Raw genomic sequence first — 57671 nt, 5'->3', positions numbered from 1 at the left:
CTGCAGCACCCCAGTTGAGCGGCATTTCGCCTGCTTGCATTTTGGTACGATCATCAATTACTTTTTGCACTTGACGCTGTAATACAAAACCTTCTGGCAATGTATTCATCGTTTTACCAAGTTCTTTTAAGCGATCGATATTGAAACTAGTATCCCAATCGTCTGTATAGTCGTGACCCAAGTAAGGTGTCCAATCCACAAACATATGTTTGTTTGGTTCACGAACTAAGGCATTGGCAACATGATTACCTGCTTCTAAGTCTGCGCGGTAATCTTCTACCATTTGATCAGCAGTCGCACGATCCAGCACTTTCTCTTGCACAAGTTGATCCGCATACAACGTACGCGTTGTTGCCTTCTTGTTGATCACTTGATACATCATTGGCTGAGTTGCAGATGGTTCATCTGCTTCGTTATGACCACGACGACGGTAACAGAATAAATCGATAATCACATCTTTGCGGAATTCATGACGGAAATCATGCGCAATTTGAGTTGCAAAAATAACAGCTTCAGGGTCATCACCATTCACATGGAAAATTGGTGCCTGAATCATTTTCGCAACATCAGTACAGTATTCGGTTGAACGCGTATCACGTGGATCCGATGTGGTAAAACCAACTTGGTTATTAACCACAATATGAACCGTACCACCAACTGTATAGCCACGTGTTTGTGACATTTGGAAAGTTTCCATGTTCACGCCTTGACCTGCAAATGCAGCATCGCCGTGAACAATCAGTGGAAGTACGTCATCGCCACCAATATCTTTACGACGCACTTGACGCGCACGTACGGAACCTTCAACCACAGGGCCAACGATTTCTAAATGAGATGGGTTAAATGCCAAAGCTAAGTGAACTTCACCGCCTGAGGTCATGACATTAGATGAGAAACCTTGATGGTACTTAACATCACCAGAACCTTTTTTATGAATGCTTTTGCCTTCAAATTCACCAAAAAGATCCGCAGGGTTTTTACCCATAATATTGACAAGAAGGTTGAGTCGACCACGGTGTGGCATACCAATCACAACTTCTTTACAACCCACTGCACCAGCGCGTTGAATCAGCTCATTGACCATCGGAATAAAAGACTCGCCGCCTTCCACACCAAAACGTTTTGCGCCAACAAACTTGTTACCGAGGTATTTTTCCAAACCTTCAGCTGCCGTTAAACGCTCAAGCACAGCTTTTTTCTGCTCTGCATTTAACTGGAATTTACCGCGAACACTTTCCAAACGTTGTTGAATCCAACGCTTTTCTTTGGTGTCAACAATATGCATATATTCTGCACCAATTGAACCGCAGTAAGTTGCTTCCATTGCCTCAATCATTTCTGACAATGTTGCTTCTGCTTTTCCAATTGCGAGATTGCCTGTATTGAATACAGTATCTAAATCAGATTTAGTTAGATTGTGTACAGAGAGGTCAAGGTCAGGAACTTCTTCGCGTTTCGCAAGACCTAATGGATCGAGTTTAGCTTTTTGATGACCACGGTTACGATACGCAGCGATGAGTTGTAAAACACCAATTTGACGACGCTCATGCTCTGTACTAACAGTACTTTGTACCATAGGTTGCACACGATTGGCATTTCTTCCTAATAAAAGGAACTGTTCACGCACATTACCGTGTGGCTGATCACCTTTAGGATATTTATCAAAATATTCACGCCAATCCTCAGAGACTAAGGTTGGAGAAGATAGGTACAGCTCGTAAAGATCTTCAATATACGCTGCACTATCAGCAGAAAGTTCAGTGTCAAGACGCAGCGCGTCAGCAACTTCTTGCATTTTTGGACCCATTTCCTATTGCAAAAAATATTACGGGTTGCCTTTTAAGCACACCCATGATTCATAATGTCAAATTGGTAACAAGACACTACAGCCCAAGATCTTACAACCCTGAGACATCATTACTACACATCCGGAATACTTCCTTTGATGTAATAAATGAGCTATGCACTTTCAATCCAAAGCACATAACTCATTCTTATACTCGATGAAATCGAGCAATTTTTTGCAAATCATTTTAGAAAAATTAAATCGATCTTTAACTTTTCTAAAATGACTCCCAGAAAAAGCTAAAATAACCCCCTAAGATGTCAACCAAAGACACCTCTAAGGATAAACTTATTTTTTGCTTTTAGCTGTGGCAGAAATGCTAACATGTTATCACGCTTGGATTGATTTTTTTGACACATACCATCCATAAAGCAGCGAAATACATACTACAAATTATGCTCTAATATACCGCCCTTTTTATAAAAGTTGCGCTTTTATCGACCAAAGTTTAAGATTCTCTACAAAACTTGCACAAACATCATGCACAGTGTTTAAAAATAAAGCATCGCACCCGATATCTATTTTTATTATTATACTTAACAGTATGACTTATATATTTAATTAACACGCCCAGTAGTGCATTCAACAGCCATTTCAAGTCAAAAACACCCACAAATAAAAAACGGAAGCTTCTTTCGAAACTTCCGTTTTTGCATTAGAAAACTAGATTAACCAGCTTGATCTAACAGCATATTACGAATGTGGCCAATTGCCTTCGTCGGGTTCAACCCTTTAGGACATACTGATACACAGTTCATGATTCCCTTACAACGGAACAAGCTGAATGGATCGTCTAAACGAGCCAAACGTTCTTGCGTTGCTGTATCACGAGAGTCAATGATAAAGCGATATGCATTTAACAATGCAGATGGTCCAAGGAACTTATCAGGGTTCCACCAGAATGATGGACATGCTGTTGAACAACATGCACAAAGAATACATTCATACAAACCATCTAAATGCTCACGCTCTGCTTGAGACTGTAAACGCTCTTTAGCTGGTGCAGGTTGATCATTGATCAAGAATGGGTGAATCTTGTTATATTGGTCATAGAACTGGTTCATATCTACAACCAAGTCTTTTACCACTGGCAAACCAGGCAAAGGACGAATCACAATCTTCTCTGGTAGGTCGTTTAGGTTCCACAAACAAGCCAAACCATTTTTACCATTGATGTTCACACCATCCGAACCACAAATACCTTCACGGCATGAACGGCGGAATGTTAATGTCTCATCCTGCACTTTCAACGCAAGTAACGCATCAAGCAACATACGATGCTTATCCGTTAACTCAAGTTTAAAAGTTTGCATGTACGGCGCTTTGTCCTTATCAGGATCATAGCGGTAGATTTCGAATGTACGAGTGCCTCTACTCATCTTTGTTCTCCCGATTAGAATGTACGTGGTTTAGGTTCAATTGCTTCAACCGTCAATGGTTTGAAACGAACTGGCTTATATTCAAGACGATTGTCTGCTGAATACCATAACGTATGTTTCATCCATTCATCATCACGACGGCCATAAGAATAAGTCGGGTGATCAGGTGCTAATTCATAATCAACAACAGTATGCGCACCACGACACTCTTTACGAGCAGCAGCAGAAATCAAGGTTGCTTTTGCAACTTCATATAAATTTTCAACTTCTAATGCTTCAACACGCGCTGTGTTAAATACTTTAGATTTGTCTTTTAAATGAATGTTACGCACACGTGATTCAATCGCAAGAATTTCTTTCACGCCTTTGTCAAGCAACGCTTGAGTACGGAATACACCAGCATGGTCTTGTACGATGTCACGAATAACATCTGCAACTTCTTGTGCATTTTCACCCGTAGCTGATTCATCCAATTTACGCACGCGCGCCAATGTATTTTCCAATACATCTGTTGGAAGTGGAGCATAGTCATCGCCATGATGTTTAGTCACGTAATCAATGATATGTTCACCCGCTGCTTTACCAAACACAACCAAATCAAGCAATGAGTTCGTACCTAAACGGTTTGCCCCATGTACAGACACACAAGAACATTCGCCAATTGCGTAAAAGCCCTTAACAGGTTTTACATAATCACGCGTACCTTTATAGGTATATTCTTTCGAATCTTTATCATAATGTGCAGAAAACTCACCTTCTTCCACGCCATGCGGTACAACCACTTGACCATGAATATTGGTAGGAATACCACCCATTTGATAATGGATTGTTGGCACAACAGGAATTGGCTCTTTGGTACAGTCAACGTTTGCAAACTTCTTACCAATCTCAAATACAGATGGTAGACGCTTCATAATCGTTTCAGCACCCAAATGCGTCATATCCAATAAGATATAATCCGCTTTAGGACCACAGCCACGACCTTCTTTAATTTCTTGGTCCATAGAACGTGATACGAAGTCACGTGGTGCCAAGTCTTTTAAAGTCGGTGCATAACGTTCCATAAATGGTTCGCCGTCTTTGTTACGAAGGATACCACCTTCACCACGACAACCTTCAGTCAACAATACGCCTGCGCCCGCAACACCTGTTGGGTGGAACTGCCAGAATTCCATATCTTGTAATGGAATACCTGCACGCGCCGCCATACCAAGACCGTCACCAGTATTGATATAGGCATTGGTAGATGCGCGGTAAACACGACCTGCACCACCAGTAGCAAATAATGTTGCTTTGGCTTGGAACACAGCAATATTACCAGTTTCTTGGTCAATCGCTGTAACACCAAGTACGTCGCCTGCTTCGTTACGGATTAAATCTAATGCAATCCATTCAACGTAAAACTGAGTCCCCATTTTCACGTTGCTTTGATACAAAGTATGAAGCAATGCATGACCAGTACGGTCAGCAGCAGCACAAGCACGTGGAACCGCTTTTTCACCGTAATTTGCAGAGTGACCACCAAATGGACGCTGGTAGATCGTACCATCTTCATTTCGGTCAAAAGGCATACCTAAGTGTTCAAGCTCATAAACAACTTTCGGTGCTTCACGCGTCATAAACTCGATTGCGTCCTGATCACCTAACCAGTCAGAACCTTTAACCGTGTCATAAAAGTGATAGTGCCAGTTATCTTCCTGCATATTACCTAACGACGCACCAATACCACCTTGAGCAGCAACAGTATGCGAACGCGTTGGGAATACTTTGGTCAATACCGCAACTTTTAAACCAGCTTGAGCAAGTTGGTAAGCAGCACGCATACCAGAACCACCACCACCAACGATAACTGCGTCAAATGATAGGGTTTGGATGTTTGAATAATTTTCTTTAGGGGTAGTTGCCATGATCTCTTCCTATCAATTTGCCCAGAAAATCTGGATACCCCAGATTGCGTACACGAATACTGAAATAATCACAGCAGTAGTGAGCACAAGGCGTAAACCTGAAGCCGAAGGACCCATTTGACGAGTCGTTACATAATCAGTAAAGACTTGCCACATACCAATCCAAGCGTGTGCAACCAGCGACAACACTGCTAATAAAGAAAAAATCTTCATTGGCAAAGTCAACATAAAGCCAGCCCACTGTTCATAACCGAATCCGCTATTGCAAAGGATCCAACCGAATATAACAACAGTATAAGCAGCCAACACCACAGCACTAACACGCTGGATGTACCAATCGCGAGAACCTGAACCTGTTAAACCTGTAGCACTTTTCATCAGAACATAATCCATACGAAGGCTGCGACAATACAAACCGCAGACAAGATTAATGAAACTGTAGCTGCAATACGACCACTTTGTAACTCTTCCGCAAAACCGACATCAGCAAGCAAATGCTTGATCCCTGCGATGAAGTGGAAAATTAGGCCGGCTACAAATACCCATACGATAAAACGTACACAGATATTTCCGAAAACGACATTTTTAACGTAGTCAAATCCTTCTGGTGAAGATAAAGATTTATCCAAAATCCATAAAAGAACTGCGACGAGTAAGAAAACGATTACACCTGATAGACGGTGTAGAATTGATGCAATAGCCACGGGTGAGCGTAAATTTACCGCTAACACTTGACCCATGGACAAATTGACAGGTCTGTTGCTTTTCACAGCGGGCATCCTGTAGGTAGAAACTCCAACTGGAGTTTGTTTGAATTAATTCAAAGGAAAGCTGGCATTGTCAGGCAAGAACAGCACATGCCTAACCTATATATAACGACACCGAATTATAAGACGTGAAATATCAAAATACAAACAATCAGATTTCGCTTTAGTCTAAAAAACCACTAAATAAGAATCATTCACGAGTACAACAACAATAACAAGCATTAGCCAGCAAATAAAAACAAGATATCCACATGTTTTTTAAAGATAAAAATAACAAAGGATTATTTATAAATATTTTTTACTTTCTTGATTTTTTTCTTATTCATTTCATAAAAAATACACGTTTTTAGCGTAAAAACAGGGTAAATCACTCGGTTATAAATATTGTCAAAAATAATACCCCTCATTTATATATTAAATATGAATAATCAATAATCTATTCATTACGATCACATTTAAAAAGTGAAGTGTATTTTTTTTATACAAACAAGCGCACCATAATGAATCACTCCCTCCAAAATAAATACATTTTTTAATCGATTTTTTAATCGCTATTCAATCCTACACCATGAGATATATAGAGTTTTGAAACATTCTAAGTCTTTATTTTATAAGCACCAAAATATCGCCACAATAAAAATTTACTTACAATTGTACTGATGCTTCATTTTTTTTATGCACCTGAAACATGATTTGACATATTATACTCGACCGGTGCTGTGATTTTACTCAGTTTTTCCTTTGATACTGAATGACTAATTGACTGTAGCAACGTCATTTTTTATCCCTAAGTATAATTGACAAAATTTTAGTAGCCACTAATCTTATAGCAAATTTTGACACCGTCTGATTCGCACATGACAAGATTAGGATTTCGAGTCAGATAATCATTCACCAGGACAGGAGATCTATTGAATGTCTGCAGCAACTGGCAAAAAAGCCGTATTACAGCTTGATGGCAAAGAAATTGAATTACCAATTTACAGCGGCACATTGGGCCCAGATGTAATTGACGTTAAAGATGTATTGGCATCTGGTCACTTTACTTTCGATCCTGGTTTTATGGCGACAGCTGCTTGCGAATCTAAGATCACATTCATTGATGGTGACAAAGGTGTGTTATTACACCGTGGCTATCCAATTGATCAATTAGCGACTCAAGCAGACTACTTAGAAACTTGCTACTTATTGTTAAATGGTGAGCTTCCAACTGCTGAACAAAAAGCAGAATTTGACGCTAAAGTGCGCAACCACACAATGGTTCACGATCAAGTTAGCCGTTTCTTTAATGGCTTCCGTCGTGATGCTCACCCTATGGCGATCATGGTTGGTGTTGTTGGTGCTTTATCTGCGTTCTATCACAACGCTTTAGATATTGAAGATGTTAATCACCGCGAAATTACCGCAATCCGTTTAATTGCAAAAATCCCTACCCTTGCAGCTTGGAGCTACAAGTACACAGTAGGTCAACCATTCATTTACCCACGTAATGATTTAGGTTATGCAGAAAACTTCTTGCACATGATGTTTGCAACACCTGCTGACCGTGATTACAAAGTAAATCCTGTTCTTGCTAAAGCAATGGATCGTATCTTCACGCTTCATGCTGACCACGAGCAAAATGCGTCTACTTCGACAGTACGTCTTGCTGGTTCTACAGGTGCAAACCCTTACGCATGTATCTCTTCAGGGATTTCTGCACTTTGGGGACCTGCTCACGGCGGCGCAAACGAAGCTGTACTTCGCATGTTAGATGAAATCGGTAGCGTAGAAAACGTTGCTGAATTCATGGAAAAAGTGAAGCGCAAAGAAGTTAAACTCATGGGCTTCGGTCACCGTGTGTATAAAAACTTTGATCCACGTGCAAAAGTCATGAAACAAACGTGTGACGAAGTTCTTGAAGCGCTTGGTATCAACGATCCTCAGCTTGAACTTGCAATGGAACTTGAGAAAATTGCACTGAACGACCCATACTTCGTTGAACGTAAGCTTTATCCAAATGTCGATTTCTACTCAGGCATTATCTTAAAAGCAATCGGTATCCCGACCGATATGTTCACTGTTATTTTTGCACTTGGTCGTACCGTTGGCTGGATCAGCCACTGGTTAGAAATGCATGCGTCTCCATACAAAATCGGTCGCCCACGTCAGCTTTATACTGGCGAGGCTCAGCGCGACATCAAACGTTAATCTTTAAAACAAAGTTAATGTTTAAAAAAGCTGCCATTTGGCAGCTTTTTTTATTAGAAAAATCCTCAACAAATTACTCGTCATCATCTAATAAACGCATCAAGTTATGACTAATACCATTTGCACGTAACCATGCCAATTCATAACTCGCCTTGGCCAAAGCCAATACCCGACGCTCAAACTCATCCCAGATCGGCTTTACTTGCTTATCAACCACACCTAACCCACTATCATGGGCAAGTTGTTTATTTTTTTCACAAAGCTTAAGCGCATGATAAAGCTTACGCCCTGCACTCGCGGTATCCAGTATACGAATATGTCGGCTATGAATAAAACCTTCAACATGCGGAAGATTTGCATTAGGCAACAAAGGCACTAAGATTTGGTCTAGCTGCGCATCTAAGCGTCGCCACACCGCCAATCTTTGTTCTGGACTATAGGTATTCCATTGAATGACTTCATGATTAAAACGGCGACAACCACGACAAACCAGATCACCAAATACCGTTGAACAACGCCCTGCACATGGGGTCAATGATGGAATTCGACGATCGCTACTCAAAACCAACTCCTATAAAACCATATTAATTTTATGGTTTTCTCGCTTATTTTCAGATTTCGCGCTAAAATGTGCGCCTTAATTTTCCTATCTTAATACATTTGGAGTTATCCATGAACGCTACTGTAGAACAGCTTGCACCTGTAGAACAGCAAGCGACCACAAATTGGGTTGTTGCGGCACTATATCAATTTAAAGAAGTTTCGGATGCAGCAGATCTGCAACAACGTCTTTTAGACTTAGTGAAGGGTATCAATTTGTGTGGAACTCTGATTGTAGCTTCAGAAGGAATCAACGGTACGGTTGCAGGTGATCGCGCAGCAATTGACACAATTCATCGTTTTCTACTGGATGAAGGTTTTACAGCAATGGAATACAAAGAGTCTCATAGCTCTGACAAACCATTCCGTAAAATGAAAATTAAGCTTAAAAATGAAATTGTGACTTTAGGCGTAGAAGTTAAACCACGCGATTTAGTAGGTCACTACCTTGATCCAAAAGAATGGAATGAACTGATTGCACGTGATGATGTGATCTTAATCGATACACGTAACGATTACGAATATAAAGCGGGAACATTCAAAGGTGCAGTTGACCCTAAAACAGAATCTTTCCGTGAATTTCCAGACTATGTAAAACAAAACCTTGAGCAGCATAAAGACAAAAAAATTGCGATGTTCTGTACAGGTGGTATTCGTTGTGAGAAATCAACCTCGCTACTCTTACAAGAAGGGTTTAACGAGGTTTACCATCTTAAAGGCGGTATTCTAAAATACCTTGAAGAAACGCCTGCTGAAGAAAGCCTCTGGGAAGGTGAATGCTTTGTCTTTGATGGTCGTACCGCAGTGACGCACGGTGTTGAAGAAGGTGAAAATATCAAATGTCATGCATGTGGTTGGCCTCTAACGAAAGCTGAGTCAGAGTTATCAAGCTATGAACATGGTGTTTCTTGTGTTTACTGTATTGATAAAACAACGGACAAACAAAAAGCAGGCTTCCGTATGCGTCAGTCACAAATTACTGCTGCCAAACGCAAACGCCTATAGGCTTTATCCACAAAGGCATCTAAAGCCTTAGCTTCTTCTGCTAAGGCTTTTTCATTTAAGTTAAAGCTGTTAACCAATACCTCATTGAGCCTTCATCTAATCGCAATTATTCTAAATCATCTCAAAATATAAGTAGATTTAAAGATATATGGGACTAGAAGATTGGGTCTTATCCATCATGGAGAAACTAGGTTATCTAGGTATTGCATTTCTCATGTTTCTCGACAATGTTTTTCCACCTATACCTTCAGAAGTGATTATGACCTCAGCGGGCTACGCAGCTGCGAAAGGTGACCTGAGTTTGATCGGTGTGATTATTGCAGGAAGTGCAGGCTCACTGTTAGCCGCAATGCTGTTGTATTGGGTTGGTCGAAAGATTCCACAGCAACACTTATTCAGTTTTATCGCACGTTATGGGAAATATCTACGAATAACCACAACCGACTTAGAAAAGTCCTTAACTTGGTTTGAAAAACATGGGCATCGTGTCGTCTTTTTTGGTCGAATGATTCCTGCAGTCCGCTCACTAATTAGTATTCCTGCGGGTATGAGCAATATGCATTTCGGAAAGTTTATGATGTATAGCGCTGCTGGAACCGTAATTTGGACCAGTTTTCTTGCATGTGTCGGTTATTATTTTAGTGAAAACCAAGCATTGATGACTGCGACCACTCAACGTGTCGGTTATATTATTTTGACTATTGCTATTCTTTATGTTTTTTGGCGATTCGCAAAGAAATTTTATTTATCAAAACGATAGGTTTTAAATAAAGATTGAGGTTTTAAAAATGCAACATGACTTTTGGCATGACAAATGGCAAAACAATAACATCGGCTTTCATCAAAATCAGCCCCACACATTACTTACAAAATATTTTCCGTACTTAAATTTAGCAAAAGGCGCAACCATTTTTGTTCCACTATGCGGTAAAAGCCTAGATATAAACAGGCTCATTGAGCAAGGCTATCATGTGATAGCTATAGATCTGAGTCCGATTGCGATTCAAGATCTGATTTTAGACTTGGGACTCACTTTTCAAGAATCTCAAATCGGTCATTTGACTCATTATCAACACCCTCAAATCAAACTCTTTGTCGGGGATTTTTTTGAATTAACAGCAGCGCGAATTGGTAAGATTGATGCAATTTATGACCGAGCAGCACTGATTGCATTACCTGAAAAAATGCGCACACGATATACACGACATCTAGTTAAAATCACTCACCAAGCCCCACAATTACTTATCAGCTTAGACTACGATCAAAACCTATTAGCAGGACCGCCCTTTTCTGTTCCTGAACACGAGTTGATTCAACACTATGGCGAAGATTACGATATTAAATTATTAGCTTCGAATACAGAAAATTTAAAAGGTAAACTCATCGCGTATGAACATGCTTGGTGTCTAAGCAAACATTCCGTAGCAGATTAGAATTTTATTGTTGACATATTTTGGCATTGATTCATTTAATAACAGATCAATGCTTTTATTATTTCTTGAATCATCACATTGCTTCTGTCGAACCGCACCAGAACTGACTTGCTTGCATCTCTGCTCTTAACCAGTCCCGAAATAATAATTTACGTGGATCATCTTCGAATGGCTGCGCTGATAATAAAAAATACGATGAACCATCTTGATACACAGGGCTAAGCAGCTCCAACATCTGATATGTCATTTCTCTTTCAACCATATACGCCGATACAACAGTAGCTCCTAAGCCAGCCAAACAGGCTTCAATACATAAATAAAAATGCTCAAGTGAGGATTTCTTAAATTCCCGATACTGCCCTTTGTGAGTCTCTTTAAAATGTTGCCATAGTCTTGGTCTTGATGTGGAAATAAATACCTGCTTAGCGTGTTGTGAATTATTTTTTGCAGCTACACACAACATATATTCATCTGCAATTTTTTCACTATAAATCGCTTTTCCCCAGTCAAAATCATTACGCCTTAGCGCTAAATCTATACTTTGTTCATTAAAACTTACTGCTCCACCACCCGTTAACAAACTGACCTCTAACTCAGGATAAAGCTGTTTAAATTGGACCAATCGTGGAATTAACCATTTCATTGCAAGGGTTGGTTCACACGAAAGGACTAATTTTTTTTGTGCTTTGGTCTTATCTTGCAACTGCATCAAACACTGATCAATGTGCTGAAAAGCTTGCTGGCAGCAATCGAACAACACCTCGCCTTCACTGGTTAAGCGTAACTTTCTAGCTTCACGGATAAATAAGCTAAACCCCAAGATATCTTCCAGATTTTTAAGCTGCTTACTGACCGCTCCTTGAGTCACAAATAACTTTTCCGCAGCAATCGTCATACTTTCATAACGTGCCACATAATAAAAAAACTTAAGTGAATTCAAGGATAAACGCTCTATCATTCCAAAAACTCATATATAAATAAGAATTAATTTCGATTTTCAATATAACAAATATATGAAAAATATAAAGATACTTAGAATTGATATTTCAGGAATAGATGAGTGAATGAACTAATAGCGATAACTGTGGTCACGATACTTGCGGTTATGAGTCCCGGTGCAGACTTTGCCTTGGTCACGCGGAATAGTTATCTCTACGGTCGAAAATCTGGGATTTGGACTGCCTATGGAATCGCTGGTGGTGTTTGGATCCATATCAGTTACAGCTTAATTGGATTAACGTTTCTGCAACAACACCTTCCAAACCTAATTTATATTATTCAATACTTTGGTGCAGCGTATTTGGTCTATATTGGCTATAAAACGTTCACTCAAGCACCAGTTCTTTTTGATCAAAACAGTACAGATATAACTAGCAGACAAGCATTCAAACATGGCTTTTTAACCAATAGTTTTAATCCTAAAACCACTTTATTTGTGATCAGTATCTTCTCGCAAATCATGACCTCAGAAAATAATATAAGCAGACTTTTTGCTTATGGCATTTTTATATCTGGCAGCCATTTACTCTGGTTTTTTTTAATTGCTGTCTTTTGCTCTACTCAAATGATTAGAAATAAAATTTTCGCCAAACAAGTAGCAATCAATCGTATCATTGGTGTTGTACTCAGTACTTTAGGTCTGAGTTTATTGTTTGCAAATTTATAGTGCTAAATAGAGCAACTCTACTCAACGATCACTCTATCTTTAAGTTGCAATAGTTGAAAAAAACGTCCTCTAGGGACGTTTTAATCTTTTACACAGATCGTAAACGACTAACCTTAGATCGTTGAGACTTATTTAGCTGGCGTGTGATACATGAGATAAATTTCATTCAAATTATCTGGAATTTCTTCAGCTAATTCGTCCATCAACTGGCCATTACGACGGAAAGACTCCATTTGCGGATCTTCTTCGTCAATACCACTAAACACCATGATCGGCAAAGTTAAGTCAATCAACTGTTCTTCAAACTCAGGTACAAACCAAGCATCTTCATTTAAGAACATCGCATCAACAAAACCAACGCTCCAGTCACCCAAGCTCGACTCTACGTCCGCTTCTTCGATTTCAAATGGAAATTCAATACCATCTTCATTGGCTAAATTTTGGCGAAGAGCTTCCAACCAAAGGTGGATTTGCTCAATCACTTCTTTTGGGACTTTCTTTTGATTACTATCAAATAACTCATCCAACCAACGATCAAATTTTGGGCCGACTGCAATCGCGCACAAAAAGCCATGAGTCGCAGCGAAATCTAGACCGTATTCGTTTTGATCACCGTCAAGATAATTACTCAATAAGTCTAAATCTAACGTGCTCATTCTCTATCCAATTCTAAAAATACATCTTCAACAGCATAACATTTTAGGACATAAAGTCTCAGCAATTTTGCTTAGTCTTCGTCATCGAGGTCATCGTCGTCGAAATCATAGTCAAAATCTTTTAATTCTCGTTCTAAACGACGTTGAGCCAATAGATCATCAATTAAACGGCGCTTTTCTAATGATTCTTTGGCGGTGAGTTTACTTGACGACTCATCAAAACCAGCATCGTCCTCACCGTAGTTATCATCATCTAATTCAAAATCTGTAGAAGACACTAACACTACCTCGTAATGCAAAAATATAAATGGGTCTAGCCGCTATTTATCTTTCTTAGATTTCCTTGTCAAGTTTTATTTGATTTTTTCGCTATAAAATGGTGTTTTGTACTTTTTTTCGGCAGTTTTTTTGTGTATTTATAGTCTAAGGACATGACCAATAAAAAACGCTTTTAGGAATTTAAGTCTTGAAAAAATATTGCTTAACCCCATATTCAACAAACGACCTTAAAATCAAACATATTTTTTATTTAAAGCAAACGGATCAAATCCAAAACATTCCTAGTGAATTGTGCTATCATGCACGGTTTTTCACCGCCACAGATTCAACAAAGAGTAAGCAAAGATGAGCGATATGCATTCCCCTACTTCACAAGTAGCGGCTCTGATTAGCCGAGGCAAAGAACAAGGTTACTTAACTTACGCTGAGGTTAACGATCATCTCCCAGACTCAATTACGGAAAGTGAGCAAATTGAAGACATTATTCAAATGCTTCAAGATGTCGGAATTCCTGTGCATGAACGCGCACCAGAAACCGATGACACCATGTTTGGTGAATCCACTGAAACAACGGATGAAGTTGCAGAAGAAGAAGCTGCTGCCGTATTAGCGTCGGTTGAAAGCGAACCAGGTCGTACGACTGACCCTGTGCGTATGTATATGCGTGAAATGGGTACAGTTGAACTTCTGACTCGTGAAGGTGAGATTAGTATTGCAAAACGTATCGAAGAAGGTATTCGTGATGTTTTACATTCTATCGCATACTGGCCAAATGCAGTCGAAGTGGTATTACAAGAATATAATGATTATTTAACGGGTGAACGTCGTCTTGCCGATATCCTCTCTGGTTATTTAGATCCTGAATCTGACGAAGAAATTCCTGAAGTCATTGAAGAAGCGGAACTTGTAGAAGAAACTGATTCTGTAAAAGCAACCAAAGAAGTTAAACTTGACGATGATGACGAAGAGGAATCAGAAAGCGATGATGATTCTGAAGCCGACTCAGGTCCTGATCCAGAAATTGCTAAAGCGCGTTTCACCGAATTAGAAAGAGCTTGGAACGAAACAAAGACGGTTATTGCAGAACATGGTCGCAATAGCGAAGAAGCAAAAGTTGCGCTCGAGTCATTAGCAACCGTGTTTATGATGTTCAAATTTACGCCACGTCTATTCGACATCATTTCTGAAATGATTCGTGGTACACATGATCAAATCCGTACCAACGAGCGCGAAATCATGCGCTATGCAGTACGCCGTGGTCGCATGGATCGTCATCAGTTCCGTACAACTTTCCCTGAGCAAGAATCTAACCCAGCATGGTTGGATGAGCAAATTGCGAAAGCACCTGCTGAGATCAAAGGACACTTAGAAAAAGTACGTCCAGATGTATTAGCTTTCCAACAAAAGATTGCTGATATTGAAAAAGAACTTGAGCTAAACGTTAAGGATATCAAAGATATTTCTAAACGTATGGCAGTTGGTGAAGCAAAAGCTCGCCGTGCTAAAAAAGAAATGGTTGAAGCAAACTTACGTTTGGTTATTTCGATTGCGAAAAAATATACCAACCGTGGTCTGCAGTTCCTCGATCTTATTCAAGAAGGTAACATCGGCTTGATGAAAGCCGTAGATAAGTTTGAATATCGTCGCGGTTATAAATTCTCAACCTATGCAACTTGGTGGATTCGTCAAGCAATTACGCGTTCGATTGCGGATCAGGCACGTACTATTCGTATTCCTGTACACATGATTGAAACCATCAACAAGATCAATCGTGTTTCTCGTCAGCTACTTCAGGAAATGGGACGTGAGCCTACACCTGAAGAATTGGGCGAACGTTTGGAAATGGACGAAGTTAAAGTTCGTAAAGTACTAAAAATCGCAAAAGAACCGATTTCGATGGAAACACCGATCGGTGATGATGAAGATTCGCATCTTGGTGACTTCATTGAAGATGGTAACATCACCTCTCCAATCGATGCTGCCACTTCAGAAGGATTGAAAGAAGCGACACGTGAAGTGCTTGAAAACTTAACTGAACGTGAAGCTAAAGTATTGAAAATGCGTTTTGGTATCGACATGCCAACCGATCATACTTTAGAAGAAGTAGGCAAACAGTTTGATGTAACACGTGAGCGTATTCGTCAAATTGAAGCAAAGGCTTTGCGTAAACTTCGCCACCCTTCTCGCTCAGAACACTTACGTTCATTCTTGGAAAACGACTAATATTTGGGAAGTCTTGTACTCGCACCAAAGCGTGAGAGCTATACTCTCTAAGGTTCTTGCTCAAGACTTGAAGTTAAACACTTCATCCCCATTTATCTATTAGATCAAAAACGCCTGCGCTGATGCAGGCGTTTCAAATTAAAAGAGGTTGCTCATGTTAGACCGCACTCCTTCTCGTGAATTGCAAGAACATCTTTGGGTTTTCCCGATGGACTATCCGATCAAATTGATTGGTAATGCAGGGGATGAACTTCGAGTAGCTGTTGTTGATATTTTGCAGAAGCACTTCCCTGAATTTGATGGCGAAACAGTAAAAGTTCAGCCTTCACGTACAGGCAAATACCATTCTTTAACAGCGCAATTGCGTTTTGAAGAATTGGAACAAGTTCATGCCTTATACGCAGATCTTGCGGCTTGTCCTTTAATTAAGACCGCGCTTTAATCAAAAAATCCAAAATACGCGAGTGTTTTGGATTTTTTCTTTTAAGTTAAAACAACGACAATAATCAAATGTTTTCTCCTGATTTTTTCAAAGATCACTATTTATCTCATCTAAATAATTAGATAATGAATCTCGAGATAAAACTGCATGAATCAAAGGAAAAGTGCTGTAATGAACTTTGATAAGCCCGCATTAATTATTCGTTGCTTCAATGATCTTCAAGACTACACAGATCGCTTTGAAGCCATGAAAAGCTTTACCGAGACTCGAGATGAAAACACGCCTGATGAAGTCTGGTTATTACAACACCAAGATGTACTGACTCAGGGACAAGCTGGCAAAGCCGAACATATTCTGATGCATAGTGATCTCCCGATTGTTCAGACTGATCGTGGTGGACAAATCACATGGCATGGCCAAGGACAACTCGTGGCTTATTTCTTATTTGATTTAAATCGCTTGAAATGGAATGTGCGTAGCTTAGTTAGTTTCACTGAACAAGCCATGATCGATATACTTCAACAATACCAAATTACAGCTTATGCCAAGTCCAATGCTCCTGGCGTCTATGTTGATGATCGAAAAATTGGTTCACTTGGTTTCAAAATTCGCCGTGGTCGGAGTTATCATGGTTTAGCGCTCAATATTGACTGTAACCTTGCGGGTTTTCAAACCATTAATCCTTGTGGATACGCAGGTTTAGAAATGGTACGCTTACAAGACTTACTTCAAGATTACCCAAGCTTTGAGCAAGTCAGTCAGGATTTTATTCGTTATTTACAAAATACAGAGTTCTTTAGTGACCTCTCAGTCAAATCTGAATAAACTACTTTTCAATTTCAAAAAAATAAATTAGAGTAAATACTCTAAATTAGCTTTTGCATAATTTTAACAAGGGATACGCAAGTGATTTCAACCAAAGCAGTGAAGCCCACTTTGCAACTTGCCTACGTCAAACTCATGATGGATGTCGTGGGTCGCGGTTTAGTCATGGCAAGTCAAGTGGATGATGAAGTACACGAGGAAGTGTCAAAGTTTCCTGTTCATTTTATACTTTCAATGAATGTGTTTCCAAATGGACCTGCATTTGTTGCAAGAGTGACAGAAGAAAAAACATTAGAGCTTTTATCTAATTACAAAGGTAAGCCTGATTTAACCATTACCTTTAAACATTTGACCCATGCTTTCTTGGTTTTCTCTTTTCAGGAAAGTACAGCTCAAGCCTTTGCCAATGATCGTATGATTGCTGATGGCGATGTATCAAGTGCTATTCGTCTAGTACGTTGTTTAAATAAAATGGAAGCGTTGATCTTGCCTAAATTGGTCGCTTCACTTGCAGTAAAACGCTACCCTACTGAATTGACATTAAAAGAAAAATTCACAGGTGCAAAAAACATTTATCTCAAAGTCGCTAAATCATATTTCAAACGGAGCGCTTAACATGGCTAAGCCTTATTACGAATTTTTCTGTCCTGTAAAAGTAATTGCTGGTAACGCTGCGTTAGAGCATATCCCATTTGAACTTGCGACTTTAGGCTCTAAACGCCCGCTCATCATTACAGATAAAGGCGTTCGTGCAAACGGTCTACTTAGCCCAATTGAAGCTGCATTTAGCACCACTGATGCAGTCATCGGTGCAATCTTTGATGATGTTCCACCAGATTCAAGCTTAGAAGTTGTGCGTCTAGCGGCTGAACTTTACCGCAAACAAAACTGTGATGCGATTATTGCGATTGGCGGTGGTTCTGTCATTGATACCTCTAAAGCAACTAACATCTTAGTATCTGAGGGCGGCGATGACCTACTCCAGTACTCAGGTGCGCATAATCTACCAAAACCATTAAAACCATTCTTTGTTATTCCGACTACATCAGGTACGGGTTCAGAAGCAACCATGGTGGCTGTAGTTTCGGATACGCAACGTAATGTAAAACTGGCTTTCGCATCGTATTATCTGATGCCACATGCTGCGATTCTTGATCCACGCATGACCATGACGCTACCTCCTCATCTTACAGCGATGACAGGTATGGATGCACTTACTCACTGTGTTGAAGCCTATACCTGTTTAGCTGCAAATCCATTAAGTGATGCTTATGCAAGTGCGGGTATTAAAAAGATTAGTGAAAATCTATTTAAAGTTTTAGACAATCCAAGTGATGCCCAAGGTCGTTTAGAATTAGCGCAAGCGTCAACTATGGCAGGGATTGCATTCTCTAACTCAATGGTTGGTTTAGTGCATTCACTCGGTCATGCTTTAGGTGCAGTTGCTCACCTACCTCATGGTTTATGCATGAGTTTATTCCTGCCATATGTGTTGGAATACAACAAAGAAGTCAATGGTCAAAAAATTGGTGAGTTATTACTGCCACTTGCGGGTGCAGACATCTATTCTCAAACGCCAGCAAACCAACGTGCAGATAAAGCAATTGCGACAATTTTGACCATGCGTGATCGTTTATATAGCCTGACCAAACTTCCGCGCACTTTACGAGAAACAGGTAAAATTACTGAAGCGCAACTCGATGAAGTGGCTGAAAAGGCTTTAAATGATGGTTCTATCATTTACAATCCAAAAGAAGCTAACATCAAAGAACTTCGTGAGATTTTACAAAAAGCTTGGTAATTCATTTATTTAAATAAAGAACTACCCCTAAAAAGCCCTGATATCCTAGCCTTGCCGTGCAATCCAAGCATAAGGAGTATGACTCCGCAAGAATGATACTCAGGGTTTTTTGTATTTGAAGTGAACCCATAATTCATCTACTTTTCTCCCCAATTGGCAAAAAAATTGCTAAAAAAGCATAAAAGGGCTGACAATTTATGCCAATTTAGGATAGATTGGCGCACTTCGCTTTTTTTTCTGTAGGGGGGATCATTTCCGTCTCAAATGATCCTTAAACCATAGCTGATCCTTGATCAACGATAACGAGGGTAACGCCGTTGACAAACATCTCTGGGACTCAATCAGCAGCTAAACTGCAAAAAACATTAGGTCTGTGGCACGTCATCATTATTGGTTTGGCATATATTCAACCAATGACGTTATTTGATACTTTCGGTCTAGTATCGGAAGCAAGTAATCACCACGTCCCAACCTCTTATATCTTCGCACTGGTTGCCATTTTGCTGACGTCGATTAGCTATGGACATATGATTAGACGTTATCCATCGTCTGGTTCAGCGTATACCTATGCTCAAAAATCAATTCATCCGAATGTCGGCTTTATGGTGGGTTGGTCATCTTGGTTAGACTATCTATTGTCACCAATGGTCAATATCATCCTTGCAGGAATTTATCTTACTGCACTATTCCCAAGTGTGAATCATTGGGTTTGGGTGATTCTATTGACGGCCTTTATGACGGGCGTTAACTTACGCGGTGTGCGTTTCGTTGCAAACTTTAATAGTTGGATCGTATTGGTACAGTTAATTGTTATCGGTACATTTACCTACTTGGTTTACAGCAAATTGCAGATGGGTGTAAACGCGGATGGTCCGATCACTGCCGAAACCCAATACCAACTCTGGAGTTTAGAACCATTCTGGAATGAGCTCACCTCAGTTGGTGCGTTAGTAACTGGTGCAACCCTGCTCTGCTTCTCATTTACCGGCTTTGACTCATTGAGTTCACTTGCTGAAGAAACTAAAGATACCGAGAAGACTCTGCCTAAAGCAATTTTCTTAACTGCTTTATTTGCAGGCGTAATCTTCATTATCAGCACGTATTTCATTCAGCTTTATTTCCCTGGTAACCCAAGCAGTTACTTTAAAGATATTGCTGAAACCCAACCTGAGATTTTACTGTTGGTGGGTGGTTCACTGTTCCAATCATATGTACTTGCATTTGCAATTGTAACGGTCATGGCTTCAGGAATTTCTGCTCATGCAGGCGTCTCTCGCTTGATGTATGTGATGGGTCGTGATGGCATCATTAACAAAAAGATCTTTGGTCACATCAGTCCAAAAAGTTTTACACCTTCATACAACATCGTGATCGTAGGTATCGTAGCGTTGTCTGCAGGCTTTATGAAACTCGATACAGTGATTTCATTAATCAGTTTTGGTGCTTTAACAGCCTTTACCTTTGTTAACTTGTCGGTAATCTCACGTTATGCACTACGTGATGGTCGAACCAAGAATATAAAGGACATCATCTACTATGTGGTCGTTCCATTATGTGGTTTTATCAGTATCTTTGCCTTATGGCTCGAGATTGAAGAAACAGCATTGAAATATGGCTTATGGTGGGCGATGTTTGGTGTGCTTTACCTCGGTTATAAAACCAAAGGCTTTAAGTACAATGCGCCACAATATAATGAGTTTGACGATAAACACTAATTTAGTCGCTATCTGACTCATAAAGAAAGGTGCAGTTCATAGAACTGCACCTTTCTTTTTACGTATTAGAAAGACGATTTAAAATCATTCGCAAGATTTCTCACTTTAATTCTATATATGTATATTTCGACTACAACCCTGCTGAGTTAATTTTAAACAAAATGTTAAAATTTAACACATGTCAAAATTTAACATATATTATGACCTCATAATTCTAATATCAGAGGGAATAAAATGTTAAATCAACGCCTTTTAATTGCCAGCCTGCTTGCTGCCAATCTCGTCGTATTGTCTGCTTGTAATAATGACAAAGACAGCCACAATCCGGCACCAAAACCTACACCAACAAATAGCATCGAAGCTGAAGCCAAAGTCTCTAGCAAAACAGCAAAAGTGGCAGTTTTCGGAGATGTCTCAAGTGATAAATTTTCTGAAAAAAAACTATCAACAACTCAGACCGCCCTATTACTCGATGATGCCGAGACGAAAAGTTATGGTTTTGCTGTAGATAGTGAAAGTATCAAATCATTGACAGAAACCAGCCAAGATTATTTATCAAAATTCACAGCATTACTTATTGAAAACAATATGGGGAGCAATGTTCTCGTTAATAAAACTTCAAAAAATGCTGAATCAGAAGTTGTAAATATTACTCTAGATGTTGATGCTGAAAATAATCAGAGCCTTGATCAATTACGTGACCTATTATTAAATTCACTCAATCAACCTACTACAAATGCTTCATTTCAAACCCGTGCATCAGTCACTGCAACACAAAAAATTCGATTACAATTATCGTTATGGAAGAGTGTAGCCTCCAATACAATTTTTATATGGGTAAATGTATATCCTGAGACTAATAGTAGCCAAGTGCAAAAAACATATGGAGATCTTGATCTTGCAACTGCACTGGCGAGTTTAAGCCCACAATTAATCGTCACTTCAACAAGCAATGAATTTACTCAAAATTCGACTGGTTCTAATGCAGTGGATATCTTATGGAACATCGATGCATCAGGTTCCATGTCAGAAGAACAGACCAATCTCGCCAATGGTGCCAGTCAATTCTTCACAGCCCTGAATCAAGCCAATATAAACTACCGCCTCGCAGTCAATACCCATGATGCATCACGTTGCAAAACCCTAAGAAAAACCAGCACGGGTGCAGAATTTATTGATCCACAAACAGCAAATGCTGAAACTGAATGGCAAACCTTAGCACGACCAGGAACTTGGGAATCTGGTACAGAAACAGGTTTCTTTTGCGTACGCGAAGCAAATTTAAATAATTTTGATCGTCCAAATGCCAAAAATCTGGTGGTTTTTGTTTCCGATGAGCCTGAAAATGAAACTTATAGCCAACAAACTCCCGCTGGCGCAACAGCTGCACGAGACTTTAATGACTATAAAGATTTTTTCCTACAGCAAAATACCACCTACTTTTCCATCGTCGGAACAGCTGAACAATTACGCCCAACTTTCGCTAGTCCAGCCCCAGGTTATAATGACAGTAAGTTTAGCTGTTCAGGGCAAGGTGGATATGCAGAAGGAGGTGCTCACTTTAAAGAAATTTCCCGTTTAACAGGGGGAAGTTCAGCATCAATTTGTGCAGATGCGAATAGTTGGAGTGTCATGTTTGATGAAATTATCAATGCTGCAACTGGTCTAGCAAGCCAATTCACGCTAACACAAATCCCTATCCCATCAAGTGTCACTGTCAAAGTGAATGAAAAATCTATCGTTCGTGATACCACTCATCAAAATGGCTTTGACATTATTTATAGCAACACTGGCGCCAGCTTAGTGTTCTATGGCACTGCAGTTCCAAAAGCAAATGATAAAATCAAAGTCAGTTATAAATTCTTAGCTCGTAATTAGACAGTTACGTTCTACCAAGTAACGATAGAACTAAACACCGCACGCCCAGTGACATTGCGGTGTTTAGTTTAATTGGATCAAGTTAAGTGCAGGTTATACAACAGCAAAACGATCTACGATTGTTTTTACACGTTGGGCATAGTGTTTTGCTGTCTCTAAATCCCCTGTAGGAATTTCGTCAACACTCGCATCTGATGGTGACTGGACCAATAGGCCAACCGACCCACCCAAGTTATTGATATCTTCACGTGTTGACTGCTTTGTGTTCGCAGGTAACAAACCTAGACTCACCCAAATACCACCGTGTTGTGAAGCAAGGGTTTGCAGTTGAATCATCGTTACCTGCTTGTCCCCATTCAAACTTGCACTATTGGTAAATCCAGCAAACACTTTATCTTGCCAGCCACGTGTAAACCAAATTTTTGAAGATGCATCAGCAAACTTTTTAAATTGCCATGGCGCAGTTCCCATATAGGTAGGCGTACCGAAGACAATACCTTGTGCATCATTCAAGCTTTGCCAATCTTGTTCTGTAATATCTCCATTTTGATCAATTTCAATCAAAGAAGCTTGTATAGCGTGAGCAAACGTTTCTGCAATAACTTTGGTATGACCATAGCCTGAGTAATAAACAACCGCGATTTTTGTCATGAGATCACCTAGAATTTTTAAAAAGTTCGATTTAATGATATATTTTAGAAACTAGATGTCAATTAGTTACCATTTGGTAACTGGGTATATTCAATCGGAAAATCAAAGGTAATTAGTATGATCAAAAACTTAAAATATAATATTTATCAACAACATTGCCCTGCTCGATTATTTTTTGAAAAAATTGCTGATAAATGGGTTTTATTGATATTGAACAAACTTGAGCAGGAAACACAGCACTTTAATTTATTGAAAAAAAGCATTCAAGGCATTTCACCTAAGGTGCTTTCTCAGAAATTGAAAATGCTTGAGCGAGATGGTTTTATTGAGCGAAAAGTACAAAACACCTCCCCCATTCGCGTTGATTATTCGTTAACTTTATTGGGTTTAGAAGTTGCAAAAATGGCGTATCAACTCAAAGATTGGGCTGAGCAAAATATTGAAGAAATCATACTGGCTCAACAACGTTTTGATGAAATACAAGCAGAACAAACTGAATAATATCGAGAGGTTTACATGTATCCACAACCTTTAATTGCTGTTGTCGATGTAGAAAAAACCAGTCAGTGGTATCAAACCATACTAGGCCTAGACAGTGGACATGGCGGCAAAGAATATGAACAGTTAATGTTTGAAAAGCGCATGGTGTTACAACTGCACCAATGGCAAGCACACGAACACACTCATCTTGGGTGTCCAGAGTTACCAATCGGAAACGGTGTTTTATTATGGTTTGAAAGTGCTCAATTTGATGAGCTTGTCGAAAGATTACGAACTCATCAAGTCGAAGTTTTAGAAGGTCCTCAATACAATGCGAATGCGCATCATCGAGAGGTTTGGTTTAAAGATCCAAATGGATATACATTAGTTGTAGCCAGCACGTATGGTGATATTTAAAGAGTTGATCAAATCAGATCAACTCTTTAAAGCCTTGTTGCCTCCACGCCTCATACACAATCACAGCCGTGGCATTGGATAAATTCAAACTTCTTGAATTTTCAGCCATTGGCAGACGTATCCACTGCTCTGGTGGAAACATCATGCGCACCTGTTCAGGTAAACCTCGCGTTTCAGGCCCCATCAGCAAAGCTATAGGACGATTCAAATCAACTGTATGCGGTGTAGCAGTTCCTTTGGTGGTGAGCGGAAAGACATGCTCCACACCTTTGGCTTTTAAATCAGCAAGACATAACTCAATATTGTCCCAAATTTGCATTCTTGCCCATTCGTGATAATCCAGTCCTGCACGTTTTAACTTTTTATCATCAAGTTCAAAACCTAATGGTTTGACTAAATGTAGTTGTGCACCCGTATTGGCACATAAACGGATGATATTACCTGTATTCGCTGGAATTTCAGGTTCGTATAGGACGACATGAATCACTTAATTACTCACTTATACATATATTGGCTAGCTTGGCACAGGACCCTAATTAAATAGGGAATATAATCATGAGCGTCTCTCAGGCATAACCTTCGCCTTCTTGCGGAGTTTTACGCTCCTCAGGGCAGAACGTTGTTCTGCTTATCCTCTTTACTCAGGCATAGCCTTCGTCTTCTTGCGGAACTTAATTCCTCAGGGCAGCGATAATCAATCGCTGCTTTCCCTCACTCATGCCATTTTAACTGTTCACGTAAACTAACGACTTCACCAATAATGGTTAAAGTCGGCGCTACGATATGATGTTCAGACACTTTTGTAGCAATGTCCGCCAATGTTCCCACCACAACTTTTTGCTCAGGGGTTGTACCTTTAGAAATTAAGGCTACAGGCATGGTTGGGCGCTGACCATGCGCAATCAGTTGTTGGCAAATGCGTTCCAAACCGACCAAGCCCATATATAAAACTAAAGTTTGATTTTCATAAACGAGTTCATTCCAAGGCAGTTCAGGTGAACCCTCCTTTAAATGCCCCGTGAGGAACCGTACACTTTGGGCATAATCACGATGTGTCAACGGAATACCCGCATAGGCAGAACAGCCTGAAGCAGCAGTAATACCAGGCACGACTTGGAAAGTGACATTTGCCTCAACAAGTTCTTGAATCTCTTCGCCACCACGACCAAAAATAAACGGATCGCCACCTTTTAGACGACAAACGCGTTTCCCTTGTTGGGCATACTCAACCAGCAAGGCATTGATGCCATCTTGTGGCACAGAATGATTGGAACGCGCCTTCCCAACGTAAATCTTAGTGGCATCGCGGCGACAAAGTTCCATAATCGGTGCTGAAACCAAACGATCGTAAATCACCACGTCGGCTTGTTGCATGAGACGTAATGCTTTTAATGTCAATAACTCTGGATCACCTGGTCCAGCACCGACCAAATATACCTCACCCTTGGGTGCAGTCCATTCAGTGAGTGCTTGCTGAATCAGATCATTTGCCACATCCACGTTGTCATTAAAGACCTGCTCTTTTAATGGGCTGGCATACAAATTTTCCCAAAAGATACGACGTTCATCAGGATTGGCTATTTTAGCTTTGACTTGTTTGCGCCATTGTCCAGAAAACGCTGCAAGCTTACCCATGCCATGCGGCACAATCGTTTCAATCTGAGTACGCAACTGTCTCGATAAAACAGGTGATGCACCGTTTGAAGCAACTGAAATGACCAAAGGTGAGCGATCAATAATCGCGGGTACCATAAAACGACAGTGTGGAATATCATCCACACTATTCACTAAAATATTACGCTGTTCGCATTGCTCAAATACCGTTTTATTCACTTCGGCTTGATCTGTTGCCGCAATAACTAAGCGATATGGCGTTGCCAAAATATTTTCAGAAAAAGCCGTTTGAATATATTGCCCTGATGATTTTTCTAACAATAAACGCAGTTCAGGCTCAATATCTGGTGCAATAACATCAACAATTGCACCAGCTTTGACTAGCAGATTTGCTTTGCGGTAGGCAATATGCCCACCACCCACAATCAGACAACGTTGCTGTTGCAACTTTAAAGAGATTGGGAAAATATCCACGCTATGCCTCTATATTTTTTAGATCTGATTGAGTTAAAGCAAAAACTATGCACAAATTCGATGCATTTTAGTCGATATACGAAATACCACCCATATATGGACGTAAAACTTCAGGAATTTCGATAGAACCATCAGCACGCTGGTAGTTTTCCATCACAGCAAGTAGAGTACGCCCAACCGCTAAACCTGAACCATTCAAAGTATGCACCAATTCGATCTTCTTCTGATCCACACGGTAGCGTGCTTTCATACGACGTGCTTGGAAATCGCCCATATTCGAACAACTAGAAATCTCACGGTAAGTTTCTTGGCTTGGTACCCACACTTCTAAGTCATAAGTCTTAATTGCACCAAAGCCCATATCACCACCACAGAGCAAAATTTTGCGATATGGTAGGCCTAATGCCTGCAAAATGCCCTCTGCATGTGCAGTTAAATCTTCGAGTGCCTGCATTGAGTGCTCTGGCTTGACGATTTGCACCATTTCGACCTTGTCGAACTGATGTTGACGAATCAAACCACGGGTATCACGTCCATAAGAACCTGCTTCACTACGGAAACATGGTGTATGTGCAGTGTATTTAAGCGGTAAACGATCTGCATCGATAATTTCATCACGAACGAAATTTGTGATTGGCACTTCAGCTGTTGGGATTAAATAGTATTCTTTTTCCCCTTGAAGCTTAAATAAATCTTCTTCAAATTTAGGGAGCTGCCCTGTGCCACGCAAAGTTTCTGCATTGACTAAATACGGCACATAAGCTTCGGTATAACCATTTTTAAGGGTATGCGTATCGAGCATGAACTGGGTTAAAGCACGTTGTAAACGAGCCAAAGGTCCTTTCAATACACTAAAACGAGAACCTGTGAGTTTGGTTGCAGTTTCAAACTCAAGGCCACCCATCCATTCACCAAGATCAGTGTGATCTTTAATGTCAAAGTCAAACTGACGCGGTGTGCCCCACTTCAAAATTTCTAAATTGTCACTTTCATCTTTACCCGCTGGTACAGACTCATCTGGCAAGTTTGGAATCGCAAGCGACTTTTGTTCAATCTCAGCTTGCAACTCACCCAAAGCCACTTCGGCCGCTTTGATTTCATCACCAATAGCACCCATACGTGCCATGATCTCTGAAGCATCTCCACCCGACTTTTTGATTTGACCCACTTGCTTTGCACCAGCATTACGCTCTGCTTGTAAGTTTTCAGCTTTGGATTGCAAATCTTTACGGCGAACTTCTAACTCCGCCCATTCCTGTACATTTAGCTGAATACCACGTTTCGCTAAAGCGGCATTTACCACTTCAATATTATTTCTAAGTAATTTTGGGTCGATCATAATCAATCATGAATAGAGAAAAAACTAGCTATAGTGTAAGGCTTTAACCTTAAAAAATACAGTGCGGTGTGATGGCAATCACACCGCTTTATAATAAATCAATCACCTTTACAAGATTCTGAAAATTGCGATTAACTCGGTTCTTTCGGCAAGCTTGGCAAATATTCAGCTTTGATAAACTGTTTCGCAGCATAATATGGCAAAGTTAACTCACTCATCCCTTCTGCATATGACGCCAACTCATATAAAGGATAAACAAAGACAATACCATTCACACCATAATAATAATTATCGCTCACCTGTAATTGATCTTTTTTAATATTATGTTCATCTAACCAATTTTGATTAGCAGCATAAAGTTCATCCCGCAAATTTTGCTCGACGCCATCTTTGATCAACTCACTCACACTGATATGTTTTTTAGTCGATAAATCAAAATTTACAAACTCTTGATGATACATTCCATGAGCTGCACCCGCTGGGTAAGCATAACTGTGAATCGCAAAGGTCGCTAAATTATAGTTCTGCCCCACAAATCGTACATAGGTACTGCTTTCACTTAAAGATGGCTCACCTTCAGGTACTTTTACTGGTTGATCTGATAAATCAGCAAAGGCATTCGGTTCTGCCTTTTTCATGCGATTAACAAAATAATCATCAATCCACTGCTGATTGGTTTTTATCGTTTGAAGATCATAATTGGTACAACCATCTTCCAAACATACTTGTTGTTTAGGCAGCTTAACAGCGACCACTTGTGCCTGAATCAAAGGAATATTCGACTTCTCAGACTTCTCGGTTTGGGTCGTTGGGTCTGTTTTGGGCTGACAACCTGCTAATGCGATAACCGTAAGTATGGGAATAAGGGGTATAAGTTTTGATAATTTTACTGTTTTCATCGCTATGCAAGTCTCTGATGTTTTTCCCCACTATACAAAGCCTTGCTGGAAGATGAAATTAAGAAATGTATCTAGCAAAAAGCCGCAATCAATGCGGCTTTTTACCAAATTGATCAAAATGATTACTGATCAATAATATCTGTGCCTTTCGGTGGTTCAAAATTAAATACCGAAGCTGGAATGGCTTGATTGACTTTCACATTACTAAAACGGACATACGTGGTTTGACCCAATGAATCTTGTAAGATCATCAAATTCGGTGCTTTATTTACACCAAAGCTAATGGTTAAACTCTGGAATGTACTATCTTCCTGTTTAGGGTATAACGTGTAGTAACGCTTAGAACGATCAGGTTGAGTCACACGATAAGACTGCATGATCTGATTGGTATTGCCCGATAATAATAATGCTGGGGTATTGGCAACTTGATCATCTAAATTTTGACGAATTGCCTGCTGTAAATCTGGATCATAAATCCAAACAGTTTTTCCAGACGTCACAATCGTTTGTTTAGAAGGACTCGTAATCTCCCAGAAGAATTTTCCTGGACGCTCAACTTTCATCACGCCTTTAAAAGTTTGATTCATGTGTTGAGCAGTCAGTCCTTTTTTCTGAGCTGCTTTATTATTGGTCACTTTGGTGGTTTGTTCAAAATCTGCAGTGAATCGTTGTAAGCTCGATAACTGCTGAACCAAACTTGTAGTAGCTTGCTGAGCCGATGCAGCGACAGGTGCAGCATATAGCTGAGTCGTTACGACAGGCGCAAGTGTGATTGCACTAAGTGTTGCAGCATAAGCCATTTTTTTTACGAAATTCATAAAGTGAACCTGCTATCAAATTTCTACTGTAATGACGACATCTTACTGTTTTCAATCATGAAAAGAATGAAGAAAAGCATCGGTTTTGTGTAGTTCGTGTCGCAAAGTTCTGCATTATGTATGAAGTTGCAGCCTTTATGTAGAAATTGTAATAACAAAAATTTGATTTTGAATCCCAAAAAATAGTCCTACCGCTCTTCCCTTTATTTACGATATGAGAAGTGACAAATCAAGAATGATCTAGACGAAATATGAAATTTTGTTAGTCTAAAGGCGAATCACTAAAAAAGCATAAATCATGAAAAGCCTTGCATTTATCCATCGTAATGACACTCGATTTGCCATTGGGGACTTTTACCCCGCAATTTCTGTCTTTTCTCATCATGAACTTGGCAATACCACCTCACCCTTCCTGTTGCTAGATCATCTCGGACCCGGTCGTTTAGAGCCCAAAAGCAATAAGAAAGGCGTAAATGAACACCCACATCGTGGTTTCGAAACAGTCACCTTTGTGTTCTCAGGTGAGTTACAGCACATTGATTCAACAGGTAATCATGGGATTATTCAACAAGGTGATGTGCAATGGATGACCGCTGCATCAGGCATACAACATATTGAAGAGTTCAGTCCAGAATTTCGTGAGACAGGTGGCTACTTCGAAATGCTACAGTTATGGGTTAACTTACCCGCGAAAGATAAAATGTCTGCGCCACGTTATCAAAGCTTATTAAACAAAAATATTCCTAAAATCTTATTTGAAAATGATGCAGGTTATGTCCGTATCGTAGCTGGTCAATTTCAAAACACTCAAGGCATTGCCCAGACCTTTACTCCAATGAATGTGTTGGACGTACATCTTGAAAAAGGTCATCGAGTAACACTTCCTGCCAGTCACGGGGATACCACACTCATTTATTTACGTAGAGGAAAAATTCAGTTCGCCGTGGACGAAGATATTTTAGAAGAACAAGCGATGGCGATGATGTCTAGCTTTGACACAGATGTTGAAATCACCGCTTTAGAAAATTGCGATTTTTTATTCTTATCAGCCCAGCCGCTACATGAACCGCTAAATGGGCATGGTTTTTTTGTGATGAATAACTATGATGAAATTTTACAAGCTTACGATGATTTAAAAACTGGAAAGTTTGGGAAACATTCAAACGAAAACACATAAGTCCAAAAAGCAGTCATAAAAAAACCCGCAAAATGCGGGTTTTTCTGAACAATTAAAGCTTAAGCTTCAACAGTTACATAGCGACGGCCAAATTGACCTTTCACTTCAAATTTTACTACGCCGTCAGCAGTAGCAAATAAAGTATGGTCACGGCCCATACCAACATTTGCACCAGCGTGGAATTCAGTACCACGTTGACGAACGATGATGTTGCCAGCAGTCACAGTTTGACCACCGTAAATTTTAACACCCAACATCTTAGGATTCGAATCACGACCGTTCTTCGTCGATCCACCGGCTTTTTTAGTTGCCATGTCTATTTACTCCTCGTGTTAGCCTGCGATAGCAGTAATTTTCAACTCGGTAAACCATTGACGGTGACCTTGTTGCTTACGGTAGTGTTTACGACGACGCATTTTGATGATGCGAATTTTGTCGTGACGACCATGGCCAACTACTTCTGCAGTTACTTTAGCGCCAGCTACAACTGGAGCACCGATTTGAATGTTGTCACCGTTTACAAGCATTAATACGTCATCAAACGTAATAGTTGCACCAGTTTCAGCTTTCAATAATTCAACTTTAAGGGTTTCACCCTCGATTACACGGTGCTGTTTACCACCGCTTTGGATTACTGCGTACATACGTACTCCAACATGCCCGTGTCGCCGTGCCGATAAAGGGATATATCGATCTTAAGACGTACGCCACTGGGATTATACAAGGGCACAAATTTTAAGTGAAATTTGATCAAACAACAAGTGATTTTGCATAAATGCACACATATCCGTGCATTATTTATTTTTTATAATAAAATCAAATAGATTGATGACACATTGTTTTGATTGATTCTTTCTGTGATTTGCAATACATTTTCAAAAAGTAAATATGACCAAAATGAACTGTGTTTATAGAAAGTCACTTTCAGTGTCATCTCAGTATTTTGTCTGAGAAGCATCCTGTTTGTGTCTAAATTAAGATCAGAAAATACATCGTCATGTTTTAAATGACAAATTACTCAGTTGCTATCACTGTTTAGCAACAGATTACTTGGTACACTTACACCATTTACCCATCTATACGAGGTTTTTCTTCATATGGTCGTCGATTTCAAGCAAGACATTCTCTCCCCTGTTGCGACAGATTTTGCTGCGATGGATCATCTCATCAATGAAGGAATCAGCTCTAAAGTTGGCTTGGTTATGTCTGTTAGTAAACATGTAGTTGAAGCTGGCGGCAAACGTATGCGCCCAATCATGTGCTTACTCGCTGCCCGTGCCTGTGGTTTAGCCAATATGCAGCAAGCCCAACATTTAGCGGCTGTGATCGAAATGCTACACACAGCAACGCTAGTACATGATGATGTTGTTGATGAATCCAACTTGCGTCGTGGACGACCAACGGCCAATGCAACATGGAACAATCAGACTGCTGTTTTAGTCGGCGATTTCTTGATCTCACGTGCGTTCGATCTTTTGGTCGATTTAAATAACATGACCTTATTAAAAGATTTTTCGACAGGTACTTGTGAAATTGCTGAAGGTGAAGTGTTACAGCTTCAATCACAACATCAACCAGACACCACTGAAGAAACCTATTTAAGAATTATTCACGGAAAAACATCTCGTTTATTTGAACTTGCGACCGAAGGTGCTGCGATTTTGGCGGGTACAGAGGAATATCGCGAGCCTTTACGTCGATTTGCAGGTCATTTCGGCAATGCGTTCCAAATTATTGATGATATTTTAGACTACACCTCTGATGCAGAAACATTAGGTAAAAATATTGGCGATGATTTGATGGAAGGTAAACCCACTTTACCGTTAATTTCTGCATTGGCTCACTCAACTGGTGAGGAACATGCGATTATTCGTCGTAGCATCGCCACTGGTGGTGTTGAACATTTGGATAAAGTCATTGAAATTGTGCACAACTCGGGCGGTTTAGACTATTGTCAAAAACGTGCCCAACAGGAAACGGATGCCGCTTTAGAAGCCTTAAAAGCTCTACCAGATAATGAATATCGCCAAGCATTGATCAATTTGACTTTAATGGCATTACATCGACTACAATAACTTTCTGAGTGTCCATGCATTTAAATTTATCTGATTTATTTTTAAAAATGCAGGAACAGCTTGATCAACCACAAGCTGTTCTTGACGAAAACCTGATTATTGAATTGGTCAATCGTTTACGTCCTAAAAACCCCAATGACGCTGAAGAGGTTAAACAACGTCTTCAAGCCTTCGTCAGAATATTGTTACTTACCCCCACTTCCGCAACTTTATTACAAGACTTCATCGTCAGATTGATGAGTCAATACAAACAGATTAGCTTATATGCTGATAGTGGAATTTTATCTTTAGATGGTTTTTGGAATCAGTTAAGTCAACGCCTCGGCGCGCACTTCCTTCCCTTAGTCGAACAAGGCAATCAACTCAGAACACTGATTGGAAAAGTTTTTCATCAAGAAAATGATCATGAGTGGTTGGATCTGATTGAAAACCAAGACTGGATTACGCTATTTAATTTAATTGGCGAAGGTCAAAGTAATACACTCGAAAAGCAAATTTCTAAAAATGAACTGATTAAAGCCATTACGGTTTTGTCCTATCGGATTAGCGGTATTGGTCTATACCCTGAATTTATTAATGCTCAGCCCGATATTACCGAATATGAATCTCCATTTTTAGCTCAAAATCGAGATATTGTTGATTTTATTGAGAAGTATAAAAAACAAATCGACGACCAAGATGCAGTTGTGGTACTTCCACCGCCAGATGCTTCTCAAGCATTTGTAATGTTAGATCAGTGTCGTGATGTTGTACTTAAGATTCGTCGTGCCACAAGGCGAATTGGTGTCAGCATTAGTTTGACATATCTGCTTTCTTTATTAGAACAAGCCATAGACCGGATTGAACTGTTACTGAGTTTATTGGCCAGTAAAGATGAAATCCGATATAAATCACTGGGCGAACTCCTGATCGATTTAACCAAAGCCCATTATGATGAAAAAAGTGTCCGCCACTTGCTCTCTTCAACCAGTGAACTGATTGCGTTGCAAGTGACTGAAAATGCAAGTAAGACCGGCGAGCATTATGTAAGTACAGACAAAGCGGGCTTCTTTGGCATGTACAAAGCGGCAGCAGGCGCAGGTGCAATCATTGCCATGATGGCAACCTTGAAGATATTAACCGCTCGATTGGTACTTGCGCCTTTTGCCCATGCATTCTTGTATAGCATGAATTATGCTTTGGGTTTTATGTTGATCCATGTGTTGCATTTCACTGTTGCGACCAAACAACCGGCAATGACCGCCGCCGCACTGGCCTCGACCGTTCAACAGCAAAAAGGCAGTAAAACCGCACAAATTGCTGAGTTAGCAGCACTAATTATTAATATTATCCGTACTCAGTTTATTGCGATCCTCGGCAATATCTCAATCGCCATTCCTGTTGCGGCCTTGATCACTTTTTCATGGCAATTTTATTTGGATGAACCCTTACTCAATCATGCTAAATCAGCAGCGTTATTGCATAGCTTAAATCCATTTACCTCGCTTGCAATTCCCCATGCGGCGATTGCTGGCGTCTGTTTGTTCTTTTCAGGTCTCATTGCAGGTTATTTCGACAACTTAGCCGTTTATCGCAACGTCGGTCCGCGATTAAGACAGCATCGCCGCTTGAAACGCTGGATGAGCCAACAACGCCTCGATAAATTTGCTAGTTATATTGAGACCAACTTAGGGGCTTTAGCTGGTAATTTCCTGTTCGGGGTAATGTTGGGCAGTATGGGAACCATTGGCTTTATTTTAGGCCTTCCTTTAGATATCCGTCATATCGCCTTTGCTTCTGCCAACTTTATTCAAGGTTTAATGACCATTGGCTCACCTGATATTGGCTTAATCGTTGTGTCATTCTTAGGTGTACTGCTGATTGGTTTAACCAACTTGTTCGTAAGCTTTACCTTGACCATTATCGTGGCTTTACGTGCTCGTCGGGTTCGTTTTGCGCAATGGAAACCTTTGGCTAACTTAGTTATGACGCATTTCCTGACTCGAACAAGTGATTTTTTCTGGCCACCGAAGCAACCTGTTTCAGTCGAAGAAAACAATACAGTAGAAAAAAAATGAGACACACATCAAATTTTGTTATGTTTTTTTACTAAACCTTAAAAAAACATCGAAATAAATTATCATAAAATTTCAAGACTTGACCTAAAGTGTACTCAAGAGTACACTTTCAAACTCTCTATAGCCCTGAAAATGGTTATGCAAATAAAGAGGTCCGCATGCCGTACCTATTACTTTGTATTGGTTGCTTTTTTTTATTTTTGAGTGCGGTGGGATTATTTTATCCGACTACAACAACTTTAGATCTATTGAGTATTCAAGCATTATTTGAGTATCGTTCAGCTCCATTGAACCATGCCGCTATTGTGCTTTCGCTACTCGGTGGAATGCCATTTTCATTATTTTTAACTACGCTTTTGTGTATATATCAAACTTGGATTAAAAACTATAAAAGTTTAATTTTTATCACATTGAGTGTAAGTGGAAGTATTACGATTGGTTGGCTTCTGAAATGGAGCATTGATCGACCAAGACCTTTAGAGATTTACCACTTGGTCCAAAGTTATGGTGCATCATTCCCAAGTGCCCATAGTCTTTATGCTGCGACCCTTGCGAGTTTAGTCATGTTGCTGCTGCAACAGCGCAGATACCGTACTCCTGTCATTTTAGTATCTACTTTGTGGTTTATTATTATGGGGATATCGCGAATTTATGCAGGTGTTCACTACCCGACTGATGTACTTGCTGGTTGGGGAATTGGGTTAATTTGGACTTCGTTGCTTTGGTTATGGCTGTATCAAAGCAATTTCAACAACAATTTTTTTAGATCAAAAATCTAAATAGAGGTGGAACAATGATGTCGGCTAAGCTTTGGGCACCCGCCCTCACTGCTTGCGCATTAGCAACAAGCATTGCACTTGTTGGTTGTAGCAAAGATACAGAAGATGCACAGCAAGCTGCTGCTGCACAAAAAATGCCACCTACTGAAGTCGGTGTTATTGTTGCACAACCACAAAATATTGAACAAAACGTTGAACTTTCAGGTCGAACCTCTGCGTATCAAATTTCAGAAGTTCGTCCACAAACCAGCGGCGTTATTTTAAAACGTCTGTTTACTGAAGGCAGTTATGTTTCTGAGGGTCAGGCACTCTATGAGCTTGATTCTCGTGCTAACCGTGCGTCATTAGACACGGCCAAAGCTTCGCTCTTGCAACAACAAGCAAATTTAGCGTCTCTTCGGACCAAGCTAAACCGTTACCAACAGCTTGTTTCTAGCAATGCTGTATCAAAGCAAGAATATGATGACTTACTTGGTCAAGTAAATGTTGCTGAGGCTCAAGTTTCAGCAGCTAAAGCTCAGGTTAAAAATGCTGAAGTCGATTTTGGTTATTCAACCATTCGCTCACCTATTTCAGGTCAGTCAAGTCGTTCATCTGTAACAGCGGGTGCGTTAGTAACAGCGAACCAAACAGCGCCTTTGGTGACCATTCAACAACTTAATCCGATTTATGTTGATATTAACCAGTCTAGTGCAGAGTTATTGCGTTTACGCCAACAACTGAGCAAAGGCAGCTTAAGCAACAGCAACAACACCAAAGTGAAGTTAAAACTCGAAGATGGTTCAACCTATCCAATCGAAGGACAACTCACTTTCTCTGATGCTTCAGTTAACCAAGATACTGGAACAGTAACCTTACGTGCGGTGTTCTCGAACCCAAACCATTTATTACTTCCAGGCATGTATACAACGGCGCAAATTGTTCAAGGTGTGGTTCCAAATGCTTATTTGATTCCACAAGCAGCTGTGACACGTTTACCAACAGGTCAAGCGACGGTCATGCTGGTCAATGCCAAAGGGGCTGTTGAAACACGTCCAGTCGAGACTGCAAATGTACAAGGTCAAAACTGGGTGATCACCAATGGTCTTAAAGCTGGAGACAAAGTGATTGTTGATGGTGTTGCTAAAGTGAAAGATGGTCAGGAAGTTTCAGCAAAACCTTATCAAGCTCAACCAGCAAATCCACAAAATGCAACGAAACCAGCTCAAGCAGAACAAAAAGCAACTGTGAAAGCATAAGGGGCAGATTGAATGGCTCAATTTTTTATCCATCGCCCCATTTTTGCATGGGTGATTGCACTAGTTATCATGTTGGCAGGTATTTTAACCTTGTCAAAGATGCCTATTGCCCAATATCCAACGATTGCTCCACCAACCGTGACGATTTCTGCTACCTATCCAGGTGCTTCAGCAGAAACTGTTGAAAATACGGTCACCCAGATCATCGAACAACAGATGAATGGTTTAGATGGCTTACGTTATATTTCATCTAACAGTTCTGGTAATGGTCAAGCATCGATTGAAATCAATTTTGAACAAGGTATTGATCCAGATATCGCTCAAGTCCAAGTTCAAAATAAACTACAATCAGCAACGGCACTTTTGCCTGAAGACGTACAACGTCAAGGCGTAACCGTTACAAAGTCTGGTGCAAGCTTCTTGCAAGTAATTGCATTTTATTCACCAGATAATAGTTTGTCAGACTCCGATATTAAGGACTATGTAAACTCATCGATTAAAGAACCGATTAGCCGTGTGGCGGGTGTCGGAGAGGTAACAGTTTTTGGTGGCTCTTATGCAATGCGCATTTGGCTTGATCCTGCAAAACTAACAAATTACCAGTTAACCCCAAGTGATGTTGCGAGAGCGCTACAAGCGCAAAACTCACAAGTTGCAGTGGGTCAGTTAGGCGGTGCGCCTGCGGTTAAAGATCAAGTGATCAATGCCACTGTCAATGCGCAAAGTTTATTGCAAACTCCTGAGCAGTTTAAGAATATTTTCTTAAAAAATACGGCTGGCGGAGCTGAAGTTCGTTTAAAAGATGTTGCTCGTGTAGAATTAGGCTCAGATAGCTATGCGTTTAACTCAATGTTTAACGGGAAGCCTGCAGGTGGTCTGGCCATTAAAATGGCAACAGGTTCCAATGCTTTGGATACAGCAGAAGCCGTTGAAGAACGTTTATCTGAATTACGCAAAAACTACCCGACGGGTCTTGAAGATAAACTGGCGTATGACACCACACCATTTATTAAGCTATCGATTGAGAGTGTTGTTCACACCTTAATTGAAGCGGTGATCTTGGTCTTTATCGTCATGTTCCTGTTCTTACAGAACTGGCGTGCCACCATTATCCCAACATTGGCAATCCCTGTTGTTGTATTAGGTACCTTTGCTGTCATCAATATTTTTGGTTTCTCGATCAATACATTAACCATGTTTGCGATGGTACTGGCCATCGGTCTACTCGTCGATGATGCGATTGTTGTGGTTGAAAACGTCGAACGTGTGATGACTGAGGAACACTCTGATCCTGTTGCGGCGACTGAAAAGTCAATGAAACAAATCTCTGGTGCGCTTGTCGGTATTACCAGCGTACTGAGTGCGGTATTCGTACCAATGGCATTCTTTAGCGGAACCACCGGGGTGATTTATCGACAGTTCTCGATTACGCTCGTTACTGCGATGGTTTTATCTTTGATTGTTGCATTAACCTTTACCCCAGCCCTCTGTGCCACACTATTGAAGCAACATGATCCAAATAAAGCACCGAGCAATAGTATTTTTGCCCGCTTCTTTAGATGGTTTAACCACAGTTTTGAACGCGTTTCACATAGCTATCAAAACGGTGTGAGCCGCATGCTGACCGCTAAGCTTTTCTCTGGCATTCTTTATGTTGCCGTGATTGGTTTATTGGTGTTCATGTTCCAAAAACTTCCGTCTTCATTCTTACCAGAAGAAGATCAGGGTGTGGTCATGACGCTGGTTCAATTACCGCCGAATGCAACACTTGATCGTACCGATAAAGTCATTGATACCATGACTGACTTCTTTATGAGTGAAGAAGAGACCGTTGATTCAATCTTCACTGTATCTGGTTTCTCGTTTACAGGCGTGGGACAAAATGCGGGTATTGGCTTTATTAAGTTAAAAGATTGGGCGAGTCGTTCAACACCAGACACGCAGATTGGTGCACTTATTCAGCGTGGTATGGCACTCAATATGATCGTCAAAGATGCATCATACATCATGCCATTACAGCTTCCGGCAATGCCTGAACTGGGTGTTACGGCTGGTTTTAACTTGCAATTGAAAGACTCTGCTGGTCAAGGCCATGACAAACTGATTGCTGCACGTAATACGATCTTGGGCTTAGCTTCACAAGACAAACGACTGGTTGGCGTACGTCCAAATGGTCAAGAAGACACACCTCAATATCAAATCATGATTGATCAGGCACAAGCCGGTGCGATGGGTGTCAGCATTGCAGACATCAACAGTACCATGAGCATGGCTTGGGGTGGTTCTTATATCAATGACTTCATTGATCGTGGTCGTGTGAAAAAAGTTTACGTCCAAGGCGAAGCCGACAGCCGTATGATGCCTGATGACCTGAATAAATGGTATGTTCGCAACAGCTTAGGGGAAATGGTTCCATTCTCAGCATTTGCGACAGGTAAATGGACCTATGGTTCTCCTCGACTTGAACGCTATAACGGTGTGTCGTCGGTGAACATTCAAGGGACACCTGCACCGGGCACAAGCTCTGGTGACTCTATGAAAGCGATGGAAGAAATCATTGCCAAGCTGCCATCTATGGGCTTACAAGGTTTCGACTACGAATGGACAGGTTTATCACTTGAAGAACGTGAATCAGGTGCTCAAGCGCCATTCTTATACGCACTTTCATTACTCATCGTTTTCCTTTGTTTAGCAGCATTGTATGAGAGTTGGTCTATTCCTTTCTCAGTGTTACTGGTTGTACCACTCGGCATCATCGGTGCAATCCTGTTAACTTACTTCGGTATGGTATTGAAAGATGATCCAAATCTTTCGAATAACATTTACTTCCAAGTCGCGATCATTGCTGTGATTGGTCTTTCGGCAAAGAATGCGATCTTGATCGTAGAATTCGCTAAAGATTTACAAGAACAAGGTGAGGAGTTACTTGAGGCCACGTTGCATGCAGCGAAAATGCGTTTACGTCCAATCATTATGACCACCCTTGCCTTCGGCTTCGGTGTTCTTCCACTCGCGCTTTCTTCTGGCGCTGGTGCTGGTAGTCAGCACTCAGTGGGTTACGGTGTATTGGGTGGCGTAATTTCCTCAACACTTTTAGGTATCTTCTTTATCCCTGTCTTCTTCGTGTGGATTCGTAGTATCTTTAAGTACCAACCAAAAACTACAAACATTCAGGAGCATAAATCGTGATGCAAACAGTATGGTCTATTCCAGGTCGTAGCATTGCGGTATCTGCACTTGCGCTTGCTTTGACTGCATGTCAAAGCATGCGCGGCCCAGAACCGGTCGTGAAAACCGATATTCCAGAAAGCTATGCATATAACAGCGCTTCTGGTACTTCTATTGCTGAACAGGGTTATAAGCAATTCTTTGCTGACCCTCGCCTGCTTGAAGTGATTGATTTAGCTTTGAGTAACAACCGTGACTTGCGCACAGCAACTTTAAATATTGAACGTGCGCAACAACAGTATCGAATTACACAAAACAATCAACTCCCAACGATTGGGGCGAGTGGTAGTGCGATTCGTCAAGTGACCCCTACCCGTGATCCAAATAACCCATATTCAACTTATCAAGTTGGTTTGGGTGTAACCGCTTATGAGTTAGATTTCTGGGGCCGAGTTCGTAGCCTAAAAGATGCTGCACTCGACAGTTATCTTTCGACCCAAAGTGCGCGTGACTCAACACAAATCAGTTTGATTAGTGAAGTGACACAAGCGTGGCTGAGTTATTCATTTGCGACTGCAAATTTGAAACTTGCAGAACAGACATTTAAAGCGCAACAAGACTCTTATAACCTGAACAAAAAGCGTTTTGATGTCGGTATCGACAGTGAAGTGCCTTTGCGTCAGGCTCAGATTTCAGTTGAAACTGCGCGTAATGATGTTGCAAATTATAAAACTCAAATTGCTCAGGCAAGCAACTTGTTGAATCTGTTAGTAGGTCAACCTGTACCGCAAAACCTATTACCTAAGCAACCTGTGCAACGTGTTACGCAGCAAAATGTATCATCGGCTGGTTTACCGAGTGATTTACTCAATAACCGTCCTGATGTTAAAGCTGCGGAATATAATTTAAGTGCTGCAGGTGCAAATATCGGTGCTGCAAAAGCGAGATTATTCCCGACCATTAGTCTGACAGGTACAGCAGGTTATGCATCAACCGATTTGAGTGATCTTTTCAAATCAGGCAATGCATCATGGTCAATCGGACCAAGTCTCGATTTACCAATTTTTGACTGGGGCACTCGTAAAGCCAATATTAAAATCTCTGAAACTGATCAGAAAATTGCACTGTCTAACTATGAAAAGTCTGTACAGTCTGCGTTCCGTGAAGTGAATGATGCACTGGCAACACGCGCCAATATTGGCGAACGCCTAACGGCTCAACGTCGTTTAGTTGAAGCAACCAATACCACCTATAAACTATCTAATGCTCGCTTCCGTGCAGGTATTGATAGCTACTTAACCGTATTGGATGCTCAACGTTCTGCGTACTCAGCAGAACAAGGTCTATTGTTACTACAACAAGCTGAACAAAATAATCAGGTTGAGCTGTATAAAACATTGGGTGGTGGTCTAAAAGCCACAACGAATGAAACTGTAGCACCTCAACTTTCGAGTTCAGAAAAGCACTACACACCATAATCTTTGTGTTTTTTTCAAGAAAAGCTCACTTCGGTGGGCTTTTTTATTGCAAGCGTGCTCAATATTTCTTATCTTCAAGGTCAATGTTTAATGGTATAAAAAATACGATGTTATTGAGCAATTTAGAATCAGTTCCCGGTCACGAGATTTTACGTCAAATTGATGTTGTTTATGGCAGTACAGTTCGCAGTAAACATGTCGGTCGAGACTTTCTTGCTGGTCTAAAAAATATTGTCGGGGGGGAATTAACAGCCTATACCGAATTGTTAGAAGAGTCTCGCCAAGAAGCGATGCAACGTATGATTGAGAAAGCAAAAGGCTTGGGTGCCAATGCTGTCGTCGGGATTCGTTTTTCCACATCGAATATTGCACAAGGCGCTTCAGAGCTTTTTGTTTATGGCACTGCTGTGGTGGTACAACCGATTGTTCCAAAACTCCCAGATCCATTTAGTTCATAGGAAAATGCAATGGATGGCTTAATTTTTCAAATTGTCATTTTCCTGATTCTCTTTTCTGTAGGTTGGGGCTTTGGTCGTTATAACGAACAAAAACATTTGAGAGAGCTAGATGAAAAAGAGCGCTTGTTGGCCGATATTCAATTGGATAGCCGTCGATTTGCAAGCAGCGAGTATGCTGGGCATTTAATTAGCAGCAATGTGGTCATTTCACACGATTATTTTAAATTCATACTTGCATCGATTAAAAATATCTTAGGTGGCCGCTTAATCAGTTATGAAAGTGTCGTCGAACGCGCTCGTCGCGAAGCGATTGTGCGTTTAAAACAACAAGCTAGATCCATGGGAGGCAATCAGATTTTAGGCGTGCGCCTCAGCACCACTGAAATGGGAATGCAAGGCGGAATGGTTGAAGTGTTTGCCTATGGCACAGTGATCATCACACCGCATTAAAAAAATGTCCTGTGCAATTTCAATTGGACAGGACATCCACCTTACGCTGCAAAAATCGCTTGCCAATAGTGATAGATTTTTTCCTCACCATCCTCTAATTTAAACTCATAAGACATCTTGCGAGTTTCAATAATTTCAAAATCTACAGGATGCTTAAATATCGCCCCTGCGTAAGCAAAAGTGTGGTATTCACCATTTTCACCACATACATCAACCTCTGCGGGCATTCGCTCAATTAAGGCTGCATCAATATCTTGCCCAATAAAACTGTCATCTAGCTTGGTCGCGTCGGTCACAATAATTTTGGTGCGAATCCCAGAAGCTAGAAAATCCTGCATCACCTCAGTTGAATTGAGATTCCATATCGGTTCGACCACTTCGATCCCTAAAGGATGTAAACGATCTTCTCGATATTTGCGTACATCACTGAGGTAAATATCCCCAAAGATAAAATGTTGAACACCCTGTGCTTTAAAATGATTTGCAGCGTCCTGCATTCGTTGTTCATAGATATTTATATCTTTGGGCAACAGCACTGGGTACAACGGAATCCCAATACTTTCAGCTTGCTTTTCAAGCAGTGCATATGGAATGGCATGCATCGAAGACAATTCAGTTTCTTCATTGACCGTTGTTAATAATGCAACAACTTCGAACTCATTTTGCTGCATTACAGTATAAAGGGCTAAAGCTGAATCTTTTCCGCCACTCCAATTAAAGACTGCTTTTTTACGACTACTCACACTTATTTCACTTTGCTTTTACGAATCATTTTGTACAACAAACTCGGTGACAAGCGCGATACCAACACCCCCAGTTGCTCTTTTTTACCGCCGACCACAATATATTCTTCACCAGCCATTAGCGATGCAACCACACGTTCCGCAAAAATATCAGCATCTAAGCCATTTTCAATCGCTTCATCCTGATGACCTTGTGGCTTTCCTTCACCATTTAAGGCGTTAAAGGAAACATTGGTTTTGACAAAACCTGGGAACACCACAGACACGTCAACCCCATCTTTAGCCACTTCAGCACGCAAGCTATTTGCCCACATGTGAATTGCGGCTTTGGCAGCAGAGTAACTCGCACGGTATTGCGTACCCAACAAACCAGCGACACTCGAAACAAAGACCACACGACCTGATTTTTGCTTTAAAAAAGTCGGCAATATCGTTTTGGTCAAGAACACTTGCGAGAAATAATCCACTTCCATGATAGTGCGTTCAGCTTGCATGGTGGTGTCTTGAATCAAAGCGCGTTGGCTCAGTCCAGCATTATTGATGAGCCAATCAATACGTCCTTTACATGCCAAGACTTGCTCATAAGCATGACGAACTTGTGCTTCATCGGTAATATCAGCGGCAATTGAAATATGTTGCTCAGGCTTGAGTAGACCGATGCGAACGGCTTCTAACTCGTCGTAACGGCGTGAGGTCAACACCACCTGTGCACCTTGCAAAGCACATTCACGCGCCAAAGCTTTACCTAAACCAGAAGATGCTCCAGTAATCCATACCACTTTATTTTCAAGAGTTTTAAGCTTTGCCATATCTCTATCCTCTGTCCGTTGGGTGACGCATAAATTTTAGGAAATAATCAACATAAGTCACTGCCACTTGCTGATCAAGTTGCGTCGCTAACTTTTCTAGACGCTTATAACCGAGATGTGTGGTCATATTGATCACACCATTTAAAGTTTTATCGACCACAAAATTGAACTTTAAACATTTTTTAGGTTCACGAATTAAGTGGGTAACCCCTGCATCAATCACTTCTGTCAATCGTTTCAGAGCATTTGCAATTTCACGACTATCGCCTTCAGCAAGTTTTTGGGCTGAAGTCATCACCTGCTCAGCAAGCTTTTGCTCTACAGGATAAGTCATGTAAATCATGTCATCTTCGATTAAAAGCGTTTTCGATAAATATTCCACCAAAGGGACTAAACGTTCATTGCCAAAAAATGAAATAGACCAAGGCATATATTTCCGAACAGCTTCTAATATTTGCTGAATGACTTTTTCAGATTCACCTGTTTTAGAATAGTCTTGATTTTCGTGTAATAGCACCATGAAGACTTGTTCAATCACTTCACAAGCCATTTCAGACAGAACACTCCCCAATGCATTTGCCTGACTTTCTTTGCTCGCTTGCAATAATTGTGTCCGAATATGGGCAAATCTTGCGTAAGTATCTGCATGAATATTTAAATAAACGGCGGTCTTCATCCTCACAACCTTAATTTTTTGAGTTCCATAAAAAAAGACTTGTCAAAACAAGCCTTTCATCAAATTAAATGATCTTTTATATCGTATTGGCTTTCCCTACCGACTTTAGCACAACCTAATTCGGTTCTGTATGCATAAGTGCCAAAAAATGATTCACACATGCGGTAGCCGCTCCAGTGTCGACCTGTGTTCCCATTTTCTCTAAGCGTTTATAACTTAATTGTGCGGTCACATTAATAACGCCACTTAATGTTTTATCCACCACCCGATTAAAGTTCAGACATTTCTTCGGTTCACGAATCAAATTGGTTACACCTAAATCTACGATGTGAATCAATGTTTGAAAAACATCCATCATGTCCTTGATTTCATTTTGTTTTAATTGTTCCACCAAGGTATGTACTTGTTGTACCAAGTGCTGGTCTATCGGATAAGAAACATAGACCTGTTCATCATGATATTTGATCATATCTGAAAAATAATTGGCAAAAGGGCATAAACGATCATTGCTAAACAAAGCAATCGACCATGGCATATATTTACGTACAGCCCCCGTGATTTGCTGAATGACTTTTTCTGATTCTTCTGAATTTTGTTGGGTTAAATGTGAGGGTTTACGGTTTTGAATCAGTAAGACCGAGAAGACTTGCTCCACGATGTCACATGCAATCTCTGAAAGCACTTCCCCCAAGACTCGCGATTGACTTTCATCACTGCCCGCATTTAATTGTTGACGAATCGACTCAAACTGCCCATGTGTAACTTGATTAATTTTCAAAAGAATTGAATAACTCATAGAAAACATCCTTATTTAAGTTTTAGCATTGTTATTTTGTTGTTTTATGCATCAGCATTATTTAATTATGTGATCCAATACACACAAATCTAACTTTTTATTATCAAAAAACCAACGCATTTCATCGGGTTTTTTACCTTATTGACGTTGTTTAAATCGATAACGCAACACACCACTGAAATGCCAACAGCCTTTAGCGATTTTTTGCTACAATAAGCGCAATTTTTTATTCTATTTTGATCTTCTGTACTATGACTGACGCTCAATCTGCTCAAAATATCGCAACCACTTACGATCCAACTGAGATCGAGAAGAAATGGTATCAAACCTGGGAACAACAAGGTTATTTCAAACCATCAGGTCAAGGTGAATCATTTTGTATTATGATTCCGCCGCCGAACGTCACTGGTAGCTTGCATATGGGGCATGGTTTTAACAATGCCATCATGGATGCACTAACTCGTTATAACCGTATGTCAGGTAAAAACACCTTGTGGCAACCAGGTACAGACCATGCAGGTATCGCAACGCAAATGGTGGTTGAGCGTCAATTGGGTGCTCAGGGTGTTAGTCGTCATGACTTAGGTCGTGAAAAATTCATCGAAAAAGTTTGGGAATGGAAAGAACAATCAGGCGGTACAATTACACGTCAAATCCGTCGTCTAGGTTCTTCGGTAGATTGGTCACGTGAACGCTTCACCATGGATGAAGGTTTATCGAATGCAGTAAAAGAAGTCTTTGTAAAACTACATGAAGATGGTTTGATTTATCGTGGTAAACGTCTGGTTAACTGGGATCCGAAGCTACAAACCGCCCTTTCTGACCTAGAAGTAGAATCTGATAAAGAAGAAGCGGGTTCACTGTGGCACTTCAAATATTTCTTTGAAGACAAATCACTGCGTACGCATGATGGTAAAGACCACATCGTGGTTGCAACCACGCGTCCTGAAACATTATTGGGTGATACTGCAGTTGCCGTGGCGCTTGATGATGAACGCTATTCGCACCTTGTGGGTCAGAACATTATCCTGCCAATCACAGGTCGTGCAGTTCCAATCGTTAAAGATGAATATGTTGATAAAGAATTCGGTACAGGCTGTGTAAAAATCACCCCTGCACATGACTTCAATGACTATGAAGTCGGTAAGCGTTGCGAATTGCCAATCATCAATATCTTCAATAAAAATGCAGAAGTATTGGCTGAGTTTGAATACATCGCGAAAGCAGGCGAGCAAATCTCTAAAACCATTGCTGCTCCTGCGGACTATATTGGTTTAGAGCGTTTCGTAGCACGTAAGAAACTGGTTGAACAAGCAGAAGCTGAAGGTTGGTTAGACCAAATTCAACCGTACACCCTTAAACCACCTCGCGGTGACCGTTCAGGCGTGATCGTTGAGCCATTATTAACGGATCAATGGTATGTAAAAATTGCGCCATTGGCTGAACCTGCGATTAAAGCGGTGAAAGATGGTGACATTAAATTTGTACCTGAACAGTACAGCAACATGTACATGGCGTGGATGAACAATATCCAAGACTGGTGTATTTCACGCCAGCTTTGGTGGGGTCACCGTATCCCAGCTTGGTACGATGCTGAAGGCAATATCTATGTTGGTCGTGACGAAGCTGAAGTACGTGCGAAAAACAACATCCCTACTGATGTTGCATTAAACCAAGATGAAGATGTACTCGATACATGGTTCTCATCTGCGCTTTGGACGTTCTCAACTTTAGGTTGGACCGGTGATGCCAAGAAAGATGCAGAAAACTATTTCCTCAAGACTTTCCACCCAACAGATGTTTTAGTCACTGGTTTTGACATCATCTTCTTCTGGGTTGCTCGTATGATTATGTTTACGATGCATTTCATGAAGAATGAAGATGGTACGCCACAAGTACCGTTTAAAACGGTTTACGTTCATGGCTTAGTCCGTGATGGCGAAGGTCAGAAAATGTCGAAGTCTAAGGGTAACGTACTCGACCCTCTCGATTTGATCGACGGTGTCGACCTTGAAGACCTCGTACAAAAACGTACCACGGGTTTAATGAATCCGAAACAAGCAGCGAAGATTGAAAAATCAACGCGCAAAGAATTCCCAGAGGGTATTCAAGCTTACGGTACGGATGCAGTTCGCTTCACGTTCTGCGCCCTTGCCAACACAGGTCGTGACATTAAGTTCGATATGAAGCGTGTTGAAGGCTATCGTAACTTTGCCAACAAGATCTGGAACGCAACCCGTTTCGTGATGATGAACTGTGAAAACCAAGAAATTAGTTCTGAAATTCGTCAAGATCTTTGGGAACTGCCTGAACAGTGGATCGTAAGCCGTCTGCAAAAAGCAGAAGCTGCGGTACAACAAGCCTTTGCGACTTACCGTTTAGACTTGGCTGCACAAGCAATTTACGAGTTCATTTGGAATGAATATTGTGACTGGTATGTTGAGTTAACCAAACCTGTTCTAAACGATGAGAATGTCTCTGCTGAGCGTAAAGCAGAAGTTCGTCGTGTCTTACTTGCAGTGATGGAAGCCTCTTTACGTCTTGCACATCCTTTGATGCCGTATTTGACTGAGGAAATTTGGCAAACACTTGCACCAAAACTTGGTATTTCAGGCGAAAGTATTATGCTTGCGCAATACCCTGTTGCGAACCCTGAGCGTGTAAATGAACAGGCTGAAGCTGATATGCATTGGTTACAAGGTTTGATCGGTGCTGTGCGTAATATTCGTGGTGAAATGGGCTTGGGTAATGCACGTTTACTGCCAGTGTTATTGCAAAACACTTCTGATGTTGAGCGTGAGCAAATCATTCGTATCGAAGCATTATTTAAAGCACTCGCAAAAGTTGAAAGTATTGAGTTCTTAACCAAAGATCAAGAACCACCACTCTCTTGTTCGAGTGTTGTTAGCCATGCTTCAGTATTTGTACCGATGAAAGGCTTGATTGATCCTAAAGCAGAATTGGGTCGTTTGCAGAAAGACTTAGACAAAGTTCAAAAGCAACATGATCAAATCGCTGGAAAATTGGCAAATGAAGGCTTTGTTGCTAAAGCACCTGCGGCTGTGGTTGAAGGTGAAAAAGTTAAACTTGCTGAGTTTGCTGATCAGTTAGTGAAAATTAAGCACAATATGGATCAGATTGCAGCGCTTTAAGCTTTAAAGTTCACAATTTAATCTGTAATATTAAGGGCTGATTATTCAGCCCTTTTATTATAATTTAAGGAATATAAAATTGAGAATAATACTTAATTCCCTATTTATTCTAGCTCTTTTCATGACAAAACAAGCCCATGCTCAAATTGAGATACCAGAAAAATTAATCATTAACAAAAATGATTTATATTTAAAAGGTGACGTAAAAAATTTAAATACTTGGACTAAACAAAAATTTAGTCCATTTAAGTTTGATGAAGTACAGCTTTACTTTTTGCCCAATGGAATATTAAAACAGATTGATTCTCCATCAATGGGAGCTTTTGGACAAGAGTGGGAGTTCGATAAAAAATCTGCCAAACTTATAAAGCATCATTTATATACGAATAATCAAGCTAAGGAGCGAAATAATTATTTAATTGGATCTGTTACTCATTATGATCAAGAAAATAGGCCTCAAATCATTGCTTATTACCCAAAGATTGCATCTAATATTTTATCTAAAAAAGTAGCTATAGAATACACTCCAACTACTCAAGTTTATAAACATTATTCTAATACCCCAAACAACAACCTTCAACTTACGTCAATTCAAACAATACATCTTAGTTCTCGAAATGGTGAACTTGAGAAAATCATATTAGCTAATGCACCACCCTATCACTTCATGCCACCCCTAGAAAAAATATATAATCATAATGGAATGATAAAATCTTCCTTAAAAGATATGCGTGAAAACTCAAAAATTGAATATGAATATGAAAATTCAGTATTAGCGAAAGTCATAAATTATAGCAACCCAGAAACTAATGTGAGTTTTAAAGACTATATATTTGATGATTGCGGTAATTGGACACAAAGAAACCTATTAGATAACAAAAACAATGAAATGGGAGTAGAGTATAGGAAGTTTGAATATTACTCCGCGTGTATACCTAATACTTTTATTTTAAGTAAATAATATTAAACTTATGGTGTTAGAATACATTTTTCGATAATTATAAAAATTTTTAATTTAATGTTTTTTATTCATAATTTCTTTCTATGGCTATTTTAATCAATAAAAAAGATTTCTTACCTTCTCCCAAAGGGAGAGGGTGTACTACACTAAAGCGCCCCATACCCTAACAACATCTCTACCCCACTCACTTTTTTCATATGCTTTAAACGTTCCTTTTCCCATTTCACCTGCTGCTTTAGCTCAGCACAGTCAGCATCAATAGCTTTATAAACATCACTCATATGCACATGTTCGGCTTTGACTTTCTTTGCCAACTGAAAAGAATCTAAAATCTCGCTAATTTGACTTTCAAGCTGCTGACTCTGTGTATCTAAAGCCAGTTTATAAAACTTCACTTGCTCTGCTGATAACTCTTTAGCTCCTACACCTTTATTCTGTTCAAGCTGTAACTGAAGTCTCAGCAAATAGAACAAATCCTGCTGTTCATAAGCCTGACTTGCCTGTTGAAACAACTCAGTTTTTTCTTCTTTCTTGGTTTCATCTAGCTCACGGTCAGGATGAATCATTGCAGCAATTTTTAAATACACTGTTTTAAGTGATCGTGCTGCCAGTTGCTCGGCTTGTTCACGCTTCTGTTGCTGTCGTAGCTGTTTGGCTTTTTCTCTTGCCTGTTGTTGTTCCGCCGCATACTGTTCAAATTCATCTTCTAATTCTAGATTTTGATCAGGACGTTCACTGTACTCAAACTTAGCTGACTGCACCTTCTTAGACTTTTTAATCGATTGTTGTGCATGTTGCTGATAAAAGCTATCGATTTGCTGCACCAGCTTTAACTGTTCATCAGTCAACATCTGAGAGCGTTTCAACATGTGCGCAAGTTGGGCAATTTTCTCATCCAGTTGTTGTACATCAACTTTGGAAAACTCATGGCTGTGTAACAGATTCCAAAGTTGATCTAACTGCTGAAATAACACCTCATGTAGTTCATGATACACAGGCATCAGTTTTTGCCGCGTGTGCTGTTGAATTTCGGCTTGGGCATTCTGCCATGTGGCAAGACTGATTTTTTGCTGTTCTATTTTATCAATCAGGCGATTCAGCTTTTTCTGCTGTGCAGACGGCTCAGCTCCTTGCTGTAAGCTGACTTTGAGATCAAAGGACATGCTCATCCACCTGAAAAGGAAAAAGTGTAGCAACAATTAAACGAGGAAGGTAGTAAACCTTCCTTTGTGTATGAAACAGCATATTATTTTTAAAAGAACCCAAAGTGGCTAGCTCAGGTATTCATCGCTTAAGATATCCACCAAATCACCAATGGCAAGGTCACGGCGGCACATAAGGTCTGAAAGCTAATTACGGCGGCCATCAGTTGACTATCTCCACCCAATACCTTTGTTAATATATAAGCAGCAGAAGCCGTTGGCAGAGCAAAAAACACCACTAAAATTTGAGTTTGCAAACTTGGCAAACCTAACCATGTACATACGAGAAAAGCCAATGCAGGTACAGCCAAGAGTCGGGCAAAAGTATCAGCTAATAACACCACAATATCTTTTTTCATCTGCATAAACTGTAAAGCCGCGCCAACACATAACAAACCTAGTGGCAAACTCGATGCTGAAAAAAGCTTGATCAAATTAGAAAGACCATCCCAAATCGGAATGTTTAATACATTGATCACCCCACCCACAATACAAGAAACAATCAACGGATTTTTCAGCAATGCAATCAAAACAGGCTTGATCGCCATCTGCTCTTTGGTGGTTAAAGCCAGCACTGAAATCACATTGACCAATGGAATACAAAGCGCCAATAAAATCACCAAAATCGCCATCCCTTCTTTTTGAAAGAGAGAGGCGACCAACGCTAAACCAATATAAGTATTGAAACGGACCATACTCTGGACATGCACACCAAAACGCGCGGGCTGAATATCCCAAAACATTCGTAATACATACATGACAGCCGTAACCGTCAGCACCACGATCAACATCGCGATAACAGCGCTACTCAGGCTGTGCAAATCAATTTTTGTGGTCGCTAAAGTATTGAATAATAAAGCTGGAAATAAAATATAGTAATTTAACTTCTCTGCTCCAGCCCAAAACTCTTTACTCAGGAAATGGTATTTTTTGAAAATATATCCTGATGCAATGAATGCAACCAAAGGAAACAGGGCCAGAACAATATTATTCATTACTTTACTCAGCTTTTATTTCTACTGTTCATTGGCGTTTTTGCAATGAACCCAACACGCCATTTATTAAAGATGATTTATACACATATTAAAACCAGTTTTTCCTCCTCATAAACCCAACATAATTTTTGGAGCCTAGAACATCGTACTTCTAATTCCCATTCAAGCGTTGCAATGTTGCTCGGCTCATTAAAAATAGCGCGATCTATCTGATATATATTTATAGACGCACCACTTTTCACCAAAAATAAAATATAACCTCTAAATTGGTGCGTTTTTTGCATAGCTCAATGCATTAAAATGAGCTTCCTTAAGATGGCTCAAGTTCTTTAGATTCGATAAATCCATTTTGGTGCAAAAAATGATCATTTATTTTGCATCAGAATTAGATTTAGCACTTATATCGAGCATGTTATGCAAAACGTAGACATCTTTTTTCTATTACTTGGTGCCGTATTGGTGCTTGCAATGCACGCAGGATTTGCATTCCTCGAGTTAGGCACTGTACGTCACAAAAACCAAGTCAATGCACTTAGCAAAATCCTGACAGACTTCTGTATCTCAGCCATCGCCTACTTCTTCGTTGGTTATTGGATTGCCTATGGTCAAAACTTCCTTGTAACAGGTGAGCTGTTATCAGCCAATCATGGCTATGACCTGATGCGTTGCTTCTTCTTACTTACCTTTGCAGCCGCCATTCCAGCGATTGTTTCTGGTGGTATTGCAGAACGTGCAAAAATGCGTTCGCAAGCATTAGCGACTTTACTGCTGGTCGCCCTGATCTATCCATTCTTTGAAGGTATGATCTGGAATGGTAACTATGGTGTGCAAACGTGGTTAGAAAACCAATTTGGTGCACCCTTCCATGACTTTGCCGGCTCAGTGGTTGTTCATGCCATGGGCGGTTGGATTGCGTTAGCGGCGGTGCTGTTGTTAGGTGCTCGAAATGGTCGCTACAAAAAAGATGGTCGTGTTAGTGCTCATCCACCGTCATCAATTCCATTCCTTGCTTTAGGTTCATGGATTTTGATTGTTGGTTGGTTTGGCTTTAATGTGATGAGTGCGCAACGTGTCGAAGCCATTTCTGGACTCGTAGCCATCAACTCACTTATGGCGATGGCTGGTGGTACGTTGGCAGCCAACTTTATGGGTAGAAATGACCCTGGTTTCTTACACAATGGTCCATTGGCAGGTCTTGTAGCAATCTGTGCTGGTTCTGATATTGTGCATCCAATTGGGGCATTGATGATTGGCGCATGTGCAGGTGCAATATTTGTCTATTTCTTTACCTACACGCAAAACAAACTTAAAGTTGATGATGTACTCGGGGTATGGCCTTTACATGGTGTCTGTGGTGCTTTTGGTGCCGTTGCAGCAGGAATATTTGGTCAACAAGCACTTGGTGGTTTAGGCGGTGTTTCTTTTATTTCTCAATTGATCGGCACAGGTTTAGGGATTAGCGTTGCGTTGATTGGTGGCTTTATTGTCTATGGTTTATTAAAACTGACGATTGGTATTCGCTTATCAGCAGAAGATGAGTATCGTGGGGCAGACCTTTCGATTCATAAAGTTTCGGCAAACTCTGAAGAGTCAATGTTCTAACTTTTCAATACTTTAAAGCGGCTTAATGCCGCTTTTTTTGTCTTTTAAAACCCAGCTTCGTTCCCTTAAGGCTCGATAAGCCTTGAAATTTTATCTTATCTCTTACCCTGTTTAAAAAATTAAGATCATGGCACACATTATGCTTTCTATTTCCTGCAATTTTTACTGTAATTCACTGATTTAAAAATTGCTTAATTCATCAATAGTTACTGGTAACAAAACCGTAAAGAATATCGCTTGAGCAACCGTATTGAAGTCTATTAATATGAAAACTAATGTATTTTTATACATATAAAAAGATATTAATTTTCATAAAAACTGACCACTCAATAGCAACAATGACGAATGCGTCCATAACGATACAAAAGGAGTTTTGTACATGACACATAAACGCACCATGACCTCTCTGCTTTGCGCAAGCGCTTTAATGTTCGGCTTAAGTGCTTGTAGTGACAATAAAGCCCCTGCTGCTGGTGACAAAGCCACTGAAGGTGACACATCTACATCTGGTACTTTAAACAAAATTAAAAGCTCTGGCACCATCGTGCTGGGTTATCGAGACTCGTCCATTCCATTTTCCTACATTGCAGCAAGCCCGAACCAACCTGTCGGTTATGCACATGATTTACAACTTAAAGTTGTAGAGGCCGTTAAGCAAAAACTCAACATGCCTGATCTGAAAATTCGCTATAACCTCGTCACCAGTCAAAATCGTATCCCGTTGGTGTCGAACGGTACTGTGGATTTGGAATGTGGCTCTACCACCAATAACAAAGAGCGGCAGCAACAAGTCGATTTCTCAGTTGGCTTCTTTGAGGTTGGTTCGAGACTATTAACTGCAAAGGATTCAGGAATTAAGGATTTTGCTGATTTAAAAGGCAAAAAACTGGTTACGACCGCAGGCACCACATCTGAGCGCTATATCCGTCAGCATCAGCAAGAATTAGGGATTGGTGAAATCATTTCAGCCAAAGACCATGCTGAGTCATTCCTGATGTTACAAAATGGTCGTGCTGTCGCGTTTATGATGGATGATATTTTGCTTGCTGGTGAAAAATCTAAAGCCAAAGACCCAAATAAATGGGATATCGTTGGAACTGCACCTATTCAAGAAATTTATGGCTGTATGCTGCGCAAAGGCGATACAGGCTTTAAACAGGTGGTCGATGACGCGATTAAAGCAACTTATGCTTCAGGTGAAATCAATCAAATGTATGAAAAATGGTTCCAGCAACCGATTCCACCTAAAAACATTAACCTGAACTTTGAGATGTCTGATCAACTGAAAGCGTTAATCAGCAATCCGCATGATCGAGATCAGTAATTTATCGCATATAACTAAAATATTATTGCGGAATCGGGGAACAGTGGATGTTCTCCCGCTTCTTCTCAGGAGTTATTATGAATTATAGCTGGAACTGGGGAGTTTTATGGCAGTCTACAGGTGTGGGAGATACCACGTACCTGAACTGGATTATAACGGGTCTAGGATGGCTGGTGGTTATTGCTGTAGTGGCATGGACCATTGCCATGCTTCTTGGCAGCATACTTGGCATTATGCGCACCCTCCCGAATAAAACAGCCAGAGCCATAGGTACGGCCTATGTCACTTTGTTTAGAAATGTTCCTTTACTCGTTCAATTATTTATCTGGTTTTATGTGGTTCCCAACTTTCTACCTGCACCCATTAAAAACTGGTGGATGAGTGATCTTGGTGCCAATACCACAGCATTGATTTCTGCCAGTATCGGACTGGGACTATTTACCGCAGCACGTGTCTGCGAACAAGTTCGGACAGGCATTGAAGCCTTACCCCAAGGTCAAATTAATGCAGGTTATGCCATGGGGTTTACCACGGCGCAATTGTATCGTTATGTGATTCTACCACAGTCCTTTCGTACCATTTTACCTCCACTCAGTTCAGAGCTGACCAACTGCGTGAAGAACACCTCTGTGGCTTCTCTCGTCGGGGTTGCAGAAATCATTTCGCAAATGAAAACCATCAGTGAATACACTCAGAATACCATCGAAATTTATACCTTCGTTACCCTCATTTTCATTGTGATCAACATCTGTCTCATTTCTGCAATGAACCTGCTGGAAAAACGTCTGCGTGTTCCTGGTTTAATATCATCAGGAGGAAAGTAGTATGGAATGGCTCACTTCTTTTCTGAATGATCTACAACAATCAGGACCTGCGCTTTGGCACGGTTTCAGCATCACCTTAAAAGTAGTGGTTATTGCCACACTTGGCGGTATTGTGATTGGTACGTTGCTCGCAATGATGCGTCTATCTTCAATCAAAACCCTAAATCTGATTGCTCAGGCTTATGTGAACCTCTTTCGTTCCATTCCCCTGCTGCTAGTACTGATGTGGTTTTATTTTGCCGTTCCGTTTATTTATACCGCGATCACAGGCAAGTATTTGACTATTGATACGGCCCTCGTTTCCAGCATTGTGGCATTCATGTTGTTTGAAGCTGCTTATTTTTCTGAAATTGTGCGTGCGGGTATTCAGTCGATTCCCAAAGGTCAGGCTGCTGCTGCCGCTGCACTGGGTATGAGTTATGGTCAGTCTATGCGGCTGATTATTCTGCCTCAGGCATTCAGAAAAATGACCCCATTGCTGCTTCAGCAAACGATTATTCTATTTCAGGATTCTACCATGGTGTATGCCATTGGCTTGCTGGACTTTTTCAGAACAAACTATGTCCGCGGAGACTTAATGGCATTGCTGACCCAATATATTTTATTTGCAGGATTGGTGTACTTTACCGTCAGTGCCATCGCGACATTCGCAGTTAAACGTTTACAAAGGAGGTTACGTGTATGAGCGAAAATAAAGTAATGATAGACCTCCAAAATGTCAGTAAGTGGTATGAACAATTTCAGGTACTGACTGACTGCACGACTCAGATTCGTCAAGGCGAAGTGGTTGTGGTCTGTGGTCCATCAGGCTCAGGAAAATCAACCCTGATTAAAACGGTCAATGGTCTAGAGCCTTTTCAGCAAGGTAAAATTATTGTGGATGGCATCCCCATTCATGATCCCAAAACAGATATGACCAAACTACGCAGTCGTGTGGGCATGGTATTTCAGCACTTTGAACTGTTTCCACACTTGAGCATTACTGAGAACCTCACCATTGCGCAAATCAAAGTCCTTGGACGCTCAGAAGCAGAGGCAAATAAAAAGGGATTGGCTTATCTAGATCGAGTTGGCTTAAGCGAACAAGCTGCCAAATATCCTGCGCAGCTTTCCGGCGGTCAGCAGCAACGTGTCGCAATTGCCCGTGCCCTATGCATGGACCCGATTGCCATGTTATTTGATGAGCCAACTTCTGCACTTGACCCCGAAATGATCAATGAAGTGCTTGACGTGATGGTGGGACTTGCAAAAGAAGGCATGACCATGATGTGTGTCACTCATGAAATGGGCTTTGCCCGTCAGGTTGCCAATCGCATTATTTTCATGGATCAAGGAAAAATTGTGGAAGACTGTTCTAAAGATGAATTCTTTGGCGCACCACGTGGCGAACGTGCTCAGCAGTTTCTTGATAAAATTCTACACTGAGTTACTTATATCGATTTGAGGCAGCCTTCTGGGCTGCTTTATATTATTTATCATATTGATAAGTCATATGATTAATGTATTTCAATTCCGCTTAAGAGCTACAATATGGTAAAGTGACTGCTGATTGAAATGGGTATGATGACTTAGGAATAGATTGCTGCTAATGGATGACTTTCAAAAATTCTTAGAAACTACTGTTACCACTCAACAAGATTCGATTCAAGCATATGAATTAAATGCATCTAAAGTATGGTTAAAAAAAGCATCTGAACGTCATGGGTTGTGGCTATATACCCCTTTAAAATGGCTCGCCAAAATCTTTAATTTGGGTGCAATGATCCCTGTTCCCAATCAAGGCGGGGCTGCTGCGATTCAATGTGAATATAAACGTATCCAACAACTCAAAACACTCGGGATTTCTACCCCTAATGTTTTAGCACTATCCGAAAAAGGCATTTTATTAGAAGACCTCAGCACACAACATAAAAGTAAAGTGAAACAACTGGATCAAGCCTTGGCAACTCGTAAAACCAAGCCTGAAGCACAGTTTTTATTGTTTACTCAAGCCATCCAAGCCATCCAAAATCTGCATGTGAAGGATGGATATTTAAGTGAAGCTTTTGCTCGTAATATTCTAGTGGATAAACAAAATCAGTTTAGTTTTATTGATTTTGAAACAGACCCACTTGATGTACTCAGCCTACATGATTGTTTTGTTCGAGACTGGTTGCTGTTTATTTTTTCAACTGCTTATCATTTTGAGTTTGAACAATTGACTGAAGCAAGCCAAATTTTTCATAATGCTTTGCAGACTGAACCGCAAGTCTATAAAGATATCTGTAAGGTCGGCAAACGCTTAAATTGGGTATTGCGCCTCAAAGTCAGCAAAGTCGGTAATGACGGAAAGCGCATTCAAAAATGCGTGTTATTTCTCCGTTATTTAAGAGATCAAGCAGAAGCTGAAACAGCCTAAAATAA

The 57671-nt window shown here is 40.5% G+C and carries 53 protein-coding genes and 1 pseudogene (1 of these 54 cut by a window edge); 31 read left to right on the top strand and 23 right to left on the bottom strand.

The window, feature by feature from the left end; genetic code table 11:
* The 5 genes from EXE30_RS10190 to sdhC form a co-directional block, all read right to left on the bottom strand.
* Positions 1-1795 carry the 5' portion of a 2-oxoglutarate dehydrogenase E1 component gene (locus tag EXE30_RS10190; protein ID WP_130162281.1) on the bottom strand. It extends 1046 nt beyond the left edge of the window, so the window shows 1795 of its 2841 coding nt (coding positions 1-1795); the start codon lies at positions 1793-1795; the stop codon falls past the left edge of the window.
* 719 nt (positions 1796-2514) lie between these two features.
* Positions 2515-3225 carry a succinate dehydrogenase iron-sulfur subunit gene (locus tag EXE30_RS10180; protein WP_130162280.1) on the bottom strand — a complete coding sequence of 237 codons (711 nt, stop codon included), beginning with the start codon at positions 3223-3225 and terminating at the stop codon, positions 2515-2517.
* 14 nt (positions 3226-3239) lie between these two features.
* The gene (gene sdhA / locus EXE30_RS10175; protein WP_121928583.1) at positions 3240-5135 is read right to left on the bottom strand and encodes a succinate dehydrogenase flavoprotein subunit; all 1896 of its coding nucleotides are present in this window, start codon (positions 5133-5135) and stop codon (positions 3240-3242) included.
* 9 nt (positions 5136-5144) lie between these two features.
* Positions 5145-5510 (bottom strand): succinate dehydrogenase, hydrophobic membrane anchor protein, encoded by a 366-nt coding sequence (gene sdhD, locus EXE30_RS10170; RefSeq protein WP_004669203.1) that lies wholly within the window; start codon positions 5508-5510, stop codon positions 5145-5147.
* The gene (gene sdhC / locus EXE30_RS10165; RefSeq protein WP_051064201.1) at positions 5510-5911 is read right to left on the bottom strand and encodes a succinate dehydrogenase, cytochrome b556 subunit; all 402 of its coding nucleotides are present in this window, start codon (positions 5909-5911) and stop codon (positions 5510-5512) included. The genes sdhD and sdhC overlap by 1 nt, the downstream gene beginning before the upstream one ends.
* A gap of 903 nt (positions 5912-6814) precedes the next feature.
* Here sdhC and gltA point away from each other — a divergent pair.
* A complete protein-coding gene (gltA, locus tag EXE30_RS10160; RefSeq protein WP_130162279.1) occupies positions 6815-8089 on the top strand; it encodes a citrate synthase in 1275 nt (424 codons plus the stop codon).
* 73 nt (positions 8090-8162) lie between these two features.
* On the opposite strand, the gene EXE30_RS10155 is transcribed toward gltA, so the two are convergent.
* Positions 8163-8651 (bottom strand): DUF1289 domain-containing protein, encoded by a 489-nt coding sequence (locus tag EXE30_RS10155; RefSeq protein ID WP_130162278.1) that lies wholly within the window; start codon positions 8649-8651, stop codon positions 8163-8165.
* Between the two features lie 110 nt (positions 8652-8761).
* Here EXE30_RS10155 and trhO point away from each other — a divergent pair, with 110 nt between their 5' ends.
* From trhO to tmpT, 3 genes are all read left to right on the top strand, one after another.
* Positions 8762-9694, top strand: coding sequence for an oxygen-dependent tRNA uridine(34) hydroxylase TrhO (gene trhO, locus EXE30_RS10150; RefSeq protein WP_130162277.1), 933 nt, complete (start codon positions 8762-8764; stop codon positions 9692-9694).
* Between the two features lie 148 nt (positions 9695-9842).
* Positions 9843-10454 (top strand): DedA family protein, encoded by a 612-nt coding sequence (locus EXE30_RS10145; protein ID WP_130162276.1) that lies wholly within the window; start codon positions 9843-9845, stop codon positions 10452-10454.
* Positions 10455-10482: 28 nt separating this feature from the next.
* Positions 10483-11127 carry a thiopurine S-methyltransferase gene (tmpT, locus tag EXE30_RS10140; RefSeq protein ID WP_130162275.1) on the top strand — a complete coding sequence of 215 codons (645 nt, stop codon included), beginning with the start codon at positions 10483-10485 and terminating at the stop codon, positions 11125-11127.
* A gap of 73 nt (positions 11128-11200) precedes the next feature.
* On the opposite strand, the gene EXE30_RS10135 is transcribed toward tmpT, so the two are convergent.
* Positions 11201-12085 carry a LysR family transcriptional regulator gene (locus tag EXE30_RS10135; RefSeq protein ID WP_130162274.1) on the bottom strand — a complete coding sequence of 295 codons (885 nt, stop codon included), beginning with the start codon at positions 12083-12085 and terminating at the stop codon, positions 11201-11203.
* Positions 12086-12187: 102 nt separating this feature from the next.
* On the opposite strand from EXE30_RS10135, the gene EXE30_RS10130 reads away from it, so the two are divergent.
* Positions 12188-12793: a LysE family translocator gene (locus EXE30_RS10130; RefSeq protein WP_130162273.1), complete on the top strand. Its 606-nt coding sequence runs from the start codon at positions 12188-12190 to the stop codon at positions 12791-12793.
* 128 nt (positions 12794-12921) lie between these two features.
* On the opposite strand, the gene EXE30_RS10125 is transcribed toward EXE30_RS10130, so the two are convergent.
* On the bottom strand, positions 12922-13449 hold the full coding sequence (locus tag EXE30_RS10125) for a YecA/YgfB family protein (protein WP_130162272.1): 528 nt from the start codon (positions 13447-13449) through the stop codon (positions 12922-12924).
* Positions 13450-13520: 71 nt separating this feature from the next.
* Positions 13521-13727: a PA3496 family putative envelope integrity protein gene (locus EXE30_RS10120; RefSeq protein WP_004669223.1), complete on the bottom strand. Its 207-nt coding sequence runs from the start codon at positions 13725-13727 to the stop codon at positions 13521-13523.
* A gap of 346 nt (positions 13728-14073) precedes the next feature.
* Here EXE30_RS10120 and rpoD point away from each other — a divergent pair, with 346 nt between their 5' ends.
* The 7 genes from rpoD (at position 14074) to EXE30_RS16075 (ending at position 22612) form a co-directional block, all read left to right on the top strand.
* Complete coding sequence (rpoD, locus tag EXE30_RS10115) at positions 14074-15951, top strand: RNA polymerase sigma factor RpoD (protein ID WP_130162271.1); 1878 nt, start codon at positions 14074-14076, stop codon at positions 15949-15951.
* A gap of 154 nt (positions 15952-16105) precedes the next feature.
* A complete protein-coding gene (locus EXE30_RS10110; RefSeq protein WP_004669225.1) occupies positions 16106-16393 on the top strand; it encodes a YbeD family protein in 288 nt (95 codons plus the stop codon).
* Between the two features lie 171 nt (positions 16394-16564).
* Positions 16565-17218 (top strand): lipoyl(octanoyl) transferase LipB, encoded by a 654-nt coding sequence (gene lipB, locus EXE30_RS10105; protein ID WP_130162270.1) that lies wholly within the window; start codon positions 16565-16567, stop codon positions 17216-17218.
* Positions 17219-17299: 81 nt separating this feature from the next.
* Positions 17300-17833, top strand: coding sequence for a hypothetical protein (locus EXE30_RS10100; protein ID WP_130162269.1), 534 nt, complete (start codon positions 17300-17302; stop codon positions 17831-17833).
* Between the two features lies 1 nt (position 17834).
* A complete protein-coding gene (locus EXE30_RS10095) occupies positions 17835-19019 on the top strand; it encodes an iron-containing alcohol dehydrogenase (protein WP_130162268.1) in 1185 nt (394 codons plus the stop codon).
* Between the two features lie 317 nt (positions 19020-19336).
* The gene (locus EXE30_RS10090) at positions 19337-20734 is read left to right on the top strand and encodes an APC family permease (protein ID WP_004669233.1); all 1398 of its coding nucleotides are present in this window, start codon (positions 19337-19339) and stop codon (positions 20732-20734) included.
* A gap of 234 nt (positions 20735-20968) precedes the next feature.
* Complete coding sequence (locus EXE30_RS16075) at positions 20969-22612, top strand: vWA domain-containing protein (RefSeq protein WP_228256120.1); 1644 nt, start codon at positions 20969-20971, stop codon at positions 22610-22612.
* A gap of 93 nt (positions 22613-22705) precedes the next feature.
* Here the strand turns inward: EXE30_RS16075 and EXE30_RS10080 are convergent, their stop codons facing one another.
* Positions 22706-23263: a flavodoxin family protein gene (locus tag EXE30_RS10080; RefSeq protein WP_130162267.1), complete on the bottom strand. Its 558-nt coding sequence runs from the start codon at positions 23261-23263 to the stop codon at positions 22706-22708.
* 117 nt (positions 23264-23380) lie between these two features.
* Here EXE30_RS10080 and EXE30_RS10075 point away from each other — a divergent pair, with 117 nt between their 5' ends.
* Both EXE30_RS10075 and EXE30_RS10070 read left to right on the top strand, forming a co-directional pair.
* Complete coding sequence (locus tag EXE30_RS10075) at positions 23381-23764, top strand: winged helix-turn-helix transcriptional regulator (protein WP_130162266.1); 384 nt, start codon at positions 23381-23383, stop codon at positions 23762-23764.
* 15 nt (positions 23765-23779) lie between these two features.
* Positions 23780-24160 (top strand): VOC family protein, encoded by a 381-nt coding sequence (locus EXE30_RS10070; RefSeq protein ID WP_130162265.1) that lies wholly within the window; start codon positions 23780-23782, stop codon positions 24158-24160.
* Positions 24161-24173: 13 nt separating this feature from the next.
* On the opposite strand, the gene EXE30_RS10065 is transcribed toward EXE30_RS10070, so the two are convergent.
* The 5 genes from EXE30_RS10065 to lolA all read right to left on the bottom strand — a co-directional run bounded on the left by EXE30_RS10065 (position 24174) and on the right by lolA (position 29304).
* Positions 24174-24647, bottom strand: a complete 474-nt coding sequence (locus EXE30_RS10065; RefSeq protein WP_130162264.1) for a tRNA (cytidine(34)-2'-O)-methyltransferase — start codon at positions 24645-24647, stop codon at positions 24174-24176.
* A gap of 224 nt (positions 24648-24871) precedes the next feature.
* Positions 24872-26248 carry a siroheme synthase CysG gene (gene cysG, locus EXE30_RS10060; protein ID WP_130162263.1) on the bottom strand — a complete coding sequence of 459 codons (1377 nt, stop codon included), beginning with the start codon at positions 26246-26248 and terminating at the stop codon, positions 24872-24874.
* A 67-nt stretch (positions 26249-26315) separates the two neighbouring features.
* Positions 26316-27587 carry a serine--tRNA ligase gene (gene serS, locus EXE30_RS10055; RefSeq protein ID WP_130162262.1) on the bottom strand — a complete coding sequence of 424 codons (1272 nt, stop codon included), beginning with the start codon at positions 27585-27587 and terminating at the stop codon, positions 26316-26318.
* A 131-nt stretch (positions 27588-27718) separates the two neighbouring features.
* The gene (locus EXE30_RS10050; protein ID WP_407641640.1) at positions 27719-28486 is read right to left on the bottom strand and encodes an RsiV family protein; all 768 of its coding nucleotides are present in this window, start codon (positions 28484-28486) and stop codon (positions 27719-27721) included.
* A gap of 122 nt (positions 28487-28608) precedes the next feature.
* Complete coding sequence (gene lolA, locus EXE30_RS10045) at positions 28609-29304, bottom strand: outer membrane lipoprotein chaperone LolA (protein WP_130162260.1); 696 nt, start codon at positions 29302-29304, stop codon at positions 28609-28611.
* 298 nt (positions 29305-29602) lie between these two features.
* On the opposite strand from lolA, the gene EXE30_RS10035 reads away from it, so the two are divergent.
* Positions 29603-30481 (top strand): pirin family protein, encoded by an 879-nt coding sequence (locus tag EXE30_RS10035; protein ID WP_130162259.1) that lies wholly within the window; start codon positions 29603-29605, stop codon positions 30479-30481.
* A 59-nt stretch (positions 30482-30540) separates the two neighbouring features.
* On the opposite strand, the gene rpmA is transcribed toward EXE30_RS10035, so the two are convergent.
* Both rpmA and rplU read right to left on the bottom strand, forming a co-directional pair.
* Complete coding sequence (gene rpmA, locus EXE30_RS10030; RefSeq protein ID WP_005296333.1) at positions 30541-30795, bottom strand: 50S ribosomal protein L27; 255 nt, start codon at positions 30793-30795, stop codon at positions 30541-30543.
* 18 nt (positions 30796-30813) lie between these two features.
* The gene (gene rplU / locus EXE30_RS10025; protein ID WP_121928602.1) at positions 30814-31125 is read right to left on the bottom strand and encodes a 50S ribosomal protein L21; all 312 of its coding nucleotides are present in this window, start codon (positions 31123-31125) and stop codon (positions 30814-30816) included.
* A 453-nt stretch (positions 31126-31578) separates the two neighbouring features.
* Between rplU and sdsA the strand changes: the two genes are divergently transcribed.
* The 8 genes and pseudogenes from sdsA to EXE30_RS09985 all read left to right on the top strand — a co-directional run bounded on the left by sdsA (position 31579) and on the right by EXE30_RS09985 (position 42184).
* Positions 31579-32556 carry an All-trans-nonaprenyl-diphosphate synthase gene (gene sdsA, locus EXE30_RS10020; protein WP_130162258.1) on the top strand — a complete coding sequence of 326 codons (978 nt, stop codon included), beginning with the start codon at positions 31579-31581 and terminating at the stop codon, positions 32554-32556.
* A 14-nt stretch (positions 32557-32570) separates the two neighbouring features.
* Positions 32571-34613: a site-specific recombinase gene (locus tag EXE30_RS10015; RefSeq protein WP_130162257.1), complete on the top strand. Its 2043-nt coding sequence runs from the start codon at positions 32571-32573 to the stop codon at positions 34611-34613.
* A gap of 158 nt (positions 34614-34771) precedes the next feature.
* Positions 34772-35396 (top strand): annotated as a pseudogene (locus EXE30_RS10010) (phosphatase PAP2 family protein).
* A 10-nt stretch (positions 35397-35406) separates the two neighbouring features.
* Positions 35407-36630: an AdeA/AdeI family multidrug efflux RND transporter periplasmic adaptor subunit gene (locus tag EXE30_RS10005; RefSeq protein ID WP_130162255.1), complete on the top strand. Its 1224-nt coding sequence runs from the start codon at positions 35407-35409 to the stop codon at positions 36628-36630.
* 12 nt (positions 36631-36642) lie between these two features.
* On the top strand, positions 36643-39819 hold the full coding sequence (adeJ, locus tag EXE30_RS10000) for a multidrug efflux RND transporter permease subunit AdeJ (protein ID WP_130162254.1): 3177 nt from the start codon (positions 36643-36645) through the stop codon (positions 39817-39819).
* Positions 39819-41276, top strand: a complete 1458-nt coding sequence (gene adeK / locus EXE30_RS09995; protein ID WP_130162295.1) for a multidrug efflux RND transporter AdeIJK outer membrane channel subunit AdeK — start codon at positions 39819-39821, stop codon at positions 41274-41276. The genes adeJ and adeK overlap by 1 nt, the downstream gene beginning before the upstream one ends.
* A 107-nt stretch (positions 41277-41383) precedes the next feature.
* Positions 41384-41734, top strand: a complete 351-nt coding sequence (locus EXE30_RS09990; RefSeq protein ID WP_130162253.1) for a YbjQ family protein — start codon at positions 41384-41386, stop codon at positions 41732-41734.
* Between the two features lie 9 nt (positions 41735-41743).
* Complete coding sequence (locus EXE30_RS09985) at positions 41744-42184, top strand: YbjQ family protein (RefSeq protein WP_130162252.1); 441 nt, start codon at positions 41744-41746, stop codon at positions 42182-42184.
* 41 nt (positions 42185-42225) lie between these two features.
* Here EXE30_RS09985 and EXE30_RS09980 read toward each other — a convergent pair whose 3' ends face one another.
* From EXE30_RS09980 to EXE30_RS09965, 4 genes are all read right to left on the bottom strand, one after another.
* On the bottom strand, positions 42226-42933 hold the full coding sequence (locus EXE30_RS09980) for a Dph6-related ATP pyrophosphatase (RefSeq protein ID WP_171457360.1): 708 nt from the start codon (positions 42931-42933) through the stop codon (positions 42226-42228).
* Positions 42930-43736, bottom strand: coding sequence for an SDR family NAD(P)-dependent oxidoreductase (locus tag EXE30_RS09975; RefSeq protein ID WP_130162250.1), 807 nt, complete (start codon positions 43734-43736; stop codon positions 42930-42932). Before EXE30_RS09975 ends, EXE30_RS09980 begins: the two co-directional genes overlap by 4 nt.
* A 4-nt stretch (positions 43737-43740) precedes the next feature.
* On the bottom strand, positions 43741-44412 hold the full coding sequence (locus EXE30_RS09970) for a hypothetical protein (RefSeq protein ID WP_130162249.1): 672 nt from the start codon (positions 44410-44412) through the stop codon (positions 43741-43743).
* 115 nt (positions 44413-44527) lie between these two features.
* Entirely contained in the window at positions 44528-45208 is a 681-nt protein-coding gene (locus EXE30_RS09965; RefSeq protein WP_130162248.1) for a hypothetical protein, read from the bottom strand.
* A 251-nt stretch (positions 45209-45459) separates the two neighbouring features.
* On the opposite strand from EXE30_RS09965, the gene EXE30_RS09960 reads away from it, so the two are divergent.
* The gene (locus EXE30_RS09960) at positions 45460-48360 is read left to right on the top strand and encodes a valine--tRNA ligase (protein ID WP_130162247.1); all 2901 of its coding nucleotides are present in this window, start codon (positions 45460-45462) and stop codon (positions 48358-48360) included.
* Positions 48361-48481: 121 nt separating this feature from the next.
* Positions 48482-49321 (top strand): hypothetical protein, encoded by an 840-nt coding sequence (locus tag EXE30_RS09955; protein ID WP_228256119.1) that lies wholly within the window; start codon positions 48482-48484, stop codon positions 49319-49321.
* A 146-nt stretch (positions 49322-49467) separates the two neighbouring features.
* Here EXE30_RS09955 and EXE30_RS09950 read toward each other — a convergent pair whose 3' ends face one another.
* Both EXE30_RS09950 and EXE30_RS09945 read right to left on the bottom strand, forming a co-directional pair.
* Positions 49468-50484 (bottom strand): coiled-coil domain-containing protein, encoded by a 1017-nt coding sequence (locus tag EXE30_RS09950; RefSeq protein ID WP_130162245.1) that lies wholly within the window; start codon positions 50482-50484, stop codon positions 49468-49470.
* Between the two features lie 128 nt (positions 50485-50612).
* On the bottom strand, positions 50613-51518 hold the full coding sequence (locus EXE30_RS09945; protein ID WP_130162244.1) for an AEC family transporter: 906 nt from the start codon (positions 51516-51518) through the stop codon (positions 50613-50615).
* Positions 51519-51932: 414 nt separating this feature from the next.
* Between EXE30_RS09945 and EXE30_RS09940 the strand changes: the two genes are divergently transcribed.
* From EXE30_RS09940 to EXE30_RS09915, 6 genes are all read left to right on the top strand, one after another.
* Positions 51933-53120 carry an ammonium transporter gene (locus EXE30_RS09940; RefSeq protein ID WP_130162243.1) on the top strand — a complete coding sequence of 396 codons (1188 nt, stop codon included), beginning with the start codon at positions 51933-51935 and terminating at the stop codon, positions 53118-53120.
* A gap of 379 nt (positions 53121-53499) precedes the next feature.
* Positions 53500-54444: a transporter substrate-binding domain-containing protein gene (locus tag EXE30_RS09935; protein ID WP_121928618.1), complete on the top strand. Its 945-nt coding sequence runs from the start codon at positions 53500-53502 to the stop codon at positions 54442-54444.
* A 77-nt stretch (positions 54445-54521) separates the two neighbouring features.
* Positions 54522-55268 (top strand): amino acid ABC transporter permease, encoded by a 747-nt coding sequence (locus tag EXE30_RS09930; protein ID WP_130162242.1) that lies wholly within the window; start codon positions 54522-54524, stop codon positions 55266-55268.
* Between the two features lies 1 nt (position 55269).
* Positions 55270-55953 (top strand): ABC transporter permease subunit, encoded by a 684-nt coding sequence (locus EXE30_RS09925; RefSeq protein WP_130162241.1) that lies wholly within the window; start codon positions 55270-55272, stop codon positions 55951-55953.
* Positions 55950-56693, top strand: coding sequence for an amino acid ABC transporter ATP-binding protein (locus tag EXE30_RS09920; RefSeq protein ID WP_130162240.1), 744 nt, complete (start codon positions 55950-55952; stop codon positions 56691-56693). The genes EXE30_RS09925 and EXE30_RS09920 overlap by 4 nt, the downstream gene beginning before the upstream one ends.
* Before the next feature lie 163 nt (positions 56694-56856).
* Positions 56857-57666: a lipopolysaccharide kinase InaA family protein gene (locus EXE30_RS09915; RefSeq protein ID WP_130162239.1), complete on the top strand. Its 810-nt coding sequence runs from the start codon at positions 56857-56859 to the stop codon at positions 57664-57666.
* The last annotated feature ends 5 nt before the right edge of the window (positions 57667-57671 follow it).

The sequence above is a fragment of the Acinetobacter halotolerans genome, assembly GCF_004208515.1.
GTDB classification, from domain to species: Bacteria; Pseudomonadota; Gammaproteobacteria; order Pseudomonadales; family Moraxellaceae; genus Acinetobacter; species Acinetobacter halotolerans.
The sequence above is the reverse complement of the archived record's forward strand: the minus strand, read 5'-3'. Positions and strand labels throughout refer to the sequence as shown.

Excerpts from the sequence above, each read along its gene's own strand:
- EXE30_RS10180 (WP_130162280.1), bottom strand. The coding sequence starts at position 3,225 with ATGAGTAGAGGCACTCGTACATTCGAAATCTACCGCTATGATCCTGAT.
- sdhD (WP_004669203.1), bottom strand. The coding sequence starts at position 5,510 with ATGAAAAGTGCTACAGGTTTAACAGGTTCAGGTTCTCGCGATTGGTAC.
- sdhC (WP_051064201.1), bottom strand. The coding sequence starts at position 5,911 with ATGCCCGCTGTGAAAAGCAACAGACCTGTCAATTTGTCCATGGGTCAA.
- gltA (WP_130162279.1), top strand. The coding sequence starts at position 6,815 with ATGTCTGCAGCAACTGGCAAAAAAGCCGTATTACAGCTTGATGGCAAA.
- trhO (WP_130162277.1), top strand. The coding sequence starts at position 8,762 with ATGAACGCTACTGTAGAACAGCTTGCACCTGTAGAACAGCAAGCGACC.
- EXE30_RS10145 (WP_130162276.1), top strand. The coding sequence starts at position 9,843 with ATGGGACTAGAAGATTGGGTCTTATCCATCATGGAGAAACTAGGTTAT.
- tmpT (WP_130162275.1), top strand. The coding sequence starts at position 10,483 with ATGCAACATGACTTTTGGCATGACAAATGGCAAAACAATAACATCGGC.
- EXE30_RS10135 (WP_130162274.1), bottom strand. The coding sequence starts at position 12,085 with ATGATAGAGCGTTTATCCTTGAATTCACTTAAGTTTTTTTATTATGTG.
- EXE30_RS10125 (WP_130162272.1), bottom strand. The coding sequence starts at position 13,449 with ATGAGCACGTTAGATTTAGACTTATTGAGTAATTATCTTGACGGTGAT.
- rpoD (WP_130162271.1), top strand. The coding sequence starts at position 14,074 with ATGAGCGATATGCATTCCCCTACTTCACAAGTAGCGGCTCTGATTAGC.
- EXE30_RS10110 (WP_004669225.1), top strand. The coding sequence starts at position 16,106 with ATGTTAGACCGCACTCCTTCTCGTGAATTGCAAGAACATCTTTGGGTT.
- lipB (WP_130162270.1), top strand. The coding sequence starts at position 16,565 with ATGAACTTTGATAAGCCCGCATTAATTATTCGTTGCTTCAATGATCTT.
- EXE30_RS10095 (WP_130162268.1), top strand. The coding sequence starts at position 17,835 with ATGGCTAAGCCTTATTACGAATTTTTCTGTCCTGTAAAAGTAATTGCT.
- EXE30_RS16075 (WP_228256120.1), top strand. The coding sequence starts at position 20,969 with ATGTTAAATCAACGCCTTTTAATTGCCAGCCTGCTTGCTGCCAATCTC.
- EXE30_RS10080 (WP_130162267.1), bottom strand. The coding sequence starts at position 23,263 with ATGACAAAAATCGCGGTTGTTTATTACTCAGGCTATGGTCATACCAAA.
- EXE30_RS10075 (WP_130162266.1), top strand. The coding sequence starts at position 23,381 with ATGATCAAAAACTTAAAATATAATATTTATCAACAACATTGCCCTGCT.
- EXE30_RS10070 (WP_130162265.1), top strand. The coding sequence starts at position 23,780 with ATGTATCCACAACCTTTAATTGCTGTTGTCGATGTAGAAAAAACCAGT.
- serS (WP_130162262.1), bottom strand. The coding sequence starts at position 27,587 with ATGATCGACCCAAAATTACTTAGAAATAATATTGAAGTGGTAAATGCC.
- EXE30_RS10050 (WP_407641640.1), bottom strand. The coding sequence starts at position 28,486 with ATGAAAACAGTAAAATTATCAAAACTTATACCCCTTATTCCCATACTT.
- lolA (WP_130162260.1), bottom strand. The coding sequence starts at position 29,304 with ATGAATTTCGTAAAAAAAATGGCTTATGCTGCAACACTTAGTGCAATC.
- EXE30_RS10035 (WP_130162259.1), top strand. The coding sequence starts at position 29,603 with ATGAAAAGCCTTGCATTTATCCATCGTAATGACACTCGATTTGCCATT.
- rpmA (WP_005296333.1), bottom strand. The coding sequence starts at position 30,795 with ATGGCAACTAAAAAAGCCGGTGGATCGACGAAGAACGGTCGTGATTCG.
- rplU (WP_121928602.1), bottom strand. The coding sequence starts at position 31,125 with ATGTACGCAGTAATCCAAAGCGGTGGTAAACAGCACCGTGTAATCGAG.
- sdsA (WP_130162258.1), top strand. The coding sequence starts at position 31,579 with ATGGTCGTCGATTTCAAGCAAGACATTCTCTCCCCTGTTGCGACAGAT.
- EXE30_RS10015 (WP_130162257.1), top strand. The coding sequence starts at position 32,571 with ATGCATTTAAATTTATCTGATTTATTTTTAAAAATGCAGGAACAGCTT.
- EXE30_RS10005 (WP_130162255.1), top strand. The coding sequence starts at position 35,407 with ATGATGTCGGCTAAGCTTTGGGCACCCGCCCTCACTGCTTGCGCATTA.
- adeJ (WP_130162254.1), top strand. The coding sequence starts at position 36,643 with ATGGCTCAATTTTTTATCCATCGCCCCATTTTTGCATGGGTGATTGCA.
- adeK (WP_130162295.1), top strand. The coding sequence starts at position 39,819 with ATGCAAACAGTATGGTCTATTCCAGGTCGTAGCATTGCGGTATCTGCA.
- EXE30_RS09990 (WP_130162253.1), top strand. The coding sequence starts at position 41,384 with ATGTTATTGAGCAATTTAGAATCAGTTCCCGGTCACGAGATTTTACGT.
- EXE30_RS09985 (WP_130162252.1), top strand. The coding sequence starts at position 41,744 with ATGGATGGCTTAATTTTTCAAATTGTCATTTTCCTGATTCTCTTTTCT.
- EXE30_RS09975 (WP_130162250.1), bottom strand. The coding sequence starts at position 43,736 with ATGGCAAAGCTTAAAACTCTTGAAAATAAAGTGGTATGGATTACTGGA.
- EXE30_RS09970 (WP_130162249.1), bottom strand. The coding sequence starts at position 44,412 with ATGAAGACCGCCGTTTATTTAAATATTCATGCAGATACTTACGCAAGA.
- EXE30_RS09965 (WP_130162248.1), bottom strand. The coding sequence starts at position 45,208 with ATGAGTTATTCAATTCTTTTGAAAATTAATCAAGTTACACATGGGCAG.
- EXE30_RS09960 (WP_130162247.1), top strand. The coding sequence starts at position 45,460 with ATGACTGACGCTCAATCTGCTCAAAATATCGCAACCACTTACGATCCA.
- EXE30_RS09955 (WP_228256119.1), top strand. The coding sequence starts at position 48,482 with ATGACAAAACAAGCCCATGCTCAAATTGAGATACCAGAAAAATTAATC.
- EXE30_RS09950 (WP_130162245.1), bottom strand. The coding sequence starts at position 50,484 with ATGTCCTTTGATCTCAAAGTCAGCTTACAGCAAGGAGCTGAGCCGTCT.
- EXE30_RS09945 (WP_130162244.1), bottom strand. The coding sequence starts at position 51,518 with ATGAATAATATTGTTCTGGCCCTGTTTCCTTTGGTTGCATTCATTGCA.
- EXE30_RS09940 (WP_130162243.1), top strand. The coding sequence starts at position 51,933 with ATGCAAAACGTAGACATCTTTTTTCTATTACTTGGTGCCGTATTGGTG.
- EXE30_RS09935 (WP_121928618.1), top strand. The coding sequence starts at position 53,500 with ATGACACATAAACGCACCATGACCTCTCTGCTTTGCGCAAGCGCTTTA.
- EXE30_RS09930 (WP_130162242.1), top strand. The coding sequence starts at position 54,522 with ATGAATTATAGCTGGAACTGGGGAGTTTTATGGCAGTCTACAGGTGTG.
- EXE30_RS09925 (WP_130162241.1), top strand. The coding sequence starts at position 55,270 with ATGGAATGGCTCACTTCTTTTCTGAATGATCTACAACAATCAGGACCT.
- EXE30_RS09920 (WP_130162240.1), top strand. The coding sequence starts at position 55,950 with ATGAGCGAAAATAAAGTAATGATAGACCTCCAAAATGTCAGTAAGTGG.
- EXE30_RS09915 (WP_130162239.1), top strand. The coding sequence starts at position 56,857 with ATGGATGACTTTCAAAAATTCTTAGAAACTACTGTTACCACTCAACAA.